Raw genomic sequence first — 56,731 nt, 5'->3', positions numbered from 1 at the left:
GAATATGATTGAAGCGCTTAATTTCAATTATTTTGGACCGGTTGATGGGCACGATATTACAGCTTTAGTGGCTATTCTTGAAGAACTTAAAAATACGGCGGGTCCCAAATTTCTTCATGTTATCACTAAGAAAGGTAAAGGCTTAAAAAAAGCAGAAGAAGACCAGGTAAAATATCACGCGCCGGGAAAATTTAAGCCAGATACAGGAGAATTACTTTCTGCTAATGTTGAAGGATTACCATTAAAATATCAGGATGTTTTTGGCTTAACTTTGGTAGAGTTAGCCAAACAAAATCAAAAAATTATAGGAATTACGCCTGCTATGCCTACCGGTAGCTCTTTAAAATATATGATGGATGCATTTCCTGAAAGAGCATTCGATGTAGGTATTGCAGAGCAACATGCCGTGACGCTCGCAGCAGGAATGGCAACACAAGGCGCTATAGTTTTTTGTAATATCTATTCAACTTTTTTACAAAGGGCTTACGATCAATTAATTCACGATGTTGCGTTGCAAAAGTTACCTGTTATATTTTGTTTGGATCGTGCCGGCTTGGTAGGAGAAGATGGGGCTACACATCACGGTTTGTTTGATATTTCATTTTTAAGGGCTATCCCGAATATGATTGTAGCAGCACCGGCAAACGAGATCGAGCTAAGGCAATTATTGTACACCGCTCAACTGGGATTATCGAATCCAATTGCCATACGTTACCCCAGAGGTAGAGGCGTGGTAAAGAACTGGCGGGTACCATTTCAAACTTTGGAAATAGGAAAAGGAGTTTGTGAAAGCGAAGGTGAAGACGTTGCCATCCTTTGTATAGGAGCAATTATCAAAAACGCAAAAGCTGCTTTAAAGGAAATAGAAAAGCCAATAGGATTATACAATATGAGGTTTATAAAACCTTTAGATGAAGAATTGCTTCATCATATTTTCAGCAAGTATACAACTATAATTACGGTTGAAGACGGAGTAGTGAAAGGCGGTTTTGGAAGTGGTGTTTTAGAATTTTCAGCAACGAATAACTATTCCCGAAAAATAAAATGTTTAGGTGTTCCCGATTCCTTTATAGAGCATGGAAAAATTGATGAATTACAAGAAATCTCTGGAATAGACGTTAAAACTATAGTACAAGTGATAAAATCTTTGTTTTAATTTTTAATTTAGCGAATCCGAATAATCTAAAACACTTAATGAAAGCCCGATTAATCCTTAGTTTAATTAGTATTTCATTCTTTTTTGGTTCATTTACTTTTCCAGTATATGCACAAAATCAAACGGCGCAAGACACCACAAAAACGCCGCAAGATTCTGCAGATGTGGAGAAGGTTGTAATTTACTGGTCTGAAAAGAATGCCGTTGGAGTGAATTTAAATGAAGTTGCTTTTGTGAACTGGAACGCAGGTGGAAATAATTCTATATCATCCTTGTTTCATGGTGAGTTTGAACGCAATTTTAAAAGGAAACTCACCAGCTGGAAGAATTATCTTTCTTTACGATATGGTCTTAACTCGCAGCAAGGGCAGGAGCTAAGAAAGACTGATGATCAAATTCACTTTAAAACTACTTTTGGATATCGCGCAGATTCTGTTTCTAATTGGTATTATTCTGGCAATATAGATTTTAGGACACAGTTTGCAAATGGATATAAATATCCTAATAAAGATGCAGCAATATCCAAATTCATGGCGCCTGGTTATCTTTTAATTGGTGTGGGTACACAGTTTTCTCATCCCGATGAAAATTTTAATGCTTATATCTCGCCGGTAACCGAAAAATCTACATTTGTATTAGATCAAAGATTGGCTAATGAAGGTGCTTATGGTGTAGAAGGAGCAGAATATGATGACGATGATAATCTTATCAAAGAAGGCAAAAAAGTGCGATCTGAATTTGGGTTTTTGGTAACCAGTGATTACAAAACACAGGTCTTTCCTAATGTGAATATGAATACGCAAATAAGCTTATATTCAGATTATTTAAATAACTTCGGGAATATAGATATCGATTGGCAACTAAATTTTGATATGAAAGTAAACGATTTTATTAAAGCCAATATAGGATCTCATATCCTTTATGATGACGATGTAAAATATAAGGAAGACACCAATGATGATGGTGAATTAGAAACTTTAGGACCAAGAGTGCAGTGGAAACAGCTTTTGGGAATTGGTTTTACCTATGTCTTTTAAGTGTGATTTTAATTTGAAATTAAAAACCTGAACCTTGGTATCTTTTAAAAGAAGAAACCGTAAAACCATCGGTTAGCGATGCGGTATAAGAACATATCTGAATTAGCTTTTCAAATACCGAAGTCTCAGACTGCAAATGTTTTAATTTTGGTAAAGATCGTAACACTAAATCATTAAAATTAGAATCTGGGTCTTCTGTTTCAGGTAAAAAAGCTTTAGTATAGGTATCCAATAAAGTTTCTAGCATTTTATAGCCTGCGATTTCTTTGTTGATTACTTCTTCGCTTTGGTATATCTTTTCGACGCTTATTTTAATGATGTCTTTAATCTGTGCTTCGTACTTGCTTCTATCGAATAATGACTGATGAAATTCACCCGCAAGAATTTGATCTTCATTTTCCAGGAATATTTCTGCAGCTTCTCTTATCAAAGTATTTATAGCCAAAGATCTTAAATAGCTAAGGCGATCTGCCGTATTTTGTAAAGAATTATATTTTGGTGTCGAAATTGTGTCTTTAACCAATTTAATAAGATACTCCAACGCATAATCTTCGTCGATAAGACCAAGGTTTATACCGTCTTCAAAATCTATGATAGTATAACAAATATCGTCTGCTGCTTCTACCAAAAACGCTAATGGATGGCGTGAAAAACTGATATTCCCTTCTTTGCCGGTTTTGGTTAAGCCAAGCTCTTCTGCCACATCTAGCATTGTTTCTTTTTCACTCTGGAAGAAACCAAACTTTTTATCTGCAATGTTAGCGGTTGGTTTGTGTGGTAGTGATTCTTTTGGGTATTTTATAAAAGCTCCAAGCGTCGCATAGCTAATTCTTAATCCGCCGGGAGTGCCGGGTCGATCCTGAGTTAGAATTTTAAATCCGTTTGCATTTCCTTCAAACTTAATAAGATCTTGATATTCTTTCTCGCTAAGTTGTGATTTAAATCTTTTTCCGTTTCCGTTTAAAAAATATTCTCCTATTGCTTTTTCTCCGGAATGTCCAAAAGGCGGATTCCCGATATCGTGGGCTAAAGCCGCAGCAGCTACGATAGCACCAAAATCATTCATCTGGTAACCATGAATATTGCTTAAATGTGGATGCTTTTCTAAGATTTTCTTGCCGGTAAGGCGCCCTAGAGAGCGGCCAACTACAGAAACCTCTAAACTATGGGTTAAGCGCGTATGTACAAAATCTGTTTTGGAAAGTGGGATTACCTGTGTTTTATCTTGTAAACTTCTAAAAGCTGAAGAGAAAATAATACGGTCGTAATCTACTTCGAATCCTAAGCGGGTTTCGTCCTGCTCTTTACGTAAGCGTTTGTTGGTATCTCCAGATCGTTTTAGTGATAATAGTTGTTCCCAGTTCATGATTTTGGTTTTGCGTTAGGGATAGAGCGGTTTGTTTGAGCTCTTGCAAGATTGGTAAATCTTGAAAAGCGAGTAGCGAAAGCCCGGCCGAAGGCAACGCCCAGATTATAGGTTTTCGGCTACTTTTTCTAATTCCATATACCAGTCTTCGCCAAATTTTCTAATAAGCGCTTCTTTGGTAAATTTATAGATGGGCACCCCAAGTTCTTCTCCTAAGCTACAGGCATCATCGCAAATATGCCATTGGTGATAATTTACCGCAGCAAATTCTGAATATTGTTGAACTCTAACTGGGTAAAGATGGCAGGAAACTGGTTTTTTCCAATCGATTTCTCCTTGATTGTATGCCTGTTCTATGCCGCATAAAGCGGTTCCTTTATCATCAAAAGTTACATAGGCGCAGTCTGCACCATCGATAAGCGGAGTTTCTATCTCATCAAAATCTGTTGTGATGTAAGTGCCTTGTTCTTCGATGGCATCTATACCTTTTTGTCTAAGAAAGGGTTTTACTTTTGGATAAATTCTATCCAATATTTCTTTCTCATACTCTTCTACAGGAGCTCCTGCGTCTCCGTCTACACAACAAGCGCCTTTACATGCACTTATATTACAAACAAATTCTTTTTTAAGAATTTCTTCTGATACTATGGTTTTACCTAACTGAAACATATGGCAAAGATAATTTTATGATTGATTTTATAAAGAAAAGCGGCTCATTATTTAGTAAAGATTTACGTTCCAAAATGGCTTAATTTGTTATGAAAAATTACTTTTGCAAAAAATTTTGAAATATGTTTAAATTGTTCGATCTCAGACAAGTGTTTACTGCGGGCATGGTATTATTCGCGGTTATCGATATTATTGGCAGTATCCCAATAGTTTTGGATTTGCGTAAAAAGGTAGGACATATACAAAGCGAGAAAGCTTCTATAGTGGCGGGACTGCTAATGATTGCTTTTTTGTTTTTAGGAAAAGAGATTCTTAATCTTATTGGGATCGATGTAAATTCTTTTGCTGTTGCCGGTGCTTTTATTCTGTTTTTTCTTGCTTTAGAAATGATTTTGGGGATTAGTCTTTATAAAGACGATTCTATAGAATCTGCATCAATCGTACCTTTAGCCTTTCCTTTAGTGGCGGGAGCAGGGACAATGACGTCACTTTTGTCGTTAAGGGCCGAATATGAAACAATAAATATTATTGTCGCTATCATAATCAATATTATCTTTGTATATATAGTTTTAAAATCCTCCGGAAAAATTGAAAGGGTTTTAGGATCCCAGGGTATTAGTGTTATCCGTAAAATATTTGGCGTTATTTTATTGGCAATCGCCGTTAAACTTTTTGCCGCAAACATTCAGAGTTTATTTAAATGACAAAGTATTTAATTTACACGATCATCTTTTTAGGAGTTGTTGTAATTGGTTTTAATATTACCATTTTAGATTTTAGTAGCCATATCATGGAAGATGAGAGTGGTGGGGCTTTAATCGCAATTATTGCAAGCCTTTGTGTGATTGTTTTAATGGGAATTTTATTGGTCTCTAGAGCTATTGCTAAAAAACACAACAGTTAATTATGGAATATGATCTTTTAATTGTTGGTGGTGGTGCTGCAGCAATGTCTTGTGCCTTAGTGATTGGTTCGGCTTTGGAGAAAGAATATGCAAAAGATAAAAAAGTTGGTATTGTTCTTCATCAAAAATCTTCAGATCTTCAAAACGCATTATTCAATAATGTGTTAGGATTAAAACCGGGTACAGAGGGTAGAGCTTTATTACAGGAAGGACCACAGCAGTTAGAGGAGTTATATCCAAAAGTAGATCAATTAAAGAAAGAGAAGCTTCAGCATATTAGTAAAAATGAAGATGGGATTTACGAGCTTAAAACTAATAAAGAAACATATCTGGCTAAAAAAGTTGTTATTGCTATAGGATACTCTGATAATTTTAGAATAGGCGGTTTGGATAAATATGTAATGCCCCACAAAAAAGCGAAAGCTTCTAAAAATCGAATTCAGTTAATGAATGAAGATCATCTTGTGATCCCAGATCTTTATGTAGCGGGATCTTTAGCTGGATGGCGAAGCCAATATTCGATAGCTTGCGGAAGTGGAGCTGCTGTAGCCACCGATATTCTTACCGATTGGAATGATGGGGAACACACTAAAGTGCACGATAAATTATTCTAAAAATAATGCTGCAATAGTAACTACTAAGGAGGTTGCCATAAGTATTAAAAAAACCTTATGTAAGCAACGGTAAAATAAAGCTCTTTTTAGTTTCCCGGTAAAGACCTTATCTTCAGGATGCGACACAATATGTCTTTTTATGCTATGATTTGATACGTAAGAAGAATCTACAAAAATTTCTTTTTTCAGCATAAGGAACGCGCTATTATCCAGCAATCGAAAACTTACTGCGATTACAAAAAAGAATAGCGAGGTACTTAAGCTGTATATTAATAAAACTTCTGGTTCTTCCATTTAATCTTTAAAATTGTTTTTTTCTTCAGATAATTCCAAAACTTTATCAATTACTGGATCGCCTTCGTTTTTTAGTCGCTGAAAGTAATTAGAGCCAAATAACTGTTGTGCCATCACCGCTTTTAAATACTGCATCATTAATGGCTTGTATCTGGTAAGTCGAATACTTAAACCTTCGTTCTTTCCGTAGGCGATTAAACGATCGATAGTCTCGTCGTTAATCTCTACATTCTTATCAAATTCTTTTTTAGAAAGTGAATTGTAGTAGGATCTATTTCGTTCTAATTCCTGAAAAATAAACCGACTTAAAAATCCACGATTTAATAAAATACTTATATGTTCTCGTTCAATTTCGATGTCTTTTGGTATAAAGACATCTGGAATAATACCGCCACCGCCATAAACTACTTTACCGCCCGGGGTTACGTATTTTAAAGAATCATCTACTTTTATACTGTCGACACTTTTTAATTCGCCATTTTCATAACGGCGTTCGTAGTCTCTAAAGTAGTTGGCATTTCCGTTTTCATAAGGTTTCTGGATGGAACGTCCTGTTGGCGTGTAGTATCTCGCAATAGTTAATCTTACGGCGCTACCGTCGCCAAGATCCATTTCACGTTGTACCAATCCTTTCCCGTAAGAACGTCGCCCTATTATGGTGCCTACATCGTTATCCTGTAAAGCACCAGCAACTACCTCGCTGGCTGAGGCAGAATTTTCGTTGATAAGAACATAAACGTGACCATTTTCAAAATCGCCTTCACGTTGTGCAAAAGTTTTTTCTATAGATCCGCTTTTGTTTTTGGTGAATAATATAAGTTTATCTTCTTTTAAAAACTCGTCTATAATATTTATTGCTTCGGCCAGGTAACCCCCGGGATTGTCCCTAAGATCTAGCGCTATTTCTTTTGCACCGGCAATTTCTAAGGCTTTGATTGCGGCCCTAAACTCTTCGTAAGTAGATTCAGCAAATCGATTTATTTTTATGTAGCCTACAGTTTTGTTCAGCATATAAACAGCTTCTACACTTTTAATAGGTACTTTATCGCGTTCTACATTAAAAGTAAGAAGTTTATCGTGTCCCGGCCGTTTTATTTTTAATTCGACCTTGCTGCCTCGCTTTCCTTTTAAAAATGTGGTTAACGAATCACTGCTAACACTAAGATCAAAAAGTGGTTTATCGTTAGCATATAAAATACGGTCGCCACCACGAATTCCTATTTTTTCACTTGGCCCTCCTTCTAATGGCTGGATTACCATTATGGTGTCATTGATAGCATAGAAACTTACCCCAATCCCTACAAAATCGCCTTTCATATTTTGGGAAACATTATCGTATTCTCTCTCTGGAATATAAACTGAATGTGGGTCTAAACCTTTCAGGATATTGTTCACTGTAATATCAACTATGCTATCGGTATTTACATCGTCTACATATTCGTAATCGATATAGTCGATTAGACGATTTAATTTTTCTTTTTTAGGATTGGAGGAAAAAAGCTGATCTGATGACGAATAGTTTATTTTACCACCCATGTAAACGCCAATAGCGCAGGCAATTCCTAATAAGAGCGGAGTATATATTTTTCTATTCGTTTTCAATCGTCCAATTGAGTTATTTGCATTATCTCGATTCCGGCTTTTTTTAGAAAATCAAGACCGCTATTGTCTTTATAATCTACACAATATACCAGGCGTTTGATCCCCGCCTGATGGATTAATTTACTACATTCTTTACAAGGTGACAGGGTGATGTATAAGGTAGCTCCCTGGCAAGATTGGGTAGAAGCAGCAACTTTTAAAATAGCATTAGCTTCAGCATGTAATACATACCATTTTGTATATCCAGCTTCATCTTCGCAAAAATTTTCGAAACCACTTGGCGTCCCGTTGTAACCATCAGAAATTATCATTCGATCTTTTACAATTACGGCACCAACCTGCTTTCTTTTACAATGTGAGAGTTTGCTCCACTCTCTTGCTATTCTTAAATAAGCTTTGTCGTATTTAAGTTGTTTGTCTTTTTGCATGCGCTGTAATGGGAGATCGTTTATCTTATTTTAGGTAAAGGAACGCTAAAATATTGTATGCTACAGGTTAAACCAATTTTAACGCGTTAAAATTAATTAAATCGCATTGAAATTTTCTCTTAGAATAGGAAGTACAATACCTACAACTATAGCTGAAACGATAAGCACCCAATCTCTTTTGGATACGCGGAAGAAATTTTGTGTTATAAAAGCTAATATTAAAACGCATAAAACCACCATTGCCTGTGCGCATTCTATACCTAAAGCAAATTCTAAGAGAGGGAATATTTTTGAAGAAAACCCGCTACTAAGCATTTTAAAATAGGTAGAAAATCCTAAGCCGTGTATTATTCCAAAAAAAGCGGTGGTAAAATAAAGTAAGGTAGGATTATTAGATTTTTCTTTATTACTAGCAGTTAGAATGTTGTATATCGCGGTGATCATAATCGATACCGGTATTAGAAATTCTACCCAGGCCGTATCTACCATTACTATTTCGTAGGTGGAGAGAAATAATGCCAAGGTGTGACCTAAGGTGAAAATGGTTACCAGCCACAACATTTTTTTCCATGAAGTAAATGTATAAGAAGCTACCAGAGCAATGAAAAACAGGATATGGTCGTAAGCATTCCAATCTAAAACATGCTTTAGGCCTAAATTAAGATATAACCAAAATTGTGACATAGGGAAAACGGCTAATGCTGCCGAAAGTACAACTTCTTAAGAAAATCACAAAGTTAAGTGTAACTAAAGTGGAACATTTAAAAATTTCCTTCTTATTTATTTAAAATTAATCTAAATAAATATTGTGAATTATAGTAATGTTTTTTAGATTTGAATATCAAGGCAGTTTTAATCGATAAATGATATTGCAATTGTCTATTGTAAAAGTTTGTTCTAAAGTCTGAAAATGGCGTAGTTGTGAGGACTGCGTCATTTTTATTTTTATGGTTGCCCTACTTCGATCGACTGTGATTATTGAGTTTGAAAGATGATTCTTACAAAAGCTTAATAGAGGATTTTCCAAAAAAAAATCAATCACAATTACTTAAATCTACAATAAGGGGAAATTCCCCCTTGACTTTTTCTCTAAAATGTAATAAAAGCGGGTATTTGCGTATATTTTCATAAAAGTTAAAGTAAACTTTTTTTGATTATAATATTTGTTAATTTTAAGCTAAATAAAAACCGAAGTTTAATTATGAGTAACACTAACAACTATCCGCTATTTTACGTGGATAATTTACAGAAAGCTGAAGGAGAAAGCAGCTACACGGTAGATTTACATTTACCGGAAAATTTTAATTATGTCGACGAGTATCATGTTATTGGAACTAGTACACTTTTACCGGAAGTTTTAAAAATTCAACTTTTGATAAAAATAGATAACGATGATGTTACCCCATCGCCAATTTCAAAAACAGTATCTGTACCATTTGTTTTAACAGAAGATGAAAATGGTTCTTATTTCAAGTTTATAATCACCTGGCAATTAAACGGAACGACAGAAGGTGGCGGCGTTGGTAATCCTGAAGACGAAGAGACTGTAGGAGAAAGTGTTCTACAAGGTGTTGGATAATGAAAAAACTACTGGCTTTTTGTGGAGTTGTATTTTTTGGGCTGGTTTCTTGTTTTGCGCAGCAAGAGCTGTTGGATAAAGCGGAAGCTTCTCAAGAAGCGGATAATTATCAAATATCTTTAGATCTTCTAGCAGAAGTTGACACCACGAAATTATCGGTTCCGCAAAAAGCCAGGTTTTATTATTTACAAGCTTCTAATTATAAATTCAGAAGAGAAGATTCAGAAGCCTATCCTTTATTATTAAAGGCCAAAAAACTATACACTACAATAGATAGTTTAGAGAAGGTAGCAACGATAAACCTGGAGTTATTTCAGGTAGTAAAAAATATCGGTAGTGATCAGTTACATTATAAAGAATACATCAACGAGTATTTAGACTATCATCTTTCACAAAACAAACCCAAAAATCTTCGTAAAGCCTATATACGAATCGCAGTTAATTTTGCCAGAAAAAGTACTGTAGATAGTTCGTTTAAATACTTCAGAAAAGCCTTAAAATTAATAAAGATAGATAAAGATACCTTGGCTGAAGCTCAAATGCTTAATAATTTCGGGGTGTTATATAATGAATTTACTCCTTACAAAGATTCAGCCTTGTTTTACTTTGATCGTTCTAGGAAGTTTTACAAGAAACCAACAGATTTAGAATCAAGCTATCTAAATACAGCTAGTGCCTATAAAAAACTTGGCAAATACGATGAAGCCATTTTCAATTATATAAAAGCTGATTCGCTTTTAAATCTAGTGAAAGAGTATCAAATCTCTGATAAACAATTCCTGTACGATCTAATAGCTAAAACCTACGAGCTTGCCAATAAACCTACAAAAGCTTTAGAATATTATAAACTAACCCAGGCCTATCAGGATAGTTTAAACCTGGAAGATCAGGAAAAAGCGATTTACGATATCCAAACCAAGTATGAAGTTCAGAAAAAAGAAAATGAAAATCTTCGTTTAAAACAATATCGAACTTGGTTGTTTTCAGGTGTAATTTTGTTAGTACTGTTATTGGTCGCTAGTTATTTGGTGTACCGCAACCAAATGGCAAAAAAGCAACTTCAGATAAAACAGTCGGCTTTAGAGAAAAATCAGTTAGAAAAACAACTGAAAGATCAGGAACTTGCCGGTTTAGATGCTATGCTGGAAGGTCAGGAAAAAGAACGCCAGCAAATTGCGAACGATCTTCATGATAATTTGGGCGGTTTATTGGCAACCTTAAAGTTACATTTTCAGAATTTAAAAATTAAAACAGGTCGTTTACGAGACGAACAAGATGAGTTATTTAAAACTACCGATTCGCTGTTAAATGAAACCTATCAACAAGTGCGTAATTATGCCCATCAGCGTAACGCCGGTCTTAAAACCAGCGAAGGTTTAGTACCCTCCATAAAAAATTATGCCGCTAAAGTTTCAGTCGGGAATAGTTTAGTGATTCATATTGAAGATCACGATATGGAACGGCGCTTAGAAACCAGTCTCGAAATAACGATTTTTAGAATACTGCAAGAATTAATTACCAATGTAATAAAGCATGCAGAAGCTTCAGAAATAATTGTTCACCTTACCGCTTTCGACGATCATATAAATATTATGGTAGAAGACGATGGTAAAGGTTTTGATACTTCAAAACTAAAAGAGAAGAATGGTATGGGCTTAGGCTCTATTATCAAAAGAATTGAACATATTGGCGGAAAGGTAGAAATCGATAGTCAGCCGGATGGCGGCACAACAGTAATTTTAGATATACCAGTATCATGATACGAGTAGTATTAGCAGAAGACCATTTAGCCGTAGCCGACGGAATTTTAGCGTATTTTAAATATCACGACCAGATCTCGATTATAGGCCAGGCAACAAACGGAAAAGAATTATTGGAATTGGTTGAAAAGTATATTCCCGATGTGGTATTAACCGATATTAAAATGCCGGTGATGGACGGGATTGAAGCTGCGAAATTGATTAAAGCGAAATTCGACAGAATCGGAATTATCGCTTTTAGTATGTTCGATCAGGACGAGGCGGTCGATAAAATGCTACAAGCCGGGGCGACAGGATATTTGCTGAAGAACTCATCTTTAGCAGAAATGGAAAAAGCGATTATAGAGGTTGCTGAAGGAAAATTATATTACGATCCTAATTTAAGTGTAACTACAGAAGCTTCTAAAGGCGAGAGCAAAGGAATCCTTACCAAGCGCCAAATTGAAATTTTAAAATTGATTGGTAAAGGGAAAACCAATCAAGAAATAGCTGATACTTTGTTTATAGGAAAAACAACAGTAGAAACGCATCGTAAAAACATGATTAGGAAATTAGATCTTCATGGCCCGGGAGAGTTATTGCGCTACGCTTTACAATCTAAATATAAATTTTAAAAATACCCTAAGAAGGGGATGTTGCTGAAATCATAGAATAGATACTTTTGGATTAATAGTTCATAATGCTAGCAGTTCTTAATAGTGTTGATGAAGTATTTCGTTCAATTCTCTATTTCATTTTTATGAAATTAATCTCCCGGCCTCTTAAGTCGGGAGATTTTGTTTTTAGTTGAATTTGAAAATATAATGATCTCGTGTTGAAATTCTTAGTTTCTAGAAGTTAATTTTATATGAATTAGAATAGGTTTTCTTTCTAAAGGTTCTTCGTCTTTAGGTAATATTGCTAACAATTACCGAAACTAAACTTTACATTTAGATGAATTGCAGCTAACAGGTTTTTAATATAATTTCTGTTTTTTTGACATTGATTCTGTTTGTAAGTTATCCCAATTTACAATCAACTTAAAGAGTTCGCTCTTTAAGAACATAAAGAAGCAGGTCTAAGATTTGTTTCATCCTTTAGTTTGTTAAATCCATCTCTCTCCCGGGAGATGGATTTTTTTCAAATATGGTAGCGCTAAGATTCCCTTTTTTATAATTATATTTTTATCCAAAAATAGGTTGAATATCGAATAATTTTTTAATTTTGCCGTCCAATTGCCTTGGTGGCGGAATTGGTAGACGCGCTGGATTCAAAATCCAGTTCTTTCGGGAGTGTGGGTTCGATTCCCACCCAAGGTACAAGAGAAAGCTGAGATAAATGTCTCAGCTTTTTTTATGTCTAAAAATTAGGGTTCTTTTTTGCTGATATATTACAAACGCAATATTGCTAGTGCTTTTTTAAGCTAGTTTTATTAATTTGGATGCCTGTTTTAAATGTCAGATAAATGAACCAATTCTTCTATTGCCTTAGTATTTCACTATTTTTTCTAGCAACATCATGTAATTCTGATGACCTATATGATTCTGAACCCGATCTAGAAACAAGAAGAAAATGGCTTGTTAATAAAGATGAATGGAAATTTAGTGGGCTTAATCTTATAGATATTAATGAAAGTGATCCTACTATCATTGGGAATTTAGAACAGCAGTTAAAAAATAGTCTTTATCAAAACGTATATATTTTTAATGAAGATGGCACAGGTAGTTTAATTACTAGGCAGAACAGGTACTCTTTCAATTTTAATGTTAGCGAAACAGAAATAACCTTAGGCGGTGGCCTACAAGATGTATGGAAGGGCTATGATATCGATAATGGTGCATTGACGTTTTTAACAAAAGGAGAGAGTTACATTTCTGGTAAAAACCTGAGTTATGCTGTTCGGCTTACGTATAAGTGAGGTTTAAGTTTTTTTTTGAAATAAAATTTAACATTTTCTATGGACGCTTTTTAAGCTGTAAATCGTTAATATGTTCCTAATTAGCAAACTTTTATTATAGTTAAATTAGGATTTACTTATAAAATTTATAATTTCCCCGCCCCAATTCTACATTTTATGAAAAATATATTAGCCTTATTGTTATTACTGTTTTTTACGAGCGTCGGCGCTCAGGAGTCTAAATTTGGATTAACAGCAGGTTTTAATTATTCTCTGCAATCTCATAATGGGGATTTAGTAGGTAGTCCAGATTTACATTTTGCTCCAGATGCAGCATTCGGTGGGCAGGGAGGAATTTTTTACGAAAGAACTTTTGGTAAATTTTTAATTCGTCCTCAAGCTCTTTTTTATAGGTCTAGAGGAGAGTATAGTTTTCCAAATTCCTCACCTATTTTTACATTAGATAAATTGAATTTTGAATTATTGCTTGGGTACGAAATCTTCAGGAATATCGATCTAGTGGTTGGTCCAGGATATCAGAATATAGTGAGAAATGATTTCAATGTTAGAGGAGAGGATTTAAGAGACAATATGAGTAATTTAAATATAATTTCAGGACTTAAGATTCAATTAAATAAAAGATTAGAATTAAGTTTAATGTATGACTGGACTTTCGATTCTGATGAGAATCAAACTGCAGTTTTGCCTTACAATGGTTCGAACGAAGTTTTCTTATTGGATGATGCTAGAGTGAATATACTAACTTTAAATGTTAGCTATGCAATCTTTACGAATCAAAATAAAAGTAGAGCTAATAAAAGAGCTAAGAGTGGCGGTCGAGGCTGTTATTTTTAAACGATCACTTGTTGTTTAATTGATTTTTGCAGATTTTAAATTAGAAGTTCTTTACACAGAATTAATTTCTAAATTTGCAACACAACTATTAATTAATATTTAAACAACACAACAATGAGTACTCCTTTAACCGAAGCTAAAATTTTTAGCTGTACCCAAAGTAGGGGTCTTGCAGAAAAAATAGCGGCTTCGTACGGTAGTGAATTAGGGAACGTAATTACCTCTACTTACAGTGATGGTGAGTACCAGCCGTCTTTCGAAGAATCTGTGCGTGGCGCGCGATTATTCATTATAGGTTCTACAAATCCAGGAGCAGATAATTTGATGGAAATGCTGTTAATGCTGGATGCTGCAAAACGAGCTTCGGCAAGGCATATAACTGCTGTAATGCCTTATTTTGGTTGGGCCAGACAGGATAGAAAAGATAAGCCAAGAGTTCCTATTGCTGCAAAAATGATCGCCAGCATTCTGGAAACAGCCGGGGCAACAAGAATTATTACCATGGATCTTCATGCCGATCAAATACAAGGCTTTTTTGAAAAACCTGTAGATCATTTATTCGCTTCAACCGTTTTTCTTCCTTATCTAAAAAGTTTAAATCTGAATGATTTAACGATTGCCTCTCCAGATATGGGTGGCTCAAAAAGGGCTTATGCTTATTCCAGAGCTTTAGAAAGTGACGTAGTTATTTGTTATAAACAAAGAGAAAAGGCGAATGTAATTTCACATATGGAATTAATAGGAGATGTTACCGGGAAAAATGTCGTGCTGGTTGATGATATGGTCGATACCGCGGGCACACTTACCAGAGCTGCAGATTTAATGATGGAGCGTGGCGCATTAAGCGTACGGGCTATTTGTACACATCCTGTACTTTCAGGTGACGCCTATGAACGAGTAGAAAAATCAAAACTTCAAGAACTTATCGTAACCGATTCTATTCCATTAAGAAAGAAATGCGATAAGATAAGAGTGGTTAGCTGTGCCGATTTATTTGCAGATGTTATGCAACGTGTTCATGGTAATCGTTCAATTAGTTCTAAATTTTTAATGTAAATTTTTTCTGCTAAAAAATTTAGAATCAGACTTTAATATCTCAGCAAAATGTTGCAATTTTGCACTCCTTAAAAATAATAAGAAAATGAAGTCAATTACGATCAAAGGATCTAAAAGAGAAAGCGTAGGTAAGAAAGCTACTAAAGCGCTACGTAATGCTGGACAGGTTCCTTGTGTATTGTATGGTGGTGATGCAGAGCCATTACACTTTACAACCGAGGAAATTTCATTCCAGCACTTAGTGTACACACCAGATGTACATACTGTAGTAATCGAGTTGAAAAGTGGAGAAAAGTACAATGCAATTCTTCAGGATATTCAGTTTCACCCAGTGACTGATAATATTCTTCACGTTGATTTCTACGAAATATTTGACGACAAGCACATCACTATGGAAATTCCAATCCATACCGTTGGTGTTGCTCGTGGAGTTAAAAATGGTGGTGTACTAAGATATAACTTACGTCGCTTAAAAGTACGTGGTTTACCAGGAGATCTTCCAGATTACATCGAAGCAGATGTTACTAAATTAAAAATCGGTCAAAAACTTTACGTAACTGCTGTAGAAAGCGAAGATTACAAAGTTCAGCACCCAGATAATACAGTAATCTGCCAGGTTAGAACTTCTCGTAACATCGTTGCTATTGACGACGACGAGGATGAGGACGATGTAGATCCACAAGACGTTCCATCTACAGAAACTGATGATGTTGCAGCAGTAAAAGAATAATCTCTTTTATTTCTGAATATTATTAAAATATCCCGTATCAATTTTGATACGGGATATTTTTTTGCAAGAACTTTAGCATTGGCGTTATTAAAAGCAAGGTGAAAATTTTATCTTTACCAAAAGAAATAAAATGCTGTCGTTCTTCGGAAGAATTTTGAAAAGTAATAAAGCTACAGAAGAAGATATTGATCCCATGAAGAAATTTTTAATCGCGGGCCTTGGTAATATTGGTCCAAAATATGAAAATACACGCCACAATATTGGTTTTAAAATTCTTGATGAATTAGCGGCAAAACACGAAGCTGTGTTTACCACACAAAAACTAGGTGATGTTGCCCAATTTCGATTTAAGGGTAGAACCTTTGTTTTGTTAAAGCCAAGTACATATATGAATCTTAGTGGGAAGGCCGTAAATTATTGGCTTCAGAAAGAGAAAATCGCTGTAGAGAATTTACTTGTAGTGACCGATGATCTTAATCTTCCTTTTGGGACTTTGCGTCTAAAAACCAAAGGAAGTGATGGAGGGCACAATGGTTTAAAAGATATCCAAAATCAACTGAATACAACTAAGTATAATAGATTCAGATTTGGTATAAGTGCTGAATTTTCCCAAGGACAGCAAATAGATTACGTACTAGGAGAGTGGGACGAAGAGGAGCGTAAAAAGATGCCAGAGCGATTAGAAAAATCGGCTGAATTAATAACGTCCTTCGGTACAGCAGGAGTTTCTAATACAATGAATTCATTTAACGGAAAATAGGGAGCCTTGAAAATACATACAGGAGCACACGAGTTTGAGAGTGAAAAACCAACGGTAGTAACCATTGGTACGTTTGACGGAGTGCATGCAGGGCATCAAAAAATTATAGCACGTTTAGTTGATAGAGCCAAAGTCAATAACCTAGAATCTGTAATTCTTACATTTTTCCCGCATCCCAGAATGGTTTTGCAAAAAGAAAGTGGTATAAAGTTAATCAATACTATTGTTGAGCGTACCGAAATTTTAGAACAAAGTGGTATCCATCATCTGGTCATCCATCCTTTTACCATGCAGTTTTCCAGATTAAGCGCTAGAGAATTTGTAAAAGAAATTCTGGTGGAAAAACTTAAAGCTAAAAAAGTTATTATTGGCTACGATCATCGATTTGGTAGAAATCGTACCGCAGATATTAACGACCTTAAAGCCTTTGGAGAAGAGTTTGATTTTGAGGTTGAAGAAATCACAAGACAGGATATCGAAGAAGTTGCTGTAAGTTCTACCAAGATTAGAAATGCTCTGGAAGAAGGCTTAGTAGAAAAAGCAAATACTTATTTAAAACATCCATTTTCTGTAGAAGGAGAAGTAGTAAGAGGCCGTGGTTTAGGAAAAGAATTTGGTTTTCCTACAGCTAATATAAAGGTTGAAGAGGATTACAAACTTATTCCCAAAAATGGCGTTTACGTAGTGCGATCTAAAATAGACGGCGAAAATTTCTTCGGGATGATGAGTATAGGTACTAATCCTACTGTTGGAGGCGTTTCAAAAACCATCGAAACTTATTTCTTTGATCTTGACAAAGATCTCTACGGAAAAATTCTTAAGATAGATTTACTGATTAGAATTAGAGATGAGAAAAAATTTGATTCAGTTGAAGAATTAAAATTGGCAATGCGCCAGGATCAAGCATTTTCCAATCAATATATAAAAGATAACTATGTGGAATAAATGGCTTTTTAAGCAGATAGATAATTCTGGATTAATATTTTTTAGAATAGCATTTGGATTATTAATTGCGCTTGAGGCTTTTGGAGGAATTTTTACTGGTTGGGTGCGGCGCACATTAGTAGAACCAGATTTTACCTTCAATTTTATAGGTTTCGAATTTTTGCAGCCATTGCCCGGAGATCTTATGTATTACTATTATGGGCTAATGGGTGTTTTTGGTCTTCTGGTGATGATTGGCTTTAAATATCGATTTTCGATGGCTTGCTATACAGTTATGTGGGCATCGGTTTATTTAATGCAAAAGTCATCGTATAACAATCATTATTATCTTTTAATGTTGCTATGCTTTATCATGGTGTTCTTACCGGCGCATAGAGCATTATCTTACGACGCCTGGAAAAATAAGGCTATTCGATCACTATCGATGCCAAGATGGGTTTGGCTTTTTATCGTTTTTCAATTATTTATTGTGTACACCTTTGCATCAATTGCAAAATTATATCCAGATTGGTTGGATGCCACAGTGCCAGCGATGTTAATGCACGGAAAAAGAAACTTCTGGTTAGTGGGGGAATTTCTTCAGCGAGATTGGATAAAATGGGTTATTGCTTATTTCGGTTTAATTTTCGATTTATTAATAGTGCCGATGTTATTATGGAAGCGGACTAGACTTCCGTTTTTTATACTAGCGGTATTCTTTCATTTATTCAATAGCTTTATTTTTCATATTGGGATATTTCCGTATTTATCTCTAGCATTTTGTGTATTCTTTTTTCCAACAGAGAAAGTGAACAAATATTTACTTCGGAATAAAAAAGCGCATTATAACGGTGATGAGGTAATCGTTCCGCAGCAAAACGCATTGTTGAAATTGGCCATAATCGTATGGTTTGTAGTGCAAATTTCTTTACCGCTGCGCCACTGGTTCATTAAAGATAATGTTTTGTGGACAGAAGAGGGGCATCGTCTTAGCTGGCGTATGATGCTTAGAACAAAAAGCGGAAGAACCACTTTTAAAGTTGTAGAAAAAGGTACTACAGATACGATATTCGTTGAAAAACAAGACTATCTTTCTAGAAAACAGCTCGGTGCGATCAACTCGAAGCCCGATATGATCTGGCAATTTTCTCAGCGCTTAAAAGATGAGTATGCGGCGCAAGGCAAAGACTTACAGGTGTTTGTGAATGCACGAGTTTCGGTAAATGGGCGATCTTACGAAACATTGATCGATCCCAAAGCAGATATCGCTAATGAAGAGTGGAATCATTTTGGGCATCACGATTGGATTTTGCCTTCCAATTTAGATAAATAATTAGCTTCGCTTTTATTACATTTGCGACTTCAAAATATTATTAACGGCGATAAAATTAATTGGCCTTATGTTACAAGTTAACAACATCAAAGAGCATAAAGATGCGTATATCAAAGCGCTTAAAAAAAGAAATTTTGATGCTGAATCTATTTTTGATGAGGTATTGAGTTTAGACGAAACACGTCGATCCACTCAAACCAAACTTGATGATACTTTGGCCGAATCTAATAAGCTTTCTAAGCAAATAGGTTTGATGTTTAAAAATGGAGAACATCAAAAAGCTAATCTCCTTAAAGAGAAAACAGGAAAACTTAAAGAAGATTCTAAAAAATACTCAGAGCTTTTAGCAAATACTATTGCCGAGCTGGAAAAGTTGCTTTATACAGTACCAAATATTCCAACAGAATCTGTTCCTGCAGGAAATTCAGAAGAGGATAACGAAGAGATTTATAAAGAAGGTGATATTCCTGTTTTAGCTGAAGGTTCTTTACCACACTGGGAACTTGCAAAGAAATATGATATTATCGATTTTGAGCTTGGGAATAAAGTGGCGGGTGCAGGATTTCCTATTTACAAAGGAAAAGGGGCAAGATTGCAACGCGCGTTGGTTTCTTACTTCTTAGATAAAGCGGTAGATGCAGGATATTCAGAATATCAATTGCCTTTAATGGTGAATGAAGCTTCTGGTTATGGTACAGGGCAATTGCCAGATAAAGAAGGGCAAATGTATCATATAACAGAAGATGATCTTTATATGATCCCAACTGCCGAGGTGCCAATTACCAACATGTACCGCGATAATTTATTAACCGACAAAGATTTTCCAATCGCCTGTACAGGTTATACACCTTGTTTTAGAAGAGAAGCAGGATCTTATGGCGCTCATGTTCGTGGTTTAAATCGTTTACATCAATTTGATAAAGTAGAATTGGTGAGAATCGAAAAACCAGAGAACTCTTATAAAGCTTTAGACGGAATGGTAGATCACATTAAAAACCTGCTTAAAGATCTACAATTGCCATACCGTATTTTGAGACTTTGCGGTGGTGATTTAGGATTTACTTCAGCTTTAACTTACGACTTTGAAGTGTTTTCTACCGCACAGGATCGTTGGTTAGAAATTAGTTCAGTTTCAAATTTTGAGACTTTTCAGGCCAATCGTTTAAAACTTCGATATAAAAATAAAGAAGGTAAAAAAGAACTGGTGCATACGCTTAACGGAAGTGCTTTGGCCTTGCCAAGAGTTTTAGCCGGAATCTTAGAAAATTACCAAACAGAAAACGGGATTAAAATTCCGGAAGTACTTGTGCCTTACACAGGTTTCGACATGATCGATTAAGCATTTAATTATTCTATAAAGAAGCGCATTTTGTTATATTTACAAGATGCGCTTTTTCATTTTAATATTATCTGTATTTCTTTTTTCTTCGGAAATCAATGGGCAGTCGTTACAACTGGCTCAAAATTTCTTTGATAAAGGCGAATACGAGAAAGCACTTTCCTATTACAAAAAAACATTAGAAGTTGCCGGCGATAACCCGCAAGCTTATTTTGGTGCAATAAGCTCGTTACAACAACTGGAACGTTTTGATGAAGCTGAAACCCTACTAAGAAATCGGTTGGAAGCTTCACCACAAAATAGCGGTATTTTGATTGATATCGGTCACAATTTTGCGTTGCAAAAAGCCGAAGCAAAAGCCGAAGAATATTATCAAAAAGCGCTGGAAGCTTTAGAAGAAAACCCTCGCCAGGCTTTTGGAATTGGGATGAGTTTTGAAAAGTACAGTTTACTGGATTTTGCAGCAAAAGCCTACCAGAAAGCAAATGAGTTAATGCCAAATGCCGGTTTAGAATTAAAACTTACAAGAATTTACGGAGAGCAGGGAAAACTGCAAGAAATGTTCGAAAGTTATCTGAATTTGGTGATTAAGGATGAAAAATATTTTCCTTATGCCAATCGCGAATTGGGTAATTTTATAACCGAAGATGCAACAGCTGAACCTAATGTGTTGCTAAGAAATTCATTACTGAAGCGGCTGCAAGCCGATCCAAATCCTTTTTACAACCAAATACTTAGCTGGTTGTATGTTCAGCAAAAAGAATATATCAAAGCACTAATCCAGGAGAAAGCGATTTATAAGCGAGCAGCGGTATCAAATTTAAATCCTATAGTAGATTTGGTGTATACGGCAAAAAGAGACGATGATCTAGAATCGGCAAAAACAATAACAAATTATCTTATAGAGGAAGCTCCACAGTCTTTCAAACTTCGAGTGCAACAACTAAAATTGAGTTTAGATGTAGAAACAGCAACTTCTTCAAATTATGATGAAATAGAAGAAAACTTCCGTAGTGTTATTGAAGAACATAAAGGTTCTGTCGAGACCATCCCGCTACAAATTGATTTTGGTCGATTTCTAGCCTTTAAAGCTGAAAAAGTTACAGAGGCTGAAAGCTTGCTAAAAAGCCTGCTTGCTAAAGCAATAAACAACTATGATAAGTCACGCATTAAAATGGCGATTGCAGATGTCTTGGTTCTTCAGCAAAAATTCAACGAAGCGCTAATTACGTATACTCAGGTTCAAAAAATGCTTAAGAACGACCAGCTTGCCCAGGATGCGCAATTTAAAGTAGCAAAAACAAGTTATTATAAAGGCGATTTTGAATGGGCACAAACACAGTTGGATGTTTTAAAAAAATCGACTTCTCAGTTAATCGCTAACGATGCGATGGAGCTAAGTTTACTTATAAAAGATAATAGTTTAGAAGATTCTACCCAGGTAGCTTTAAAGAAATATGCGCATGCAGATTTACTTTCTTATCAGGAAAAAAATGAGCAGGCAATAACTAAATTAACTGAGCTTTTGGTAGCGCATAAAGGAGAGAAGATTGAAGACGAAGCACTATTTAAACAAGCTCAGCTTTACGAATTGGAAGGTTTATATCTTTTAGCTGAAGAAAATTATTTGTCGATATTGTCGAATTACGGAGACGATTTATTAGCAGATAATGCAGCCTGGAATTTAGCTGAACTTTATAATAATCAACTAAATTTACCAGAAAAAGCGCAACAATATTATGAGCAAATTTTGTTTAATTTCGAGGATAGTATTTACTTTATAGAAGCGCGTAAAAAATATAGATCCCTAAGAGGAGATTCCATCGAATGAAACGATTATTAGCAAAATCCTATAAATTATTTTGGATATTCATTCCTCTGGTTTTTATGTACGGGATGTTTAATAAAGATCATTTAAGTATGGTTAATATTCATTCTACCTATTATGCGATACGCGATCAACATTTTGCGGGATTAATCGTAATATTTTACGCATTATTTGGGGTTTGCTACTGGTTAATGGATTTCTTTAAGAAAGAGCTTATTAGTTGGATGACGGCCTATCACGTATTTATAAGCATATTTGGGCTTTTATTTTTGCTGATTTTTTATGGAATTATAAATGATCTGGAATTCGATTATGCTTTAAAGGAAACCTTAATGATGCTCACAATGATTTCGGCTGCCATCACTATTGCTGCTCAGTTGCTTTTTCCTCTAAATCTTATTCTTTCCTACTTTCGGGGAAAGAAGTAATTATTCAGCAGCGATTCAATTACTGAATATTTAGTTTGTCGATTCCTCTAATCAATACTTGCTGCAAGGCTTTTGATTCGTATTTTTGCAAATTCAGGATAAAATTTTAGAATATGGTTATTTATAATGTGACTACAAACGTTCAGGAAGATGTGCATCAAGATTGGTTGCAATGGATGAAATCTGAGTACATTCCTGCCATGCTAGCAACAGGTAAATTTAAAAAAGCATTAATGACGAAGGTGCTTGCAAAAGAACCTATGGGAGGAATTACCTATTCAGTACAGTACACAGCAGAGAACATGGCGTACCTTAAAACATTCTACGTAGAAGATCACGCAAATATGGTTGCCAAAACAAAGCCGTTTAAAGGGAAATTTGTAGAGTTCTCAACCGAACTTCAAGTTGAAGACGAGCAATAAGTTGTTGCTAAAACACACAATATGAGTAAAAAGAAATTTAGAAAGAACTTTAAATCACCAGCCAGACCAGAAGATCTAAGTGGGCAGGTAAGAGCAAAAAAACATTTAGGACAACATTTTCTAAATGACGAAAGTATTGCTGAAAAAATTGCTGATACTTTAGCGCTTTCCGGTTATAAATATGTTTTGGAAATTGGCCCTGGGATGGGAGTATTAACTAAATTTCTATTGAAGAAAGATACCGAAGTTCATGTTGTAGAGATTGATACAGAAAGTGTAGAATATCTAAATGCAAATTATTTACAACTGCATGGTAGAATCCACGAACAGGATTTTTTAAAATACGATTTTACTCAGGTTTTTGGAAAAGAGCCTTTCGCAATTACCGGCAATTTCCCTTATAATATTTCTACGCAAATTGTATTTAAAATGCTAGCCATGCGAGATCAGATTCCTGAATTTTCTGGGATGTTTCAAAAAGAGGTAGCAAAACGAATTTGTGAGAAAGAGGGTAGTAAAGCATACGGTATTCTTTCAGTATTAACTCAGGCGTTTTACGACGCTAAATATTTATTTACCGTACCTCCAACGGTTTTTAATCCACCGCCAAAAGTAGATAGCGGTGTATTGCGACTAACGCGTAAAGAAAATTACGATTTGCCCTGTAATGAAGCCCTTTTTTTTAGAGTGGTAAAGATGGCATTTCAGCAACGACGTAAAACCTTAAGAAATAGTTTAAAAAGTCTTAATTTGCCCGATAGTTTAAGGGAAGATACTATCTTTGGCAAGCGACCTGAGCAGCTCAGTACACAAGATTTTATTTCACTTACCTTAAATATCGAGCCATATGCACTTTCAAATTAGCGACCAGCTGATTCAAAAAATTCAATTCCTCATCGAAACAAAAAACGATGAAGAATTGTTATTGCATTTAGAAGATGTTCACCATGCCGATATTGCTGAAATTATTACTGAACTTAGCCTGGACGAGGCTACCTATGTTGTTAAACTTTTAGATAGCGAAAAAACTTCTGAAGCTTTAATGGAGCTTGAAGAAGGGGTAAGAGAACGTATTCTCGACAAACTTTCTGCCAGAGAAATTGCAGATGAGTTGGTGGAGATGGATACCGATGATGCTGCCGATATCATGAACGAGCTTTCGCCAGAGCTTCAAAAGCAGGTGATTTCTGAAATTCAGGATGAGCAACATGCCGAAGATATTGTAGAGCTTTTACGATATCCCGAAGATTCTGCGGGTGGTTTAATGGCCAAAGAACTTGTTCGAGTTAAAGAAAACTGGAGTGTTACTGGCTGTATGACCGAGATGAGAGCGCAAGCTGAAAACGTGACCAGAGTACATTCAATTTATGTAGTAGATCACAAGAATCATCTTAAAGGTAGATTATCTCTTAAAGATCTACTAACCGCGCCTAGCAATGCTAATATTCGTGATATTTATATACCTAATGTAGATTATGTAAATGTGCATACAGAAGGTGAAGAAGTCGCCAGAATAATGCAGAAATACGATTTAGAAGCTATTCCTGTTATAGATGAAATGCGCAGATTGGTTGGCCGAATTACGATCGATGATATTGTAGATTTTATCAAAGAAGAAGCCGAGCGTGACTATCAAATGGCTGCCGGTATTTCTGAAGGTGTAGAGGCAGATGATAATATTTTTAAGCAAACAAGAGCACGTCTCCCATGGTTATTAATCGGGATGTTTGGAGGATTAGGCGCCGCCGGGATTATTAGCGGATTTCAGGATACCATGTCTGTTTTTCCTAAATTGTTATTGTTTGTTCCATTAATCCAGGCAACTGCCGGGAACGTTGGTGTACAGTCTAGTGCTATCGTAGTGCAGGGATTAGCCAATGGAAGTTTAAAAGGAAATATAATTGCTAAACGCTTGGTTAAAGAAATTTCATTGGCCTTGTTAAATGGTCTTTGTATCGCTTTAATTGTTTTTGGTATAAGTCATTTTGGCTTTGGTACAAGTTTTAAAGAATCTATAAGCGTTGGTATTGCATTAATTGCGGTTATACTTCTTGCTGCTATGATTGGCACAATTATTCCAATAATTTTAGATAAAAATAAAATTGATCCCGCTGTAGCTACCGGGCCATTTATCACGACCAGTAATGATGTTTTTGGTATTCTTACCTATTTTTTAATCGCGAAAGCCATTCTTGGTTTTTAAGAAATTTCCATATTTCTTCCTCATATTGCTGGCATTGCTTAAATTTGCAGGTTATTGTATTGGTTGAATATGACACTTCCCTATTTTCAACAATTTCATTTAGAAAGCAGATTTAGCTTTATAATTACAGCTAAATCTGTCACAACTTTAGATTCTATTTTTTTCAGAAAACTATTGAAAAATGTAAAATATCTGGTTTCTAGATTTTTTGCTGAAATGCTGGTGCGATTCAAACAATAGCCAAAACAAAATATTAATAAAAAACGATTAAAATGATCATTTTACACGCTGATACCAATCATCCAAGTTTGATGAAGTTATTAGCAGATGCAGGGCATCACAATATTGAAGGGTTTTCACAAAGCCGAGAAGAGACCTTACAAAATCAACATTTATATGATGGGATTGTAATAAGAAGTAGATATTCTATCGATAAAGATTTTCTTGATGCAGCACCTAATCTTAAGTTTATTGCTAGAGTGGGAGCTGGATTGGAAAATATAGATGTGGAATATGCAGAAGAATGCGGAGTTAAATTATTTTCTGCTCCTGAAGGGAATCGAAATGCTGTGGGAGAACACACTTTAGGTATGTTACTTTCTCTTTTTAATAAGCTAAATAAAGCTGATAGAGAAGTGAGAGAAGGACTTTGGAATCGTGAAGATAATCGTGGTATAGAGTTGGACGGGAAAACTGTAGGTATCATAGGTTACGGTAATATGGGGAAGGCTTTTTCAAGAAAATTACGAGGTTTTGACGTAGAAGTACTTTGTTATGATATTAAAGAAGATGTAGAGGATAGTAACGCTACGCAGGTAGATTGGGAAGAATTCACCCAGAAATGTGATGTAGTAAGTTTGCATACTCCATGGACCGAGCAAACAAACAAAATGATAAATAAAGATTTTATAGAATCTTTTCAGAAACCATTTTGGTTTGTTAATACCGCTCGTGGAAAAAATGTAGAAACTGAAGATTTAGTAGAAGCATTAAAATCAGGAAAAGTATTAGGAGCAGGATTAGACGTTCTAGAATACGAAAAAGCATCTTTTGAAAGTTTATTTGCCAATAAGAAGAATGTGGCTATAAGCGCAGGAGAATCCTTGCCTGAAGCTATGCGAGAGTTAATGTTTATGCCAAATACCATTTTGAGTCCGCATGTTGCAGGTTGGACGCAGGAATCTCATGAGAAATTGGCAACAGTAACCGCTAATAAAATTATCGATGCTTTTGGTAAAGGAGAACACTAAGAATAAGTTATAAGCTTTTTAAATGTTCAGCTGCCTGAGATATTAAATATTTCAGGCAGTTTTATTTTATAACATTTTGTAAGACAATATATTTCTTCATGTTGCGGTAGCAATGCTTAACAATTCAGAAACAAAGAGTCCAAGAATGCTTTCTATTTTCGTGAGAAACACCACTTTTTTAGTAATTTATTCTTAGGAATTTAAATCTGTAATGTATCACTGAATTAAAAGGCATGAAAAATATTCTTGTGTTATGTACTGGTAATTCTTGTCGCAGCCAGATTGCCCATGCATATTTAAAATATTTTTCTTTTAAAAAAGCAAACATCTATAGTGCGGGGATAGAAAAACATGGTATAAATCCCAAAGCCATAGCTATAATGCAAGAAGACGGGATAGATATTCGTGAGCATTCTTGCAATCTTATTGATGAGTATTTAAATATAGATTTCGACTTTATTATTACCGTATGTGACCATGCGAAAGAGTTTTCTCTCGATATTTTCTCTAAGAAGGCTGTTAGAATGCATAAAAACTTTAAAGATCCTTCAAAAGTAAAAGGAGATAATCAAAAAATATATGACGCTTTTGAGACGACGAGAAACCAAATAAAAGATTATTGCCGATCTTTCGTAAAGGAAAATCTTTAAACAAAAAAAAGAATGGCGTACCATTCTTTTTTCTTTATCTAATTTAAATTAGAGGTTTATCCAATTCCACTAAGTTCTATTAAGGCCTGTTTTACCGGAGTTTCACCTTCAACGGCTTGATAACTCATATTTTTAGTAAGCGGATCTGCTAAAGACATTACCAATAAAAAGGCGACATCATCTCTAGAAATTTCTCCGTACTCCTCAAGTTTTTCAGCAACTTTTACCCGAGCGCGTCCCATTTCGTCATTTAAACTTCCGGGTTGTACGATGGTAAAAGGCATTCCACTGGCACGAAGATGATCGTCTGCTTTTTTCTTAGCTCTTAAATAATGTTCCAAATCTCCACCATCTTCCGGGCTGTCTGTACCCATAGAACTTAGCATCACAAATTTTTTCACGCCGCTTGCTTTAGCGCCGTCAATCATTTTAATTGCTCCTTCTTGGTCTATTGCGGTCGTCTTTTCTGGTCCTGTGCTTCCGCCAGATCCAGCAGCAAAAATTACTTTGTCCACACCTTTAAAAGCATGAGATACATCTCCTTCTAAATCGGCCAAAATACTTTCTACCCCCATATCTTCAAAGATTTGCCTTTGCTCTTCTTTTCTGATCATAGCCATAGGGCTAAAACTCTCAGAGTTGTTTAGTATTTCGATAATTCTTTTTCCTGTAGATCCGGTTGCACCGGCGATCAATATATTTTCCATTTTTTTCTTTTCTGTTTTCGAGGAATATAATAATTGAAATAAAATTTACCTAAGCTGCAATAGGGAATAACACGAAATTAACAGCTGGTAATAATTATTGATTCTGATTATGTTTTTCTTCCAGTTCTTTTTGCAGTTCTTCCATAACCGGTTTAACGGTACTTTCAGGGATATCGGCAATTCTAATATACATAAGGCCATCCACAGCGTTATTGAATAGCGGATCTACATTAAAAGCGACCACCTTTGCATTCTGTTTGATGTATTTCTTGATAAGCACTGGTAGACGAAGATTTTCCGGTTCAATTTCATCGATAATTTTATCGAATTTGTTTAAATCGGCTTCACTTTTATCGAATACAATGTCCTTATCTGCATCTTCCAAAATGACCTTAAATTCTTTTTTTGGTCGAATGTATTGCGCAATATAAGGGTCGTAATAATTGGATCGCATAAACTCAATCATCAAAGACTTAGAAAAGTTTGAGAATTTGTTGCTAATGCTAACTCCGCCAATAAGATATTTATGTTCTGGGAATCTAAGGGTGCAGTGCACAATACCTTTCCAAAGTAAAAAAAGAGGCATAGGTTTTTGCTGATAATCTTTAATGATAAAAGCTCTACCCATTTCTATAGATTCACTCATCATTTTATAAAGTTCTGGCTCAAATCTAAAAAGATCCTGAAGGTAAAAACCGTTAACTCCATATTCTTTAAAAATTTCAGATCCCATTCCCATTCTATAAGCTCCGGCTACTTTCTTTGCTTCATTATCCCAAAGGAACAAGTGATAGTAATAATCATCGAAAGGATCTAAATCAACGGGATTATTAGTACCTTCTCCAATTTCACGGAAGGTTATTTCTCGTAATCTACCCAGTTCCTGAACGATATTTGGGATAACTTCTCGCTTAGCTAAAAATACCTCGTAGTTTTTAGACATCAGCAATCGCTTGTCCATTTTTCGGCAATTTTCAACCTCAGCTTCCATGAGCTCAGATTTTGTTTCCGAAGCAATCTTTTTAGGCGTTTTAGGAAGTTTTAATGAATGCGGAATTTTCTCGAAAAGTTTCTTCTTTTCAAACACGTTTGCGAGCATATAGGTTTTACGACGTAGGTAGGCCGTAAATGTTTCTAGATCTTTGTGCTCTAACTGGTCTTCTACTGAAATTGGATTGCCAATACGAACCTTAATTTTTCTACGTTTTTGTGAAAGCATTTCACTGGGCAATTTTGCCGTTCTAAGTACATCGCTCATCGACGCAAGTCGGTAGAAAAAAGTACTGTTTTTCGCATGAAAATAAATAGGTACTACGGGAACTTTTGCCTTTTGTATAAGACGCATTGCAACGGGCTCCCATGGTTTGTCCACAATCAATTTTTCGTCTTTGTAAGTAGAAACTTCACCCGCAGGAAAAATACCCAATACATGGCCTTCTTTTAAATGAGAAATCGCTTCTTTTATGCCACCCACACTTGATTTTGCATCTTTGTGAGTTTCAAAAGGATTCACCGGCATAATGTAAGGTCGCAAAGGATCTAAGCGATGTAGCAAAAAGTTGGCGATGATTTTGTAATCGTCCCGCTGCTCTAATAAAAGTTTCATTAATATCATACCATCAATTCCTCCTAAAGGATGGTTAGAAATGGTGATAAAAGGACCGTTTTTTGGAATACGCTTTAAATCCTTTTCAGGAATATCAAATTTGATTTCGAATGCTTCTAAGATAGAATCGATAAACTCAACTCCTTTAAGATCTTTTCGTTTTTGATATTCTTTATTGAGTCTGGAGAGTTTTGTTGTTTTTAAGATCATCCAACCTGCTGAGGTTCCCAGAAAACCTAGTTTATCCAGATTCATTACTCTGGCGACTTCATTAGCGGTTATAAATCCCATTGGTTAGTTGGTTTTAATCAAATGTACAAAGATAGGTAATAAGGTTTTAACAATCTGTCACCATTTGTACGGTGTTATGCGTAAGTTGTTTTAAAAGTACCTTTTTTCCTTTTTCTACGGAAGTAATTGCTTTTTCATCAAAATGACGAATAGTATACAACGAAACTCCAGTTTGATAATTAACGCGAAATTTTGCTTTTAAGTGTTGAATTAGTTTTTCGAGCTGGTTGAATTTGTTATCTACACATACCGAAAAACTGATGGCGGAATTCTGAATAAGATCAACCTTCATTTGATATTGGTGGAATAGCTGAAATACTTCACTAATATTTTCTTCAACCATAAACGAGAAATCTAAAGAAGATAAAGAAATAATTGCCTGATTTTTCTTTACAATAAAGCAAGGCATCTGCGGAACTACCGCGCAGCCATTGCCACGGCAAACTTTTGTTCCCTCGTTTTCTGGATGGTAAAAAGACTTCACAAAAAGTGGAATCTCCTTACGCTGTAAAGGTTGTAATGTTTTAGGATGAATTACCGAAGCGCCATAAAAAGCAAGTTCGATCGCTTCTTCATAAGAAATCTGGTTCAGCAATGTAGTTTCAGTAAATTCACGAGGATCGGCATTTAAAACTCCGGGAACATCTTTCCAGATAGTTACGCTTTCAGCATTTAAACAATAAGCAAATATCCCAGCGGTATAGTCGCTACCTTCACGACCTAAACTAGTGGTGAAATTATTAGTATCTGAACCTATAAAACCCTGGGTGATCGTTATGGTTTCAGGATTAATTTCAGCAATAATTTTTTTCTGAGTAATTTCCCAATTCACCTGCGCATCGCGATAGGTGCTATCGGTTTTAATAAATTCTCGGGCGTCTATCCAGGTATTTTTAATTCCATTTAGCGATAAGAATTCACTAACAATAGTTGTAGAAATTAATTCCCCAAAACCTATAATCTGGTCGTAAACAAAATCGTATTGTACGGATTTATTATGCTGAAGAAAATTGGTAAGATTCTCAAAAAAATGATTTATTTTTTCGAGAACTGCGGCTTGCTTATTTTCAAATAAAGCATTGATAATATTGAAATGAAAAAGCTTCAGATGGTCAATTTCTTCCTCTGGAGAACTTCCGGCTAAATATTTTAAAATGATCGCTTCTAGCGCATTGGTGGTTTTACCCATTGCTGAAATTACAATCAATTTATCTGGATTATGGTGTTTCTCCAGAACCTTTAAAACATTTTTTACGCCTTCTGCATCTTTTACAGAAGCTCCTCCAAATTTGAAGACTTTCATTCGCTATTTTTGTATGTTCTTTTTAATAACACTTTCATTCATGTGAACCGTAAACCAATTCTTTTTAATATCAGCTCCGGTATTTTCATAGAATTCGATCGCATTTTTATTGCCTTCAGAAACTACCCATTCTACACGTTTTACGCCATGTTCATAGCCGTATGTTACAACTTGATTATATAGCGCTCCACCTAAACCAGTGCCTCGCATACTTTCAGTAACAATAAGATCTTCTAAGTGCACGGTACGACCTTTCCAGGTAGAAAACCTAAAATAAACTAATGCCATACCTACAATTTTGCCATCTACATCGGCAACAAAACATTTAAAATTACCATTGTCAAAACCTTCGGTTTCTAAATCTTCTACCGATATTTCTACTTGATCTGGCGCATTTTCGTGTTTGGCTAGTTCCATAATCAATTCTAGCACCTGGGGCATATCTTCCCTTTTGGCTTCCCGTATCTGATATTCCATAATTTTTAGTTTGGTTGCAACAAAAGTAGCAATAAGCTTTTAGAAGCTCCTATGTTTTGTGGGACTTTGCGTTATATTAACTCCTTTTGCTGCAAAAATATTGCATTGCAGCCTCGTCCATTTGCACGGTTCTCCACTCATCAAAAACAGTTGCGCCACTGTTTTTATAAAATTCAATTGCATTAGTATTCCAATCTAATACGACCCATTCTGTTCTTTTGCAACCCTGCTCTTTAGAATATTCGATTACTTTGTTGTATAAGGCGCTACCAAGTCCTTTGCCGCGATATGCTTCACTAACTACCAGATCTTCTAAATGAATAGTTTTCCCTTTCCAGGTAGAATAACGATAATAAAATAAAGCCATTCCTTCAATTTTACCATCGGCTTCAGCTATAAAGCATTCAAAAAGCGGGTGCTCACCAAATCCATCTCTTTCTAGATCTGCTACAGAAACTTCGACAGCATCTGGCTCTTTTTCAAATTCTGCTAATTCTTTAATTAGTCTAAGTACCGCTGGCATATCTTCCTTTGCAGCCTTTCTAACTTCAATTTTCATATTAGAGATTTTTTGGTTAAAGTTTTTATTTGTGTTAAAACGTTTACGAAAACGTTGTAAGGTGGCATTTTTTCAATAAATTTGATAACAAACTACTGTAAATCAAAATGACTAAAACCAGACCAACGCTCGGTGAATTTATCATCGACAATCAACAAGATTTCCCATACTCGACGGGAGAATTATCAAGATTAATACGTTCCATTCGTCTAGCTGCAAAAGTAGTAAATCACGAGGTAAATAAAGCAGGACTTGTAGATATAACCGGAGCGGTAGGAGAGCAAAACATTCAGGGTGAAGATCAGCAAAAGTTGGACGTTTTCGCCAACAAAACCTTTATTCAAACTCTTACCAATAGAGAGATTGTCTGCGGAATTGCTTCTGAAGAAAACGACGAGTACATCACAATTGCGGGTAGCCGAAAGGATCACAAGAATAAATATGTGGTGCTGATGGATCCTCTTGATGGAAGCTCAAATATTGATGTAAATGTATCTGTAGGAACGATATTTTCTATTTATCGCCGAGTAACGCCGATTGGAACTCCGGTAACTTCTGAAGATTTTTTACAGCCCGGAAATTTACAGGTGGCTGCAGGATATATTATCTACGGAACTTCAACAATGCTAGTGTACACCACTGGACACGGAGTAAATGGTTTTACTTTAAACCCGGCTTTAGGATCTTGGTATCTTTCGCACCCAAATATGAAATTTCCTGAAAAGGGAAATATTTATTCCATCAACGAAGGAAATTATGCCCATTTCCCAACGGGTGTAAAAAAATATATCAAGTACTGCCAGGAAGAAGAAGGCGATCGTCCTTATACTTCAAGATACATTGGTTCGATGGTTTCAGATATTCACCGTAACATGATTAAAGGTGGTATTTATATTTATCCAAAAAGCTCTAAACACGAAAAAGGAAAACTTCGACTACTATACGAATGCAATCCTATGGCTTTTATTGTAGAACAAGCTGGTGGAAAAGCCAGTGATGGCTACCAACGCGTAATGGATATTATGCCTACAGAATTGCATGAGCGATCGCCAATTTTCTGCGGAAGCAAAAAAATGGTAGAAAAAGCAGAAGAATTTATGAAAGAATATGAGGATTAATCCTGCTTATCTAACAAGTACTGGTAATCATCAAAAGAAAGCTGCCCACTAAAAATTTGGATAGATCTTTTAATTATAGTTTCTGAAGCCTGGCTGGAAAAACCAAGACCAATAGCATAACGTTTAATCAGTTCGGCTTCTTCCTCATCTATTAAATGGTCTGCAAAAATGATTCTGAATAAATCGTGAAGGCGTTCCAGTCTTCGCTCGGTATCGTGCGAAGGAGTAAGAGGGTAAGCTTTGGGATTTTCTAATACTTTTTGGTATTCACTCTCTGTGATATCTAACTTTCTAGCGAAGCGTTTTAGCAATTCTTCTTCTTCAGCGTTAATATCACCGTCTATAGCCGCAAGGTTTACAATTGCAGCAAAATGGCTTAAATTTCTTAAATGCTCTCCCGAGCCGAATAAATCTGAAAATGACATATTTAGGGATTTTGCCAGCAAATATAAATAAAGGCTTTAAAATTTAGCTGAAAAATTAGTTTTTTCACAAACCGAACATTTCCTAATCTTTTCCTAATCGTTTTTTTGAGGTTCAGAATTTAACTAATTTCATTTATTACGGCACTTCTTCTAAATTTATTTGGAGCTTTTAAATAAAGTTAGATGCTGTTTTAAAAAATAAAAATTCAATGTCCACACCTTTACTAGCTTTTAATGATAACGGAATTTACTGTGCCCAAGCCGATGTATACCTCGATCCGTGGCGAGCGGTAGATAAAGCAATTATATCGCATGGACATGCCGATCATTCCCGATGGGGACATAAAAAATATATTACCCATCATAGTAATATCCCGATTATAAAACATCGATTAGGTGATATTAACGTTAGCGGAAAAGATTGGAATGAAACTTTTACGATTAATAACGTGAAGTTTTCTTTCCATCCTGCTGGTCATATTATAGGTTCGGCTCAAATTAGAGTAGAACACAAAGAAGAGGTTTGGGTATTTACCGGTGATTATAAAACCGAAGATGATGGCGTGGCAACTCCTTACGAACCGATAAAATGTAACACTTTTATTACTGAATGTACATTCGGGTTACCGGCTTTTAAATGGCAACCGCAAGAAGAAGTTTTTGCTGAAATTAATAACTGGTGGCAACAAAATAAATCGGAAGGAAAAACATCGGTAATTTTTGGCTATTCGTTAGGGAAAGCACAGCGAATATTAAAATATTTAGATACCTCAATCGGTAAAATTTATACGCATGGTGCGATCGAAAATATGACAGAAGTGTTACGCCCACAACTCGAAATGCCAGAAACTACCAGAATAACTCGTGACGTAAAAAAAGAAGAAATTAAAGGAAATATAGTAGTGGCACCACCTAGCGCGCACGGAACACCGTGGATCAAAAAAATGGTGCCCTATGTTACTGCATCGGCGAGTGGTTGGATGACCTTTCGGGGAGCTAGAAGACGTAGAGCTATCGATCGTGGTTTTGTGCTTTCAGATCATTGCGATTGGCAAGGTTTATTGTCTTCAATTAAAGAAACAGGAGCCGAAAAAATTATTTGTACGCACGGATATACCGATATATTTTCAAAATATCTTAGAGAGCTTGGTTATGATGCACGAACCGAGCAAACGCAATATGAGGAAGAAAACGCAGAGCAAACTTCTAAAACCGAAGACGAATGAGACAGTTTGCAGAATTGATAAAAACATTAGATACCACTAATAAAACAACGCTAAAAGTTGAGGCATTAACCAAATACTTCAATAATGCTCCCGATCGAGACAAAGTTTGGACAATTGCAATTCTTGCACATCGCCGACCGCCAAGGCCAGTAAATACTACTTTAATGCGCGGTTGGGCTTCAGAAATTGCAAATATTCCACTTTGGTTGTTTGAAGAATCTTATCATATTGTGGGAGATTTAGCGGAAACCATATCACTGGTTATTCCGCCTTCTGAGGCATCTTCAGAAAAAAGTTTAAGTCAGTTTTTACAGGAAATCATCGATTTAAAACCAAAATCTGAAGAAGAGAAAAAAGAATATCTAAAAGAAAATTGGCTCAGTTTAAATTATTACGAACGTTTTGTGTTTACCAAACTGATCACGGGAAGTTTTCGAATTGGAGTAAGTCAGAAGTTAATGACGCGTGCGCTTTCTAAAGCAACCAGTATCGACGAAGATATTTTAGCTTATAAATTAATGGGCAATTGGAATCCGGCGAAAACAACGTACACCAAACTGATTTTAGAAGAAAATGAAGAGGATTTTTTATCGAAACCCTATCCATTCTATCTAGCTTATGCAATCGAAGATAAACCTGAATATCTAGGTGATGTAAGCGAATGGAGTGCCGAGCATAAGTGGGACGGCATAAGATCGCAGGTAATTGTTCGAAATAACGAATTATTTGTGTGGAGCCGTGGTGAAGAATTGGTTACCGATAAATATCCGGAGTTTCAAAAGTTTGTGGGAGTAATCCCAAACGGAACAGTGATTGATGGTGAAATTTTGCCTTTTCCAGATGGTGGAATAGGAACTTTTAAAGATTTACAAACTCGAATTGGACGAAAAACCATTTCAAAAAATCTACTAAAAAAAACACCGGTTATCCTTAAAGCTTATGATGTATTAGAATGGGAGGGTGAAGATATTCGGCAAAAGGCTTTTCAGGATCGTAGAGTGATTTTAGAAAAACTATATACCGAAGTAAAATCGGATGAATTACCCTTGCATTTATCGCATACTATTCAGTTTAAAACTTGGGAAGAAGCCGCTGAGGAAAGAGAACGATCTCGAGAAGTGAAATCGGAAGGTTTAATGCTGAAGCGCTTGGATTCTCCTTATCTGGTCGGCCGGAAAAAAGGCGATTGGTGGAAGTGGAAAGTCGATCCATTAACTATCGATGCTGTGCTTACTTATGCAATGCGTGGTCACGGTAGGCGAAGTAATTTGTTTACCGATTATACGTTTGGATTATGGGACGAAGAGAAGGAAGAACTGGTCACTTTTGCCAAAGCTTATAGCGGTTTAACCGATGCTGAATTTCGGAAACTTGATGCCTGGATTAAGAAAAACACTTTAGAACGTTTTGGCCCGGTTCGAAGTGTGGCTCCACATCACGTATTTGAAGTTGCTTTTGAAGGAATAGCCGAATCAAAACGTCATAAAAGTGGCGTGGCCACAAGATTTCCAAGAATTCTGCGTTGGCGAACCGATAAAAAAATTGAAGAGGCTAATACGTTGGAAGATTTAAAAGCTTTAATCCCGTAGCGATAGATAGTCGAAATTAGATAATTTCAGGATAGATTTTAGAATGAAGAGACAGGAACTTTTGAAAATTGCTGAAGATTGGTTTACCGATCAGGCTTGGAAACCATTTAAATTTCAGAAGGATACCTGGAGAGCTTATCTGCAACAAAAAAACGGACTCTTAAACGCACCTACCGGAAGTGGAAAAACCTACGCGCTGTGGGTGCCCATTGTGCTGAATTACATTAAAAATAATCCGGATTATAAAACAAAACATAAAAAAGGGCTAAAAGCCATTTGGATTACACCGCTTCGTGCACTTTCTGTAGAAATTGAACAAGCTGCTGAACGATTTGCTAATGGATTAGGAACAAATTTAACTGTCGGAATTAGAACCGGCGATACTTCGCAAAAAGAACGGGCAGCACAAAAAAAAGCGATGCCCGATTTACTGATTACCACTCCGGAAAGTTTGCATCTTTTATTATCATCTAAAAACTACGATAAAACCTTCAAAATTCTGGAAGCCATTGTAGTTGACGAATGGCATGAACTTTTAGGTAGTAAACGTGGCGTTCAGGTAGAACTGGCTTTATCGCGATTAAAAACGGTTTCAAAAAAGCTTCGAATTTGGGGAATTTCAGCAACTATCGGGAACCTTCAGCAAGCCAGAGAAGTATTGTTGGGACCGGAATCTGAAGCGCTTCAGCATTCAGAGTTGATCAAGGCGAATCTTCAAAAACAGATAAAGATAAAATCGATAATCCCGGAAACTATGGAGAAATTTCCGTGGCGCGGGCATATGGGCTTACATTTAATCGATGAGGTGGTGCCGATCATCAAAAATTCAAGAACAACACTGCTTTTTACCAATACAAGATCGCAATGCGAGTTATGGTTTCAGAAACTTATAGGTAAATATCCGGAATTTGCAGGCGAGCTGGCCATGCATCATGGGAGTATCAATAAAGAAACGCGACTGTGGGTAGAGCAGGCAATTAGAAACGAAAGTCTAAAAGCGGTGGTGTGTACGTCGAGTTTAGATTTGGGAGTCGATTTTGCGCCGGTAGAAACGATAGTCCAGATTGGCGGCCCAAAAGGGGTGGCTCGATTTTTACAGCGTGCCGGGCGTAGCGGTCACCAACCCGGGAAAGAAAGTGTGATCTACTTTTTACCTACGCATGCGATTGAATTGATTGAGGCTTCAGCTTTGCAAAAAGCTGTGGAGAAAAAAGCGGTAGAAGATCGGATTCCGTATTTACTAAGTTTCGATGTTTTGGTGCAGTATTTAACAACTTTGGCGGTTTCTAACGGATTTTTTCCTAAGGATATTTATCCTGAAATAAAATCGACTTTTTGCTTTCAGGCAATTACTGAAGACGATTGGCGATGGATTCTCAATTTCATCACAAAAGGCAGTCAGAGCTTGCAAGCCTATGATGAATACAAAAAGATTGAAATTGAAGATGATGGTAAATTTAAAGTGAATCATCGTGGTGTGGCGATGCGTCACCGATTACAGATTGGTACAATCGTCAGCGATGCAATGCTGAGTGTAAAATATATGAAAGGCGGTTATATTGGAACGATCGAAGAATGGTTTATTTCGAAATTAACGCCCGGTGATGTATTTACCTTTGCCGGTCGGAATCTGGAATTGGTTCGGATTAAAAACATGCAGGTTTTAGTAAAAAAATCGAAGAAGAAAACGGCAAAAGTACCCAGTTGGATGGGCGGGCGCATGACCTTCTCTGCCCAGATGAGTGAATTGTTACGTGAAGAAATGTATTTAGCTTCAGAATATGATCCGGCTACCGGAAAATCTGAAGAACTCTCGGCATTAACAGGGATTTTCGAGCGTCAAAAAAAGGAATCCATAATCCCTAAAAGCGATGAATTTTTAATTGAAACCTTTAAAACTCGCGAAGGTTATCATGCTATTTTTTATCCGTTTGAAGGCCGATTTGTACACGAAGCTTTAGGAAGTTTACTAGCCTATAGGATCAGTTTATTGTCACCCATTTCATTTTCTATTGCTTTTAACGATTATGGATTTGAGTTACTGAGTGATCAGGAAATCGATATGCAACAGGTGTTGGATAATAATCTTTTTTCTGCGGAATATTTAATGGATGATCTTTATAAAAGCTTAAATGCTACGGAAATGGCGCGCCGAAAGTTTAGAGACATTGCTGTAATCGCCGGTTTAGTATTTACCGGTTATCCTAATAAGGTCGTTAAGAGTAAACATTTACAATCTAGCTCGCAATTATTATTTAGTGTTTTTAAAGATTATGAAGAAGATAATTTACTCTATTTGCAGTCATTTAGAGAAACTTTTGAGCATCAATTAGAAGAAGGACGATTGCGAGAAGCTTTAGAACGGATCCATCATCAAAAAATCGTGTGGCGAAATTGCGAAAAACCAACGCCATTTTCTTTTCCAATTATTACCGATCGATTACGGGAAAAACTGTCTTCAGAAAAATTAGAAGACCGAATTCGAAGAATGATGAAAAGTTTGGAAGGGTAAGGTAACTAGTAGTTAGAATTTAGATGGCTTCGCTGTTAGAAATTAGAGTTTAGGCAGGAGAAGATAGATGCAATGATTCTAGCTAAGAACATTTTTCAGATCTTGTCTGCCGATTATAGTCATAATTTCAACAAGATCATTGTTAACGCGGTAAAAAATACTATCTGATCCGCAAACACATCTGCGATAATCTTTCTTTATGAAATCTAAAGCTTCAAATGAGTAAGGGTTGTTTGCAATGATATCGAAATATTCAAATAGCTTATAAAAATATGTATCAGCTTGTTTCATGCCGAATTTCGAGACACCGTATTGATGAATTCGAATTATATCTTCTTTTGCTTTGTTACTAAGTCTATAATTTGCCATCTAATATGGCTTTAGATTGCGCTAAGATATCTTCTTTACTATCTGATGTAAATCCGCTTTGTTCAGCTTTTTCAAGTTTAGCAATTATCCAATCAATTTTAGCTTGTTGTTTTCTGGCCTGTCTTATCAGATCATTGACGATCTCGCTTTTGCTTGAATATTCTTTACTTTCTACCTGGCTTTTCAGCCATTCATCATTAGGTTCTGTTAAGGAAATGCTCTGTCTAGACATGGTGCGTTTTTGATGTAAAATTACATCAAAAATTTTATATTGTCAATATTAGGCTTAAAGCTGACAGGTTCTATCTAAAATACTGTCCATCGTAAACCTTCAAATTGTAAACTCAACTCTATTTCTTCAAACTTTGATTTACCTTATTTCTAACCAATTCTGTAGTAATTCCGAATAAAAGATGCGCTATAAATTCGTTCGCTTGCATTTTCATTGGTACATCGGTAGGTTTGTCTTTAAGACCCATAAGCGGTAAAGAAGTTTGGTGGGTAGAAATCCATGTTGAGGTTCCCATTATAATGCCTTCAGCGATATTCAATCCGTCTTTATTCTTTTTTCCGTAACCATATGCGGCTCCAACGCTGGCTCCTACAGGGAAATTTACCAGTTGTTCAGCAAGTTCTTCATTCTGAACGCTAATTGGTGTTCCCGTAATCTTGGTAGATAGATCGTCTATAATTTTAAGTTGAGCACTTCGATTTTCAGCTTTTCTAACTGGTAAAAAATATTCAACCAAACTTTTAACCGCACCTCCTGCGAGTCCGCCAATAGCTCCTGCTACGACACTTCTGGTTGTTGGATTATTTATTGTAGGGTTATTTTTGATCGTATCTAAAAACATAAAATTGGTTTTATTGCTCTACTGCTGAACTTCAATTAAGGCTCTTCAATATTAAGATAATAAAGCTATCTAATAAGTGGCGCTTCTGCAATCATTTAACAATCATTTGACAACAACTGCTTAAAATGTTTTACATTTAGGATATGAGTACAAAGGAGAATTTGAATGTAGCGATAATTCAGGCAAATCTGGAATGGGAAGATGCTGCCGCTAATCGAAGTCTTTTCAGTAAAAAGATTGAAGCTTTAAGCGATTCCGTAGAGCTTATTGTTTTACCCGAAATGTTTACCACAGGTTTTAGTATGAATGCTGAAAATCTTGCTGAAGAAACTGATGGGGAAACCTTACTTTGGATGAAGGAATATGCAAAAAAGAAAGATGCAGCAATTACCGGAAGTGTAATAATTACTGAAAATGGTGATTTTTATAATCGATTACTTTTTGTTTTTCCCGATGGTTCTTACCAAAAGTACGATAAACGCCATACGTTTACTTTAGCTAAAGAGGATAAAATTTATTCAAAAGGTAATGATCGTTTGATTGTTGAGTATAAGGGCTGGAAAATTTGTCCGCTTATTTGTTACGATCTTCGATTCCCAGTTTGGTCAAGAAATACTGAAGATTACGATTTGTTGATTTACGTAGCCAACTGGCCTGAAAAAAGAGTGGCAGCCTGGGATGCACTTTTGAAAGCCAGAGCCATAGAAAATATGAGTTTTTGCATCGGTGTAAACCGAGTAGGAGAAGATGGTAACGATGCTGTTTACAATGGTCACAGCGCAATTTATGATTGCCTCGGAAAGATTTTAACCGAAGAAAATGCCGAAACTGAATTCTCGAAAGAAATCTGTTTAGATAAATCTTATCTTCAAGATACCAGAAAACAGTTTAAGTTTTTAAATGACCGTGATCAATTTAAGTTAATCTAAATAGAACGGAGGAATAACTTTGTCCCAACTTGCACGAACCGAAAGTGTATCGGGATAGTAACTAATTTTTTCAGGCTTTCGTCTTTCTAACCAGCTACCGGTATCCCAATATCCATTTTCATTTTTATCGTAGATAATTCTTAGAAAATAATCTCCGGCATTTAGATGTTCAAAAGTAAAATTTGTGCCTTCAGTTAAGGTTTGCTTTTTTACTAATTCTCCTTTTAGAGTGGTAAGTTCTATAATAATAGGATAGCTTCTTACATTGCGAAGCGACATGATTAGGCTTCCGTAGTCTGATAAAGGTTTGGTGGTTAACTTCTGATTTATAGTATCGTTTTGATCTCCAAATAGATCGGTTAGCGTTCCCGGTAAAGCTTTGAAATAATACGTGTCTTCCGGTTCCTTTTCAAAATTAATTTCTAATTGGTTTTCTAAATATCGAATTTCAGAAGTAAAAGGAACTTCAATAGAATCTTTGTTGAGAATCGTAATTAGCGCATCGTTTTTTTCAACTAAAGGCGTATTTGCTTTCAGTAAAAATGGTTGCTTGTATTCTATGTTTCCAGAAGGCTCTGGACTTACATTTAAAGAATCTCTTTCTAATTGTGCCATTCTTATATAAACGGTGTCGCGCTGGCGTGGCGTTACAACTTCTAAAGAAACACTGTCGGTTTCTATAGGATCTCTAAACCAGTAGTAAAGCGTGTCGGTTTTGGCATCGCGTGTAATTCTGGATACCGGTGCATCCATTGGCGGATATAAAAAATTAAGTTCTAAATCGTCCAAATTCGGCATGCCTTGATAGCCAATTAGCAATTGTCTTCCTTTAAAAAGTTTAGGTCTTTTAACCTCGAAAGCTAATTCTTCCTGAAAAATAGAAAGCGTATAAACGCTATCGGTAGGTATTGTGATTGGGTGTTCTAAAAATCCAATTTTGTCTTTTCCCGGGTTAAATTTGTAGTTATCATTATCATCAAGAATGGCGACCATTTGATATTTGCCGGCTTTTAGGTTTTCTAAATCAAAGTTTACGCTACTGTCCCTGGTATAACTTACATATCTGGGAATATCTTTATAAACTACAGAATCTGTATACGTACTATCCATTTCGTAAAGAAAAATGGAAACAAATTCTGGCGTTTCTTTTAAATAGGCATCTTCAATAAATCCTGAAACCTCAAGAGAATCTATGTAATCTCCGGTACTAAAAACATATTTGAAATATGGATAAGGGTTCCCTTCGTTATTATCTACAATGCTTTTCCCAAAGTTAATAGCATAAGTGGTATTTTCTCTTAGCGTGTCACCAATTTCAATTCTTACATCTTTTCTTGCCTGCCCCAAGGGAAGAATATTTGGTTTAGGATCCATTGGTGGAGAAATGATGATTTGTTGCTGAGGATTTTCAAGCTTTATATATTCATTGAACAAAATTCTAATTTCTTCAGCCTTAAAATTAGTGGTATAATTTTCGGGATTAGCTCTTATAAAACGTGGCGGTTCTTCATCTATAGGACCACCCTCTGGCATTCCTTTTTTAGCACACCGCACTACAGATGTGATTATAATTGTAAAAAGAATAAATTTGATAAGCTTCCTGTTCATCTTCAAAAGAGCTATAATTTCTTCAAAAATTAGATTAAAAATCGTCCCGCAAAGAAACGATTATTTTAAATTTAAACGTAACAATCATACGGTAATTGCCATAGTAGCGATACTGATCTTTATTTTTTCTGAATAGCGTAAACAATTAATACAAGCTTCTAAAGTGGCTCCTGTAGTTAGAATATCATCTACTAAAAGAATGTGTTTTCCTGAAATTACTGATGGCTCTTTAAGCTGAAAAGATTCTTCCATAAGATTCCATCGTGATATTCGATTTTTTAGTGCCTGCTTTTTTGAAAAACTTGTTTTTAGTAAAAGATCATCGCGATAAACGGCATCCAGACTTTTTGCGATTTCTTTACCAAAACCTTCTACCTGATTGTAGCCGCGTTCTTTTAAACGTTTTTTATGTAGTGGAACCGGGATCACCAGGTCAATTTGCTTAAATCTTGGCGTGTTTTTAAGAATTTCGCCTGTCCATCGTCCTAAAAAATGGCTTATTTCAAATTGTCTCTTATATTTGAGGTTATGAAGCAAGGTTTGCACCATGCCCTTTTTACGAAAAAGCAGTAGTGAATACGCAGCGTTAATTTCAGCTCTACCATAAAATACTTTATCGGCCTGATTCACGTTATTAGGTTGGTAATTTGTTACGGGAAGTTGATGTAAGCAAGAGGTGCAAATCACTTTTTCATGATTTAATAATGGCCTGTCACAGCAATTGCAGGTGATTGGATAGAACAGGTTTATAAAATCGTGAAACATTTGTTAAGCGGTTGTGGTGAAAAGCCTTAAACCTCTAAATTTATAAAATATTAAAAACTTTATGATGACTGAAAAGAAGAATAATACTGCATTGAAGATTCTTATTGGTGTTTTAGCGGTTGCCCTGGTGGCGCTAACTATTTATACTGTTAGATTCTATAATGAAGAAAAGGAAAATAAGGTAATTCTTCAGAAGGAAAAAGCGGCGATAGAAAACGAGCTGAATGAACTTATAGTTAAGTATGATCAGGCCATCGATGAAAATGAAATCATGGATCAAAATCTAGTGAATGCTAGAGAGCGGATTAATCGCTTATTAGATTCGGTTAAAGATTATGAGGCAAATCTTGTATTGATTACCAGATATCGAAGAGAGATTAGCAACCTTAAAGCAGAAAAAGAGAGATTATTTAGGGTAGTGGATAGTCTAAGTGCGCAAAATCAGCGTATGGCCATGACCATCGATAGTACACAAACCGAGCTTTCACAAAAAACAAGACTTTCTGATTCCCTTCAAACCAGCAATCAGAGTTTAGCTAACAAAGTAGACAGAGCTTCACAATTAAAAATAACAAGTTTGCGAGGAGAAGGTGTAATTGTTAGAAATAGCGGTAAAATTGTGGAAAATGACCGTACAAGAAGGATCGATCAAATAAGAACATGTTTCACTATTACAGCAAACGATCTTGCTGAAGCTGGAGAGAAAAATCTTTATGTACAGGTTTATAATCCTGAAAATGATTTGGTTGGCGATAAGATTCCGGTCGCCCATGATGGTGGAGTAATGGTATATAGTGCGCAGAGTACGGTGTATTATGAGAATGAAGAATTAGACGTATGTATTCTAGCTAATACTGTTGAAGAAAAATTGCTAGAAGGAAACTACAAGGTTTATGTTTATAACGATGCAGCATTAATTGGTACCGCTTCTTTTAGCTTAAGATAAGAAACTCAAAATTTTACAGACCGCCATGAGTTATATCATGGCGGTTTTTTTATTTTTGCTGTATGGCAAAACAAGAAGATTTATTCAAAAACGTAATATCCCATGCCAAAGAGTATGGGTATATTTTTGCGTCTAGTGAAATATATGACGGATTAAGCGCTGTTTATGATTATGGTCAAAACGGTGCTGAATTAAAGAAAAACATTAAAGAATATTGGTGGAAAAGCATGGTGCAATTGCATCAAAACATTGTAGGCATCGATGCCGCAATTTTGATGCATCCTACAACCTGGAAAGCTTCTGGGCACGTAGATGCATTTAATGATCCGCTAATAGATAATAAAGACTCTAAGAAGCGTTATCGAGCCGATGTTTTGGTGGAAGACTATGCTGAAAAAATCAATCAAAAAGCACAAAAAGAAATTGCGAAAGCTAAAAAGCGTTTTGGTGATGATTTTGATGAATCCCAATTTGTAGCAACCAATCCAAGAGTACAACGCTACAAAGCTGAAGAAAAAGAAATTTTGGAGCGTTTGGCAAAATCTTTAACTGAAGAAAATCTCGCTGATGTAAAAGCTTTGATTGAAGAGTTAGGAATTGCTTGCCCAGAGAGTGGTTCTAAGAACTGGACTGATGTAAAACAGTTCAATCTAATGTTTGGAACTAAGCTTGGAGCTTCAGCAGATAGTGCAACAGATCTGTATTTAAGACCTGAAACGGCACAGGGTATCTTTGTGAATTTTGCTAATGTTCAAAAAACCGGAAGAATGAAAATCCCTTTCGGAATTGCACAAATTGGTAAAGCCTTTAGAAATGAAATTGTTGCGAGACAGTTTATTTTCCGCCAACGTGAGTTTGAGCAAATGGAGATGCAATTTTTTGTACGTCCTGGAGAAGAACTTAGTTGGTTCGAAAAATGGAAAGAGACGCGTCAAAAGTGGCATGCTTCTTTAGGTCTAGGAGATGATAAATATCGCTTCCACGATCACGAGAAGTTAGCACATTACGCCAATGCAGCTACCGATATTGAGTTTGATTTTCCTTTCGGATTTAAAGAATTAGAAGGAATACATTCAAGAACCGATTTCGATCTTAAAGCGCACGAAGAACATTCTGGTAAGAAACTTCGTTTTTATGATCCAGAGCTGAAAGAGAAGTACGTGCCATATGTAATCGAAACCTCTATTGGTTTAGATCGTATGTTCTTAGCCGTATTTTCTGCTTCATTACAAGAAGAAGATCTTGGTGAAGGGAAATCGAGAACAGTTCTTAAGTTACCGGCGGTTTTAGCGCCAACGAAAGCAGCGATTTTACCATTGGTTAAAAAAGATGGTTTGCCAGAATTAGCGCAAGAAATTGTAGAAGAGCTTAAGTGGGATTTTAGAGTGCAATATGATGAGAAAGATGCTGTGGGTAGACGTTATCGTCGCCAGGATGCGGCAGGAACGCCATTATGTATTACTGTAGATCACGATTCTTTGAAAGACAAATCGGTTACGGTACGTTATCGTGATACGATGGAACAAAAACGAGTTCCAATTACAGAATTAGCTTCGATTATCGATCAAGAAGTGAATTTTAAACACTGGTTGAAAAATGCGAAGTAAATAAGTCATTATTATAAAAGAAAAAAGACGGTTTTAAACCGTCTTTTTTTATGCTTTGTTGTTCTCTGAAATTATTCAGGATTTGCTTCTTCTCTAATTTCTTTGATTCTTTCATCTAAGAATCTAAGTCCAACATTTTCAGTATTAATAAGATCAAACAATTCTAACGCTCTACGCATCGTTTGTTCTTCTTCCATCTGCTCTTTTACATACCACTGTAAAAAGTTTTCAGTAGTAAGATCACGTTTATTTCTGCATTCATAAATAATATTGTGAATGCTTTTTGTAATGGCGATCTCTTGATCTAATGCGGTTTCGAAAATTTCTTCTAAAGAAGTAAAATCGTGATTAATATTTGCTACTTCAGGAGAATATGCTGTTCCACCATTATCATTTATAAAGTGAAATATTTTCATCATATGGTCACGTTCCTCTTTAGATTGCTCATAGAAGAATTCAGCACTATATACTAGTCCGTTGTGATCGCACCAAGAGGCCATTGCAAGATAAGCGGCAGAAGATTGTGCTTCCTGTTTGATCTGTTTATTTAATAGATCTAAAACATCTACATGTATTAGTAGATTTTGTCTTACAAGGTCTTTCATAGGTTTAAATTTTATGTAAAAATACCTAAAAAAGAAGTAATTAGCTAATAGGATGGTTAATTTAGAAGTAGTCTAATATCAAGCAAGAACTGAGTTGATTTCCATCATAGCGAAAGTTCCGCTGATTAAATCTCTCAAATCGAGGACCTCATATGTATTGAAGACAAAAAGATGTTCGCGATTACAAAGGCTTAATACTTCTAGCCCATGTGGATTTATTCCGTTTAAATGATTTTCGATTTGGATTGCATTCAACTTATGTCGAAAAGCTAGTAATTGGCAAAAGGTAAACTTTACCGTTTTATGCCCAAAGTCTATGTAAAACTTTCGGTTATGGTCGCATTGGCTTGCAACAAAGAATTTGGATGTATAAATCGTATTCATTTGTGGCCAAAATTAATTTTAATTTAGAATAAATCCAAATATCAAATCTTAATTTGTCGACTAATTTGTTGATTTAACGAAATAAAGGTTTCTGTACGGGAAACACCTTCGATACCTTGAATGTTTTTATTCAGCACTTTCATTAAGTGTTCGTTGTCTTTGCAAAGTACTTTTATAAAAATAGACCAGTTTCCGGTTGTGTAGTGGCATTCGATAACCTCAGGAATTTCTTTAAGTTTATTAACAGCAAGTGGGTTACTTACTGCTTTGTCTAAGTAGACTCCAACATATGCCATGGTTTTATAGCCTAATAACTTTGGTTCTATAATAAGTCTGGAACCTTCTATTAGCCCAGATTTCTCTAGTTTTCTTAGTCTTTGGTGTACTGCTGCTCCAGTAATTCCTATGTTTTTAGCAATTTCTAAAATTGGCCTTTTGGCGTCTTCCATAAGAAAGTTAAGAATGGTTTTATCGATACCATCGATAACAACATTTTGATCTATAATCTTCATTTGGTTGTAGTTATAAAGCTAAAATAGGAAAAAAGATTTCATTTCCTAATTACTTACACCACCTATAGGGTTGTAACCTAAGTAAGTAGTTTGTTTTTCTTTAAAATTGATACCGTTTTGTTGAAGTTCTCTCAAAATCGGCTCGTAAACTTCCCTTGAAATTGGCAAATGCACACCAGGAGTAGTAATTTCTTTTTTTAAAATTTTTATTGTAGCAATACCAACAGGTAATCCAACTGTCTTCGCCATTGCTGTTTCTGTTTGATTTTTACCTATACAAACCATGGTAGCATCAATTTGTTTTTTCTTGCCTTTTATTTCGTAGCCAAGTTTATGGTACATTACCAACATGTCTTTATCTTCTGAGGCTAGTTTCCATTGCTCTTCAAGAATCTTCTGAAGCGCATGTGCTGGTGTAGCATTTTTTATTCCAATGGTTTTTTTAGGATTAAAGAGATCTATATCTAGTAATTTTTCCCACATGCTATCATCTTGATCTATTTTTAGGTTGTGTCTTAATTTTAGTTCGACCGAATCTGTAGGAGAATACGGTAAAAAAGAATTTACGAATTCTCTATAAGTCATGTCCTCCGAGTTTTCCATTGTAAAGCTATCATCGGTCATTCCTAATTGTACAAACATATTCCACGCTCTGCTAAAACCTACCCGGCGTATCGTACCGCGGTAAAGTGTTAGAACATCGTCCAGCCCGTAAGCTTTGCGATAATCTAAAGAGTTTCGATTAGCGTAAGCTTCAAATCGGCCATAATTTTCAATGTCTAAAAATTCTGTTCTTCTAAACAAGCGGTGATAAGGAATGTATTTGTACTTTCCTTCCTGAATAAATTCAGCAACACCACCTTGCCCGGCAACTACAACGTTACGCGGGTTCCAGGTAAATTTATAGTTCCACAAATTAGTATCATTTTCTGGAGCTATAAGTCCGCCACAAAAAGATTCAAACATTATTATTTTTCCACCATTATCTCTAATTCTATCAATTATATGCATGGCGCTCATATGATCTATTCCCGGGTCAACGCCAATTTCATTCATAAATATAAGTCCGGCCTTTTTCACTTGAACATCTAAAGCTTTCATCTCTGCGGTAATGTAAGATGCCGTTACTAGGTTCTTTTTCAATTTCAGACAGACTTTTGCAATTTTTATGTGAAATCTTGCTGGGAGCATAGAGATTACAATAGCTACAGGTGCGATATAAGTTTCGCAACTTTCAGCATTAAAAATATCAAAGCTAATAGCATGACAATTTTGGTGATTTTGGACTGCTTTTTTCGCAAGCGATAAATCTTTGTCTGCAACAAGAAGTGTAAAGTTTTCTTCAGAAGATTTTTCTGAAAGATATTTTATAAGAACAGCGGTAGATTTTCCCGCGCCAATTAACAGGATTTGTTGCATAATTCAACTAATTTTGTGTAATGTTAACTAAGATATTAAAACTTCTAGTATGACGCGCAGATTTTTAGTGACAGGAGGAATATTTGGACTTTTAGCCGTAATTCTTGGTGCCTTTGGAGCCCATGGATTGAAAAGCGTGCTTGATGTAGAAACGTTGAACTCGTTTGAAACCGGAGTTAAATATCAAATGTACCATGCACTTTTATTTCTTGCTTTGGCCAATCTTCATAAAATACAAAGTGCTGTTTTGTACTGGTTTTTTTGCGTAGGTGTTTTATTTTTTAGTGGATCTATTTATTTATTGAGCCTAGATCAGTTAGCTGGATTAGATCTTAGTAGCATCGCATTGATAACTCCCTTAGGAGGTGCTTTATTAATTGTTGGTTGGACACTTCTTATATTTAGAGCATTTAAGTTAAAATATCAGTAATTTATTTTATAAAATTAGGTCTTTTGTTGAAGATTCCTAAATTTGCTGTATAAGACATAAATAGACAAATTATGGATTTAAAAGGCATTATCACGAAAACGATTTCGTTAAATAGATATGGAATCGAAAATAGTAAAGCGAATTACCAATTATCACCTGAAGAACTTCAACAAATAACCATTGAGAATCAACAGGGAGAGGAAACTAGAAATGGTGTGCTTGCTATTAAAACAGGAAAGTTCACTGGGAGGTCGCCCAAAGATCGATTTATCGTTCAAGATGAAGTAACTAAAGATCGCGTTTGGTGGGGAGATATTAATATTCCTTTTGATGCGTCGAAATTCGATAAATTATATGATAAAGTAGCTAGTTACCTGTCTGGAAAAGAAGTCTTTGTTCGAGATGCTTATGCCTGCGCTGATAAGGGTTATAAATTAAACATTAGAGTTATAAACGAATATCCGTGGTCTAATATGTTTTCTTACAATATGTTTTTAAGACCTACGGAAGCAGAATTGCAAAATTTTAAGGAAGACTGGGTTATATTAAATGCTCCCGGTTTTAAAGCAAATCCTGAAGAAGACGGTACACGCCAGCCAAATTTCGCAATTTTGAATTTTAGTAAAAAAATTGCTTTAATAGGAGGGACTGGTTATACCGGAGAGATTAAAAAAGGTATTTTTTCAGCATTAAATCTTATTTTACCGGTCGATAGAAATACGCTGCCGATGCATTGCTCTGCAAACGTAGGGGAGGAAGGTGATACCGCGATATTTTTTGGATTATCCGGTACGGGAAAGACTACGCTTTCTGCCGATCCTAAACGGAAGTTAATAGGAGATGATGAGCATGGTTGGTCGCCAGATGATAAAATTTTTAACTTCGAAGGTGGTTGTTATGCAAAAGTTATTAATCTATCGAAAGAAAATGAAGCCGACATTTATAACGCGATAAAACCAGGTGCGATTTTAGAGAATATTGTTTTTAAAAATGGTGAAGTAGATTATACAGATACAAGCATCACTCAGAACACGCGTGTAAGTTATCCAATAGATCATATTCATAATATTCAGCAACCATCTATTGGGGAAAATCCTAAGAATATTTTCTTTTTAACTGCAGATGCCTTTGGTGTGCTACCACCAATAAGTAAGCTTAGCCCGGGACAAGCCGCCTATCATTTTATAAGCGGATATACCGCAAAAGTTGCAGGAACTGAAGAAGGTGTGCATGAGCCATTGCCCAGCTTTTCAGCTTGTTTTGGTGCACCTTTTATGCCGTTACATCCAACAAAATATGCTGAAATGCTAAGTCTAAAAATGAAAAAAGCGAAAGTAAATGTTTGGCTTGTTAATACGGGATGGACAGGCGGTCCTTACGGAACTGGAAAACGAATGAAATTAGGTTATACCCGAGCGATGATCGATGCGGCATTAGCAGGAAACTTTGAAGAAATTACTTTTGAAAAAGAAGAATATTTTGGTTTGAAAATTCCCAAGTATTGTCCAAATGTCCCATCTAATATTTTAAATCCCAAAAAAACCTGGAATGATCAAGAAGCTTACGATGCAAAGGCACAATATTTGGCCGATAGCTTTATAAAAAATTTCAAAAAATTTGAGGAGTATGCTGATTATGAAATTCTTTCAGGAGCTCCAGTAAATTATGAATGTAATTTTTAGTCGTTTTTAATTAGTTGCTTTTTTGAACAAAAAATCCGGTGTTTGATAGACAAAGCACCGGATTTTAATTTAATAGAAGGTAAGCCTTTATTTCTTATTCGCTTCTGCTATATATTTACTAAGAGCCATCGTCATAGATGGGGTTTCTGATGTTGGCGCTTTAATATTTACTGTTAAACCGTGGTCTTTAGCTGCTTTAATGGTGGTGTTTCCGAAAACAGCAATTCTTGTATTATTTTGTTTAAAGTCTGGAAAGTTTTCAAATAGAGATTTAATACCGCTAGGGCTAAAAAATACCAGAATATCATAAGTTACCTCACTAAGATGCGAAAGATCGCTTACTACCGTTTTGTAAAAAACTGCTTGTTTCCATTGTACACCTAATTTATCTAAAGTTTTAGGTATAATAGGTTTAAGCATGTCTGAAGATGGTAATAAAAACTTTTCGTTCTTATACTTTTTAATAAGAGGCGATAATTCTTCAAATGTACGTTTACCTACGTAAATTTTTCTTTTTCTATAAACCACATATTTTTGTAAATAGTAGGCTACTGCCTCACTAAGACAGAAATACTTAAGAGAATCTGGAACTTTAAATCTCATTTCCTCAGCTACTCTAAAAAAGTGATCTACGGCATTTCTGCTGGTTAAGATTATAGCGGTATGTTTAGAAAGATCTACTTTTTGCTGTCTAACTTCTTTTGAAGAAACACCTTCTACGTGTATAAAAGGAACGAAATCAACTTTAACCTTTTGTTTTTCCTCCAGTTCAAAATATGGAGAGTTTTCTATTTTAGGTTCTGGTTGAGAAACCAAAATTGTTTTCACTTTCATATATCAATTCTTTATCAGATCATTTGATAAACTACTATCAGTTTATATAAAATAAAATAAGGGGCAATTTCGAGAGCGCAAAGGTACAAAATAAAATAAAACCAGTTGTCTGTAATTAACCTTTGATATTGCTTAAAGATGTTAAATATTCCTGTTAAATTTGCTAGAAGTATAGCGCTACCCAAACCATAAACCCAAAAATCATTAATATTTACGGTGTAAATTAATAAAAGTGTTACCGGTAAAACTAGAAGGGCGATATAGTTTCTATAGCTTAATTTCTGAAATAGATAGAGGTCTATTGCCTGATCCATATCGAAAATGTTGGAAATAATTTTTTCAACTCCGAATTTTAAAAGTATAAAACACACATAAGCAGTAAGAATTCTAATATAAATGAGGGCAAAATCCTCAGTAGTAGGATTGTGGTAAAACTTGTAAACCCAAAAGATAAGCACCGATATTGAAAGCGCATTTACGCTGAATAGCAAAATGTTAAATCCATGAAAAGGATTGTTCTCTTTTCCTTTAAACAGCATAAATTTGTTGGAAGTGAGAATAGAAAGAAAATCGTTAAAACGCTGGTTATAAAGGTTTCTAACGATTACAATCATTACAAAGCAGATCAAGAATATGATAGTGATCCAATCTAAAGGTTCGGTGTAACGTTCTATAGTCTGCAATTTATTTTTTCTGCAAATTTAAAGCAATGTGATAAAAACTAAGCTTAAAAACAAAAGAAAGCAAAAGCATGGTTTAAAATCCCTACATTTGTGCAAAATTTGATAGAATGGTTCATGGGCTTATAATTATACCCACGTACAATGAAATTGAAAATATTGAGCGTCTGGTTAGAAATATTTTTTCTCAACCGCGCAAATTTCATATTTTGGTAGTAGATGATAGTTCACCAGATGGTACTGCAACCAGAGTAAGAACTTTACAAGCAGAGTTTCCTGAAGCACTTTTTTTAGAAGAGCGTAAAGAAAAAACAGGTTTGGGAACTGCTTACATACACGGGTTTAAATGGGCCTTGCAACGAGAATACGATTATATTTTCGAAATGGATGCCGATTTTTCCCATAATCCCAACGATCTTATACGTTTATATAATGCCTGCAAAAGAGAAGATGCAGATGTAGCAATAGGATCTAGGTATGTAACCGGAGTTAACGTAATTAACTGGCCAATGAATCGTGTATTAATGTCCTGGCTAGCGTCTAAATATGTTAGATTGATTACAGGGATGGACATTCATGATACCACTGCTGGTTATGTTTGTTATAAAAAAGAAGTTCTAAAACGTATAAATTTGGATAAAATTCAATTTGTAGGTTATGCGTTTCAAATAGAGATGAAATTTAAATCTCATCTATTTGGTTTTAAGATAACCGAAGTGCCGGTTATTTTTACAGATAGAACCAGAGGAACCTCTAAAATGAGCGGCTCTATTATTTATGAAGCTGTTTTTGGAGTAGTAAAAATGAAAGTAAAAAGTCTGTTTAACAGAAGATAATAGTGATGAAGAAAGTCCTGATAAAAAACGCCAAAATTGTAAATGAAGGCAAAATTACTGAAGGTGACGTTTTTATTGAAGATGGAATAATAGTAGAGATTGCTGAAACCATAAGTGCAAAGTCGCCAGATGTGCAGATCTTTGATGCGGAAGGAAGCCATCTTTTACCCGGGGTTATAGACGATCAGGTACATTTTAGAGAACCTGGTTTAACTCATAAAGAAGATATTGAGAACGGAAGTAAAGCAGCCGTTGCCGGTGGTATTACTTCTTTTATCGAGATGCCTAATACACTGCCACAAACTACTACAATAGACGAATTAGAGAAGAAATTTCAGTTAGCTGCTGAAAAATCTTATGCCAACTATTCATTTATGTTTGGGGGTACCAACGACAATTTAGAAGAAATTTTAAAAGTTGATCCTAAAAAGACAGCAGCCTTAAAATTATTTTTGGGATCGTCTACGGGAAATATGCTAGTGGACGATCAAAAGGTTTTAGAGGAAATATTTTCCAAATCACCATTAATGATTGCAGTTCACTGCGAAGATGAAGAAACCATACAGAATAATTTAAAGGAATGTATAGAGCGTTATGGTGATGATATTCCTATAGAACTTCATCCCAAAATACGAAGTGAAGAAGCATGTTATAAATCGTCTTCTAATGCCGTAAAATTAGCTAAAAAAACAGGGGCGAGATTACATGTTTTTCATGTTTCTACTGCTAAAGAATTAGCGCTTTTTAGCAATAAAAAACCTTTAAAGGATAAAAAGATCACTGCCGAGGTTTGTATCCACCATCTTTGGTTTAATGATAATGATTATCAAAAAAAGGGCACCTTTATTAAATGGAATCCTGCTGTGAAAACAGAAAACGATCAGGAAGCTTTAATGAAAGCGTTAAACGATGACAGGCTAGATGTTGTGGCCACAGATCATGCCCCACATACTAAACAGGAAAAACAAAATCCATACACCAAAGCTCCAAGTGGAGGTCCTTTGGTGCAGCATGCATTACCAGCAATGCTTCAGTTTTATCATCAGGAAAAAATATCTTTAGAGAAGATTGTCGAAAAGATGTGCCATAACCCAGCAATCCTCTTTAATATTAAAGATCGTGGATATATTCGCGAAGGTTATAAAGCAGATTTAGTTCTTGTAGATCTTAATGCACCATGGCAGGTAAAATCTGATAATATACTTTATAAATGCGGATGGTCTCCTTTTGAAGGAGTGACTTTTAAATCTAGGATTACCCATACTTTTGTAAACGGAAAACTGGTGTACAAGAATTTTAAGCATCAGCCTTTTGCAAATGTGGCACAGCAATTGGAGTTCGATAGGTAATGAGATTCTTAAAAAACAGCCTTATTTTTCTAATTTTTATTGGTTTTTCCTGCCAGGACGTAAAGCATTTGAGTAAACCCGATAATCTTATTCCCATGGATAAGATGGTTGATATTCTTACTGAAATTGTTTTGGTGAATTCTGCACGAAATTATAATAAGATTAAGCTGGAGCAGACCGGCTTAAAACCTGATAAGTATATCTATGAAAAATTTTCCATAGATAGTGTGCAGTTTCAGAAAAGCAACGCTTATTATTCTGAAAATTATAATGACTATGTAGGTATTTTTGATAGGGTAAAGGATACTTTAGATGCCCTTAAAGAGCATTATAACAAATTAGAAGAACAGGAAAAGGTCGTTAAGGACTCTATTAAGGAGACAAAATTAGATATAGAATCGCCTGAAATGGAAGATACAATCGAATCTATTAAAGAGGATAAAAGAACTTCAGTACAAAAAGCGGATAGCTTAAAGTTGGCGAAGTACAATAGATTATTTATAGGCGTTTTAGAATTTATTTAGCCTTGTCTTTAAGGAAGTACTTTCCGGTTTCCTTAATTACTTCTTCGATTGGCGTGAATTTAAAATTTAATTCTTTTTTTATTTTCTTGTTATCATATACAGATTTTTCGAAAATTCCGGAAATATCACTTCTAGTAATATTTTGATTATATCCAAAAACAGAAGCTATTTTCTGAAAAAACCATCCCAAAGAGATCATCCATTTTTTTAGAGGTTTTGTTGGTTTGGGTTTGTTGATGCTTTCCGTAGTTATATCAAAAATCGTTTTAAAGCTAAGATTTTCAGCAACTAAAATGAATCTTTCATTGAAAACCTCAGAAGTCATTAATTTGATCATCACATCAACAACGTCTTTTACGCCTACAAAGCCAGTCACTTTGGGGAAATGATAGTTTAAGCCGTTTTGAATGCGACTAAAAATTTGCCCACTTCCTTTTTTCCAAAATCCCGGACCAATAATCACCCCAGGGTTTACTATAATTACCTTTACGCCTTCCTGGGAAGCTCGCCATACTTCAATTTCAGCACCATATTTAGATATCGCGTAATCGCTATTGTTTGTTTCAGGATTCCAATTTGTTATTTCTGTAGTAGGTTCCGAAGAAATTACTGGTTTTCCCAAACTGGCGATGCTACTTACATAACAAAGCTTATCTATGCTGTTGGCGATGCATAGATTTACGATATTTGCTGTTCCTTCGATATTAATTTTTCGTAGGTCTTTCTCATCTTTAGGATTAAACGAGACCAGAGCTGCACAGTGATAAACCTGGGTCACATCTTTAAAAACCTCATTTAATTGAGGAATATTAGTGATTTCAGCAATCACCCATTCGATTTTTTTGAAATATCGTTCTGCTTCTTCCCTCGTGTGGTAGTACGAAAATACCTCTAGCGTTTTATGTAAGTCGCTTGTCACACGATGGATTGCTCTTATATGTTGCCGCTCTTCTGCTAATTTTAAAAGCAAATGCGCTCCAACTAGACCAGTGCCTCCTGTTACTAAAATCATGCTGTAAATATAATTAAAGCACTTAGGAAAAATAATAGTAAATGGTATCTTTACAGCTGTTTTAAGAACAAATTGTTAATTATGAACAAAAATTTTGTTGAAGAGCTTACCTGGCGCGGTATGATTCACGATGTGATGCCGGGAACAGAGGATCATCTAAACGAAGAAATGCGCGCTGCTTATGTTGGGATCGACCCAACAGCAGATTCTTTACATATTGGTCACTTGGTAGGAGTTATGATGTTGCGTCATTTTCAATTAGCGGGACATAAACCTTATGCTTTGGTTGGTGGTGCTACTGGAATGATTGGTGATCCTTCGGGAAAGTCGGCAGAACGTAATTTGTTAGATGAAGCGACTTTAAGACATAACGAAAATTCGATTAAAGAACAGCTTTCAAGATTTTTAAATTTTGAAGGAGCAGAAGAGAACACTGCAGTTTTGGTGAATAACTACGACTGGATGAAGGAATTTTCTTTTCTTGGCTTTATTCGAGATGTTGGGAAGCAC

Annotated in this window: 59 protein-coding genes and 1 tRNA gene (2 of these 60 running past the window's edge); 37 read left to right on the top strand and 23 right to left on the bottom strand. The window is 35.6% G+C overall.

From position 1 onward, the window contains the following. Both PBT89_RS15750 and PBT89_RS15745 read left to right on the top strand, forming a co-directional pair. Positions 1 to 1,156 carry the 3' portion of a 1-deoxy-D-xylulose-5-phosphate synthase gene (locus PBT89_RS15750; RefSeq protein ID WP_270062665.1) on the top strand. Its footprint begins 611 nt before the window's first position, so the window shows 1,156 of its 1,767 coding nt (coding positions 612-1,767); the start codon falls outside the window, past its left edge; it ends in the stop codon at positions 1,154 to 1,156. Between the two features lie 38 nt (positions 1,157 to 1,194). Then, a complete protein-coding gene (locus PBT89_RS15745; RefSeq protein WP_270062664.1) occupies positions 1,195 to 2,193 on the top strand; it encodes a DUF3078 domain-containing protein in 999 nt (332 codons plus the stop codon). 19 nt (positions 2,194 to 2,212) lie between these two features. Here PBT89_RS15745 and dgt read toward each other — a convergent pair whose 3' ends face one another. Both dgt and PBT89_RS15735 read right to left on the bottom strand, forming a co-directional pair. Then, entirely contained in the window at positions 2,213 to 3,559 is a 1,347-nt protein-coding gene (gene dgt, locus PBT89_RS15740) for a dGTP triphosphohydrolase (RefSeq protein WP_270062663.1), read from the bottom strand. A gap of 105 nt (positions 3,560 to 3,664) precedes the next feature. Further along, a complete protein-coding gene (locus tag PBT89_RS15735) occupies positions 3,665 to 4,228 on the bottom strand; it encodes a DUF3109 family protein (RefSeq protein ID WP_270059971.1) in 564 nt (187 codons plus the stop codon). A 122-nt stretch (positions 4,229 to 4,350) separates the two neighbouring features. Here PBT89_RS15735 and PBT89_RS15730 point away from each other — a divergent pair, with 122 nt between their 5' ends. Genes PBT89_RS15730 through PBT89_RS15720 form a run of 3 tightly spaced genes read left to right on the top strand, consistent with a single transcriptional unit; the run spans position 4,351 to position 5,746 of the window. Continuing rightward, positions 4,351 to 4,932, top strand: coding sequence for a MarC family protein (locus tag PBT89_RS15730; RefSeq protein WP_270061405.1), 582 nt, complete (start codon positions 4,351 to 4,353; stop codon positions 4,930 to 4,932). Next, a complete protein-coding gene (locus PBT89_RS15725; RefSeq protein ID WP_270059972.1) occupies positions 4,929 to 5,132 on the top strand; it encodes a hypothetical protein in 204 nt (67 codons plus the stop codon). Before PBT89_RS15730 ends, PBT89_RS15725 begins: the two co-directional genes overlap by 4 nt. Positions 5,133 to 5,134: 2 nt before the next feature. Beyond that, the gene (locus tag PBT89_RS15720) at positions 5,135 to 5,746 is read left to right on the top strand and encodes an FAD-dependent oxidoreductase (protein ID WP_270062662.1); all 612 of its coding nucleotides are present in this window, start codon (positions 5,135 to 5,137) and stop codon (positions 5,744 to 5,746) included. Here PBT89_RS15720 and PBT89_RS15715 read toward each other — a convergent pair. The 4 genes from PBT89_RS15715 to PBT89_RS15700 form a co-directional block, all read right to left on the bottom strand. Further along, positions 5,738 to 6,040 carry a hypothetical protein gene (locus tag PBT89_RS15715; RefSeq protein WP_270059974.1) on the bottom strand — a complete coding sequence of 101 codons (303 nt, stop codon included), beginning with the start codon at positions 6,038 to 6,040 and terminating at the stop codon, positions 5,738 to 5,740. The genes PBT89_RS15720 and PBT89_RS15715 overlap by 9 nt on opposite strands. Continuing rightward, complete coding sequence (locus tag PBT89_RS15710; RefSeq protein WP_270062661.1) at positions 6,041 to 7,642, bottom strand: S41 family peptidase; 1,602 nt, start codon at positions 7,640 to 7,642, stop codon at positions 6,041 to 6,043. It abuts the gene before it with no gap. Further along, the gene (locus PBT89_RS15705) at positions 7,639 to 8,070 is read right to left on the bottom strand and encodes a deoxycytidylate deaminase (RefSeq protein ID WP_270062660.1); all 432 of its coding nucleotides are present in this window, start codon (positions 8,068 to 8,070) and stop codon (positions 7,639 to 7,641) included. The genes PBT89_RS15710 and PBT89_RS15705 overlap by 4 nt, the downstream gene beginning before the upstream one ends. A 96-nt stretch (positions 8,071 to 8,166) precedes the next feature. Then, positions 8,167 to 8,754, bottom strand: a complete 588-nt coding sequence (locus tag PBT89_RS15700) for a HupE/UreJ family protein (RefSeq protein ID WP_270062659.1) — start codon at positions 8,752 to 8,754, stop codon at positions 8,167 to 8,169. A gap of 517 nt (positions 8,755 to 9,271) precedes the next feature. Between PBT89_RS15700 and PBT89_RS15695 the strand changes: the two genes are divergently transcribed. The 19 genes from PBT89_RS15695 (at position 9,272) to PBT89_RS15605 (ending at position 27,063) form a co-directional block, all read left to right on the top strand. After that, positions 9,272 to 9,649 (top strand): hypothetical protein, encoded by a 378-nt coding sequence (locus PBT89_RS15695; RefSeq protein ID WP_270062658.1) that lies wholly within the window; start codon positions 9,272 to 9,274, stop codon positions 9,647 to 9,649. Then, on the top strand, positions 9,649 to 11,409 hold the full coding sequence (locus PBT89_RS15690; protein ID WP_270062657.1) for a tetratricopeptide repeat-containing sensor histidine kinase: 1,761 nt from the start codon (positions 9,649 to 9,651) through the stop codon (positions 11,407 to 11,409). The genes PBT89_RS15695 and PBT89_RS15690 overlap by 1 nt, the downstream gene beginning before the upstream one ends. Next, positions 11,406 to 12,023: a response regulator gene (locus PBT89_RS15685; RefSeq protein WP_270062656.1), complete on the top strand. Its 618-nt coding sequence runs from the start codon at positions 11,406 to 11,408 to the stop codon at positions 12,021 to 12,023. The genes PBT89_RS15690 and PBT89_RS15685 overlap by 4 nt, the downstream gene beginning before the upstream one ends. 602 nt (positions 12,024 to 12,625) lie before the next feature. Continuing rightward, positions 12,626 to 12,707: transfer RNA gene (locus PBT89_RS15680), tRNA-Leu, on the top strand. Positions 12,708 to 12,853: 146 nt separating this feature from the next. Further along, positions 12,854 to 13,306 (top strand): hypothetical protein, encoded by a 453-nt coding sequence (locus PBT89_RS15675; protein ID WP_270062655.1) that lies wholly within the window; start codon positions 12,854 to 12,856, stop codon positions 13,304 to 13,306. A 156-nt stretch (positions 13,307 to 13,462) separates the two neighbouring features. After that, entirely contained in the window at positions 13,463 to 14,140 is a 678-nt protein-coding gene (locus tag PBT89_RS15670) for an outer membrane beta-barrel protein (RefSeq protein WP_270062654.1), read from the top strand. Positions 14,141 to 14,254: 114 nt separating this feature from the next. Continuing rightward, positions 14,255 to 15,196 carry a ribose-phosphate pyrophosphokinase gene (locus PBT89_RS15665; RefSeq protein WP_270062653.1) on the top strand — a complete coding sequence of 314 codons (942 nt, stop codon included), beginning with the start codon at positions 14,255 to 14,257 and terminating at the stop codon, positions 15,194 to 15,196. 85 nt (positions 15,197 to 15,281) lie between these two features. After that, positions 15,282 to 15,926 carry a 50S ribosomal protein L25/general stress protein Ctc gene (locus PBT89_RS15660; RefSeq protein ID WP_270059984.1) on the top strand — a complete coding sequence of 215 codons (645 nt, stop codon included), beginning with the start codon at positions 15,282 to 15,284 and terminating at the stop codon, positions 15,924 to 15,926. Between the two features lie 130 nt (positions 15,927 to 16,056). Continuing rightward, on the top strand, positions 16,057 to 16,686 hold the full coding sequence (gene pth / locus PBT89_RS15655) for an aminoacyl-tRNA hydrolase (RefSeq protein ID WP_270062652.1): 630 nt from the start codon (positions 16,057 to 16,059) through the stop codon (positions 16,684 to 16,686). A gap of 6 nt (positions 16,687 to 16,692) precedes the next feature. Beyond that, positions 16,693 to 17,631: a bifunctional riboflavin kinase/FAD synthetase gene (locus tag PBT89_RS15650; RefSeq protein WP_270062651.1), complete on the top strand. Its 939-nt coding sequence runs from the start codon at positions 16,693 to 16,695 to the stop codon at positions 17,629 to 17,631. Further along, entirely contained in the window at positions 17,621 to 18,943 is a 1,323-nt protein-coding gene (locus tag PBT89_RS15645) for an HTTM domain-containing protein (RefSeq protein WP_270062650.1), read from the top strand. Before PBT89_RS15650 ends, PBT89_RS15645 begins: the two co-directional genes overlap by 11 nt. 67 nt (positions 18,944 to 19,010) lie before the next feature. Further along, positions 19,011 to 20,282: a serine--tRNA ligase gene (gene serS, locus PBT89_RS15640; protein WP_270062649.1), complete on the top strand. Its 1,272-nt coding sequence runs from the start codon at positions 19,011 to 19,013 to the stop codon at positions 20,280 to 20,282. Positions 20,283 to 20,328: 46 nt separating this feature from the next. Further along, positions 20,329 to 22,113 (top strand): tetratricopeptide repeat protein, encoded by a 1,785-nt coding sequence (locus PBT89_RS15635; protein ID WP_270062648.1) that lies wholly within the window; start codon positions 20,329 to 20,331, stop codon positions 22,111 to 22,113. Further along, positions 22,110 to 22,538: a hypothetical protein gene (locus PBT89_RS15630; RefSeq protein ID WP_270062647.1), complete on the top strand. Its 429-nt coding sequence runs from the start codon at positions 22,110 to 22,112 to the stop codon at positions 22,536 to 22,538. The genes PBT89_RS15635 and PBT89_RS15630 overlap by 4 nt, the downstream gene beginning before the upstream one ends. 113 nt (positions 22,539 to 22,651) lie before the next feature. Continuing rightward, positions 22,652 to 22,960, top strand: a complete 309-nt coding sequence (locus PBT89_RS15625; protein ID WP_270059991.1) for a DUF4286 family protein — start codon at positions 22,652 to 22,654, stop codon at positions 22,958 to 22,960. Between the two features lie 21 nt (positions 22,961 to 22,981). Beyond that, on the top strand, positions 22,982 to 23,824 hold the full coding sequence (gene rsmA / locus PBT89_RS15620; protein ID WP_270062646.1) for a 16S rRNA (adenine(1518)-N(6)/adenine(1519)-N(6))-dimethyltransferase RsmA: 843 nt from the start codon (positions 22,982 to 22,984) through the stop codon (positions 23,822 to 23,824). After that, positions 23,808 to 25,163: a magnesium transporter gene (gene mgtE, locus PBT89_RS15615; RefSeq protein ID WP_270059993.1), complete on the top strand. Its 1,356-nt coding sequence runs from the start codon at positions 23,808 to 23,810 to the stop codon at positions 25,161 to 25,163. The genes rsmA and mgtE overlap by 17 nt, the downstream gene beginning before the upstream one ends. A gap of 272 nt (positions 25,164 to 25,435) precedes the next feature. Further along, positions 25,436 to 26,413 carry a 2-hydroxyacid dehydrogenase gene (locus PBT89_RS15610; protein WP_270062645.1) on the top strand — a complete coding sequence of 326 codons (978 nt, stop codon included), beginning with the start codon at positions 25,436 to 25,438 and terminating at the stop codon, positions 26,411 to 26,413. 233 nt (positions 26,414 to 26,646) lie between these two features. Continuing rightward, on the top strand, positions 26,647 to 27,063 hold the full coding sequence (locus tag PBT89_RS15605) for an arsenate reductase ArsC (RefSeq protein WP_270062644.1): 417 nt from the start codon (positions 26,647 to 26,649) through the stop codon (positions 27,061 to 27,063). A gap of 56 nt (positions 27,064 to 27,119) precedes the next feature. Here PBT89_RS15605 and PBT89_RS15600 read toward each other — a convergent pair whose 3' ends face one another. From PBT89_RS15600 to PBT89_RS15580, 5 genes are all read right to left on the bottom strand, one after another. Beyond that, complete coding sequence (locus PBT89_RS15600; RefSeq protein ID WP_270062643.1) at positions 27,120 to 27,770, bottom strand: SDR family oxidoreductase; 651 nt, start codon at positions 27,768 to 27,770, stop codon at positions 27,120 to 27,122. A gap of 94 nt (positions 27,771 to 27,864) precedes the next feature. Beyond that, positions 27,865 to 29,667, bottom strand: a complete 1,803-nt coding sequence (locus PBT89_RS15595) for a lysophospholipid acyltransferase family protein (protein WP_270062642.1) — start codon at positions 29,665 to 29,667, stop codon at positions 27,865 to 27,867. A 46-nt stretch (positions 29,668 to 29,713) separates the two neighbouring features. Next, positions 29,714 to 30,970 carry an aspartate kinase gene (locus tag PBT89_RS15590; protein ID WP_270062641.1) on the bottom strand — a complete coding sequence of 419 codons (1,257 nt, stop codon included), beginning with the start codon at positions 30,968 to 30,970 and terminating at the stop codon, positions 29,714 to 29,716. Positions 30,971 to 30,973: 3 nt separating this feature from the next. Next, positions 30,974 to 31,447, bottom strand: a complete 474-nt coding sequence (locus tag PBT89_RS15585; protein WP_270062640.1) for a GNAT family N-acetyltransferase — start codon at positions 31,445 to 31,447, stop codon at positions 30,974 to 30,976. 76 nt (positions 31,448 to 31,523) lie between these two features. Next, positions 31,524 to 32,006, bottom strand: coding sequence for a GNAT family N-acetyltransferase (locus tag PBT89_RS15580; protein WP_270062639.1), 483 nt, complete (start codon positions 32,004 to 32,006; stop codon positions 31,524 to 31,526). Between the two features lie 107 nt (positions 32,007 to 32,113). On the opposite strand from PBT89_RS15580, the gene fbp reads away from it, so the two are divergent. After that, on the top strand, positions 32,114 to 33,124 hold the full coding sequence (gene fbp, locus PBT89_RS15575; RefSeq protein WP_270060001.1) for a class 1 fructose-bisphosphatase: 1,011 nt from the start codon (positions 32,114 to 32,116) through the stop codon (positions 33,122 to 33,124). Here the strand turns inward: fbp and PBT89_RS15570 are convergent. Next, positions 33,121 to 33,549: a TerB family tellurite resistance protein gene (locus PBT89_RS15570; protein WP_270060002.1), complete on the bottom strand. Its 429-nt coding sequence runs from the start codon at positions 33,547 to 33,549 to the stop codon at positions 33,121 to 33,123. The genes fbp and PBT89_RS15570 overlap by 4 nt on opposite strands. Before the next feature lie 209 nt (positions 33,550 to 33,758). Here PBT89_RS15570 and PBT89_RS15565 point away from each other — a divergent pair, with 209 nt between their 5' ends. Genes PBT89_RS15565 through PBT89_RS15555 form a run of 3 tightly spaced genes read left to right on the top strand, consistent with a single transcriptional unit; the run spans position 33,759 to position 38,876 of the window. Next, a complete protein-coding gene (locus PBT89_RS15565) occupies positions 33,759 to 34,775 on the top strand; it encodes a ligase-associated DNA damage response exonuclease (protein WP_270062638.1) in 1,017 nt (338 codons plus the stop codon). Then, on the top strand, positions 34,772 to 36,364 hold the full coding sequence (locus PBT89_RS15560; protein ID WP_270062637.1) for an ATP-dependent DNA ligase: 1,593 nt from the start codon (positions 34,772 to 34,774) through the stop codon (positions 36,362 to 36,364). The genes PBT89_RS15565 and PBT89_RS15560 overlap by 4 nt, the downstream gene beginning before the upstream one ends. A gap of 43 nt (positions 36,365 to 36,407) precedes the next feature. Next, positions 36,408 to 38,876, top strand: a complete 2,469-nt coding sequence (locus tag PBT89_RS15555; RefSeq protein WP_270062636.1) for a ligase-associated DNA damage response DEXH box helicase — start codon at positions 36,408 to 36,410, stop codon at positions 38,874 to 38,876. Between the two features lie 78 nt (positions 38,877 to 38,954). Here PBT89_RS15555 and PBT89_RS15550 read toward each other — a convergent pair whose 3' ends face one another. From PBT89_RS15550 to PBT89_RS15540, 3 genes are all read right to left on the bottom strand, one after another. Further along, positions 38,955 to 39,245 (bottom strand): type II toxin-antitoxin system RelE/ParE family toxin, encoded by a 291-nt coding sequence (locus tag PBT89_RS15550; RefSeq protein ID WP_270062635.1) that lies wholly within the window; start codon positions 39,243 to 39,245, stop codon positions 38,955 to 38,957. After that, a complete protein-coding gene (locus tag PBT89_RS15545; protein WP_270062634.1) occupies positions 39,232 to 39,477 on the bottom strand; it encodes a ribbon-helix-helix domain-containing protein in 246 nt (81 codons plus the stop codon). Before PBT89_RS15545 ends, PBT89_RS15550 begins: the two co-directional genes overlap by 14 nt. A gap of 118 nt (positions 39,478 to 39,595) precedes the next feature. Then, entirely contained in the window at positions 39,596 to 40,099 is a 504-nt protein-coding gene (locus PBT89_RS15540) for a DUF1440 domain-containing protein (RefSeq protein ID WP_270060006.1), read from the bottom strand. Between the two features lie 143 nt (positions 40,100 to 40,242). Between PBT89_RS15540 and PBT89_RS15535 the strand changes: the two genes are divergently transcribed. Next, positions 40,243 to 41,028: an amidohydrolase gene (locus PBT89_RS15535; protein WP_270062633.1), complete on the top strand. Its 786-nt coding sequence runs from the start codon at positions 40,243 to 40,245 to the stop codon at positions 41,026 to 41,028. Here the strand turns inward: PBT89_RS15535 and PBT89_RS15530 are convergent. Then, entirely contained in the window at positions 41,020 to 42,636 is a 1,617-nt protein-coding gene (locus PBT89_RS15530) for an Ig-like domain-containing protein (RefSeq protein WP_270062632.1), read from the bottom strand. The genes PBT89_RS15535 and PBT89_RS15530 overlap by 9 nt on opposite strands. Positions 42,637 to 42,720: 84 nt before the next feature. Further along, positions 42,721 to 43,401: a ComF family protein gene (locus PBT89_RS15525; protein WP_270062631.1), complete on the bottom strand. Its 681-nt coding sequence runs from the start codon at positions 43,399 to 43,401 to the stop codon at positions 42,721 to 42,723. A 61-nt stretch (positions 43,402 to 43,462) separates the two neighbouring features. Between PBT89_RS15525 and PBT89_RS15520 the strand changes: the two genes are divergently transcribed. Together PBT89_RS15520 and PBT89_RS15515 are read left to right on the top strand one after the other, a co-directional pair. After that, positions 43,463 to 44,347 carry a hypothetical protein gene (locus PBT89_RS15520; protein ID WP_270060010.1) on the top strand — a complete coding sequence of 295 codons (885 nt, stop codon included), beginning with the start codon at positions 43,463 to 43,465 and terminating at the stop codon, positions 44,345 to 44,347. A 62-nt stretch (positions 44,348 to 44,409) separates the two neighbouring features. Next, positions 44,410 to 45,954 (top strand): glycine--tRNA ligase, encoded by a 1,545-nt coding sequence (locus tag PBT89_RS15515; protein ID WP_270062630.1) that lies wholly within the window; start codon positions 44,410 to 44,412, stop codon positions 45,952 to 45,954. Between the two features lie 71 nt (positions 45,955 to 46,025). On the opposite strand, the gene PBT89_RS15510 is transcribed toward PBT89_RS15515, so the two are convergent. The 3 genes from PBT89_RS15510 to PBT89_RS15500 all read right to left on the bottom strand — a co-directional run bounded on the left by PBT89_RS15510 (position 46,026) and on the right by PBT89_RS15500 (position 48,874). Continuing rightward, entirely contained in the window at positions 46,026 to 46,559 is a 534-nt protein-coding gene (locus tag PBT89_RS15510; RefSeq protein ID WP_270060012.1) for a ferritin, read from the bottom strand. Between the two features lie 425 nt (positions 46,560 to 46,984). Continuing rightward, on the bottom strand, positions 46,985 to 47,455 hold the full coding sequence (locus PBT89_RS15505; protein ID WP_270060014.1) for an Lrp/AsnC ligand binding domain-containing protein: 471 nt from the start codon (positions 47,453 to 47,455) through the stop codon (positions 46,985 to 46,987). Between the two features lie 45 nt (positions 47,456 to 47,500). Then, positions 47,501 to 48,874 carry a saccharopine dehydrogenase family protein gene (locus tag PBT89_RS15500; RefSeq protein WP_270062629.1) on the bottom strand — a complete coding sequence of 458 codons (1,374 nt, stop codon included), beginning with the start codon at positions 48,872 to 48,874 and terminating at the stop codon, positions 47,501 to 47,503. Between the two features lie 49 nt (positions 48,875 to 48,923). Here PBT89_RS15500 and PBT89_RS15495 point away from each other — a divergent pair, with 49 nt between their 5' ends. Both PBT89_RS15495 and pckA read left to right on the top strand, forming a co-directional pair. Next, complete coding sequence (locus PBT89_RS15495; RefSeq protein ID WP_270062628.1) at positions 48,924 to 49,304, top strand: DUF423 domain-containing protein; 381 nt, start codon at positions 48,924 to 48,926, stop codon at positions 49,302 to 49,304. 71 nt (positions 49,305 to 49,375) lie between these two features. Next, positions 49,376 to 50,986 (top strand): phosphoenolpyruvate carboxykinase (ATP), encoded by a 1,611-nt coding sequence (gene pckA / locus PBT89_RS15490; RefSeq protein WP_270062627.1) that lies wholly within the window; start codon positions 49,376 to 49,378, stop codon positions 50,984 to 50,986. 87 nt (positions 50,987 to 51,073) lie between these two features. On the opposite strand, the gene PBT89_RS15485 is transcribed toward pckA, so the two are convergent. Both PBT89_RS15485 and PBT89_RS15480 read right to left on the bottom strand, forming a co-directional pair. Next, the gene (locus tag PBT89_RS15485) at positions 51,074 to 51,820 is read right to left on the bottom strand and encodes a uroporphyrinogen-III synthase (RefSeq protein ID WP_270060018.1); all 747 of its coding nucleotides are present in this window, start codon (positions 51,818 to 51,820) and stop codon (positions 51,074 to 51,076) included. A gap of 14 nt (positions 51,821 to 51,834) precedes the next feature. Then, entirely contained in the window at positions 51,835 to 52,503 is a 669-nt protein-coding gene (locus PBT89_RS15480) for a DUF4271 domain-containing protein (protein WP_270062626.1), read from the bottom strand. Between the two features lie 107 nt (positions 52,504 to 52,610). On the opposite strand from PBT89_RS15480, the gene PBT89_RS15475 reads away from it, so the two are divergent. The 3 genes from PBT89_RS15475 to PBT89_RS15465 are packed head-to-tail and all read left to right on the top strand — an operon-like array spanning position 52,611 to position 55,209. Next, positions 52,611 to 53,336, top strand: coding sequence for a polyprenol monophosphomannose synthase (locus PBT89_RS15475; RefSeq protein ID WP_270062625.1), 726 nt, complete (start codon positions 52,611 to 52,613; stop codon positions 53,334 to 53,336). A gap of 5 nt (positions 53,337 to 53,341) precedes the next feature. After that, the gene (locus PBT89_RS15470) at positions 53,342 to 54,685 is read left to right on the top strand and encodes a dihydroorotase (protein WP_270062624.1); all 1,344 of its coding nucleotides are present in this window, start codon (positions 53,342 to 53,344) and stop codon (positions 54,683 to 54,685) included. Beyond that, positions 54,685 to 55,209, top strand: coding sequence for a DUF4296 domain-containing protein (locus tag PBT89_RS15465; protein WP_270062623.1), 525 nt, complete (start codon positions 54,685 to 54,687; stop codon positions 55,207 to 55,209). The genes PBT89_RS15470 and PBT89_RS15465 overlap by 1 nt, the downstream gene beginning before the upstream one ends. Here PBT89_RS15465 and PBT89_RS15460 read toward each other — a convergent pair. Then, on the bottom strand, positions 55,202 to 56,221 hold the full coding sequence (locus PBT89_RS15460; protein ID WP_270062622.1) for an NAD-dependent epimerase/dehydratase family protein: 1,020 nt from the start codon (positions 56,219 to 56,221) through the stop codon (positions 55,202 to 55,204). The genes PBT89_RS15465 and PBT89_RS15460 overlap by 8 nt on opposite strands. 81 nt (positions 56,222 to 56,302) lie before the next feature. Here PBT89_RS15460 and tyrS point away from each other — a divergent pair, with 81 nt between their 5' ends. Then, positions 56,303 to 56,731, top strand: the 5' end (the start) of a protein-coding gene (gene tyrS / locus PBT89_RS15455) for a tyrosine--tRNA ligase (protein ID WP_270062621.1). The gene runs 867 nt beyond the window's last position; 429 of the gene's 1,296 nt are visible here — the first part of the coding sequence; the start codon lies at positions 56,303 to 56,305; the stop codon falls past the right edge of the window.

Origin of the sequence: Zunongwangia sp. HRR-M8, from assembly GCF_027594405.1 — a bacterium.
GTDB lineage: Bacteria > Bacteroidota > Bacteroidia > Flavobacteriales > Flavobacteriaceae > Zunongwangia.
Note: the sequence above shows the minus strand (reverse complement) of the source record. Positions and strands in the feature narration are given on the sequence as shown.

What these genes read in the sequence shown, in the direction of transcription:
- PBT89_RS15470 (WP_270062624.1), top strand. Translation starts at nt 53,342, where the DNA reads ATGAAGAAAGTCCTGATAAAAAACGCCAAAATTGTAAATGAAGGCAAA.
- PBT89_RS15715 (WP_270059974.1), bottom strand. Translation starts at nt 6,040, where the DNA reads ATGGAAGAACCAGAAGTTTTATTAATATACAGCTTAAGTACCTCGCTA.
- PBT89_RS15665 (WP_270062653.1), top strand. Translation starts at nt 14,255, where the DNA reads ATGAGTACTCCTTTAACCGAAGCTAAAATTTTTAGCTGTACCCAAAGT.
- PBT89_RS15585 (WP_270062640.1), bottom strand. Translation starts at nt 31,447, where the DNA reads ATGGAATATCAGATACGGGAAGCCAAAAGGGAAGATATGCCCCAGGTG.
- PBT89_RS15540 (WP_270060006.1), bottom strand. Translation starts at nt 40,099, where the DNA reads ATGTTTTTAGATACGATCAAAAATAACCCTACAATAAATAATCCAACA.
- PBT89_RS15550 (WP_270062635.1), bottom strand. Translation starts at nt 39,245, where the DNA reads ATGGCAAATTATAGACTTAGTAACAAAGCAAAAGAAGATATAATTCGA.
- PBT89_RS15600 (WP_270062643.1), bottom strand. Translation starts at nt 27,770, where the DNA reads ATGGAAAATATATTGATCGCCGGTGCAACCGGATCTACAGGAAAAAGA.
- dgt (WP_270062663.1), bottom strand. Translation starts at nt 3,559, where the DNA reads ATGAACTGGGAACAACTATTATCACTAAAACGATCTGGAGATACCAAC.
- PBT89_RS15495 (WP_270062628.1), top strand. Translation starts at nt 48,924, where the DNA reads ATGACGCGCAGATTTTTAGTGACAGGAGGAATATTTGGACTTTTAGCC.
- PBT89_RS15545 (WP_270062634.1), bottom strand. Translation starts at nt 39,477, where the DNA reads ATGTCTAGACAGAGCATTTCCTTAACAGAACCTAATGATGAATGGCTG.
- rsmA (WP_270062646.1), top strand. Translation starts at nt 22,982, where the DNA reads ATGAGTAAAAAGAAATTTAGAAAGAACTTTAAATCACCAGCCAGACCA.
- PBT89_RS15700 (WP_270062659.1), bottom strand. Translation starts at nt 8,754, where the DNA reads ATGTCACAATTTTGGTTATATCTTAATTTAGGCCTAAAGCATGTTTTA.
- PBT89_RS15595 (WP_270062642.1), bottom strand. Translation starts at nt 29,667, where the DNA reads ATGGGATTTATAACCGCTAATGAAGTCGCCAGAGTAATGAATCTGGAT.
- PBT89_RS15605 (WP_270062644.1), top strand. Translation starts at nt 26,647, where the DNA reads ATGAAAAATATTCTTGTGTTATGTACTGGTAATTCTTGTCGCAGCCAG.
- PBT89_RS15735 (WP_270059971.1), bottom strand. Translation starts at nt 4,228, where the DNA reads ATGTTTCAGTTAGGTAAAACCATAGTATCAGAAGAAATTCTTAAAAAA.
- PBT89_RS15675 (WP_270062655.1), top strand. Translation starts at nt 12,854, where the DNA reads ATGAACCAATTCTTCTATTGCCTTAGTATTTCACTATTTTTTCTAGCA.
- PBT89_RS15565 (WP_270062638.1), top strand. Translation starts at nt 33,759, where the DNA reads ATGTCCACACCTTTACTAGCTTTTAATGATAACGGAATTTACTGTGCC.
- PBT89_RS15485 (WP_270060018.1), bottom strand. Translation starts at nt 51,820, where the DNA reads ATGAAAGTGAAAACAATTTTGGTTTCTCAACCAGAACCTAAAATAGAA.
- PBT89_RS15630 (WP_270062647.1), top strand. Translation starts at nt 22,110, where the DNA reads ATGAAACGATTATTAGCAAAATCCTATAAATTATTTTGGATATTCATT.
- PBT89_RS15745 (WP_270062664.1), top strand. Translation starts at nt 1,195, where the DNA reads ATGAAAGCCCGATTAATCCTTAGTTTAATTAGTATTTCATTCTTTTTT.
- PBT89_RS15590 (WP_270062641.1), bottom strand. Translation starts at nt 30,970, where the DNA reads ATGAAAGTCTTCAAATTTGGAGGAGCTTCTGTAAAAGATGCAGAAGGC.
- PBT89_RS15505 (WP_270060014.1), bottom strand. Translation starts at nt 47,455, where the DNA reads ATGAAGATTATAGATCAAAATGTTGTTATCGATGGTATCGATAAAACC.
- PBT89_RS15730 (WP_270061405.1), top strand. Translation starts at nt 4,351, where the DNA reads ATGTTTAAATTGTTCGATCTCAGACAAGTGTTTACTGCGGGCATGGTA.
- PBT89_RS15535 (WP_270062633.1), top strand. Translation starts at nt 40,243, where the DNA reads ATGAGTACAAAGGAGAATTTGAATGTAGCGATAATTCAGGCAAATCTG.
- PBT89_RS15515 (WP_270062630.1), top strand. Translation starts at nt 44,410, where the DNA reads ATGGCAAAACAAGAAGATTTATTCAAAAACGTAATATCCCATGCCAAA.
- PBT89_RS15465 (WP_270062623.1), top strand. Translation starts at nt 54,685, where the DNA reads ATGAGATTCTTAAAAAACAGCCTTATTTTTCTAATTTTTATTGGTTTT.
- pckA (WP_270062627.1), top strand. Translation starts at nt 49,376, where the DNA reads ATGGATTTAAAAGGCATTATCACGAAAACGATTTCGTTAAATAGATAT.
- PBT89_RS15670 (WP_270062654.1), top strand. Translation starts at nt 13,463, where the DNA reads ATGAAAAATATATTAGCCTTATTGTTATTACTGTTTTTTACGAGCGTC.
- PBT89_RS15660 (WP_270059984.1), top strand. Translation starts at nt 15,282, where the DNA reads ATGAAGTCAATTACGATCAAAGGATCTAAAAGAGAAAGCGTAGGTAAG.
- PBT89_RS15525 (WP_270062631.1), bottom strand. Translation starts at nt 43,401, where the DNA reads ATGTTTCACGATTTTATAAACCTGTTCTATCCAATCACCTGCAATTGC.
- PBT89_RS15690 (WP_270062657.1), top strand. Translation starts at nt 9,649, where the DNA reads ATGAAAAAACTACTGGCTTTTTGTGGAGTTGTATTTTTTGGGCTGGTT.
- PBT89_RS15720 (WP_270062662.1), top strand. Translation starts at nt 5,135, where the DNA reads ATGGAATATGATCTTTTAATTGTTGGTGGTGGTGCTGCAGCAATGTCT.
- PBT89_RS15695 (WP_270062658.1), top strand. Translation starts at nt 9,272, where the DNA reads ATGAGTAACACTAACAACTATCCGCTATTTTACGTGGATAATTTACAG.
- PBT89_RS15555 (WP_270062636.1), top strand. Translation starts at nt 36,408, where the DNA reads ATGAAGAGACAGGAACTTTTGAAAATTGCTGAAGATTGGTTTACCGAT.
- PBT89_RS15475 (WP_270062625.1), top strand. Translation starts at nt 52,611, where the DNA reads ATGGTTCATGGGCTTATAATTATACCCACGTACAATGAAATTGAAAAT.
- PBT89_RS15520 (WP_270060010.1), top strand. Translation starts at nt 43,463, where the DNA reads ATGATGACTGAAAAGAAGAATAATACTGCATTGAAGATTCTTATTGGT.
- PBT89_RS15560 (WP_270062637.1), top strand. Translation starts at nt 34,772, where the DNA reads ATGAGACAGTTTGCAGAATTGATAAAAACATTAGATACCACTAATAAA.
- PBT89_RS15625 (WP_270059991.1), top strand. Translation starts at nt 22,652, where the DNA reads ATGGTTATTTATAATGTGACTACAAACGTTCAGGAAGATGTGCATCAA.
- PBT89_RS15635 (WP_270062648.1), top strand. Translation starts at nt 20,329, where the DNA reads ATGCGCTTTTTCATTTTAATATTATCTGTATTTCTTTTTTCTTCGGAA.
- PBT89_RS15645 (WP_270062650.1), top strand. Translation starts at nt 17,621, where the DNA reads ATGTGGAATAAATGGCTTTTTAAGCAGATAGATAATTCTGGATTAATA.
- PBT89_RS15705 (WP_270062660.1), bottom strand. Translation starts at nt 8,070, where the DNA reads ATGCAAAAAGACAAACAACTTAAATACGACAAAGCTTATTTAAGAATA.
- PBT89_RS15725 (WP_270059972.1), top strand. Translation starts at nt 4,929, where the DNA reads ATGACAAAGTATTTAATTTACACGATCATCTTTTTAGGAGTTGTTGTA.
- PBT89_RS15530 (WP_270062632.1), bottom strand. Translation starts at nt 42,636, where the DNA reads ATGAACAGGAAGCTTATCAAATTTATTCTTTTTACAATTATAATCACA.
- PBT89_RS15510 (WP_270060012.1), bottom strand. Translation starts at nt 46,559, where the DNA reads ATGAAAGACCTTGTAAGACAAAATCTACTAATACATGTAGATGTTTTA.
- mgtE (WP_270059993.1), top strand. Translation starts at nt 23,808, where the DNA reads ATGCACTTTCAAATTAGCGACCAGCTGATTCAAAAAATTCAATTCCTC.
- PBT89_RS15610 (WP_270062645.1), top strand. Translation starts at nt 25,436, where the DNA reads ATGATCATTTTACACGCTGATACCAATCATCCAAGTTTGATGAAGTTA.
- PBT89_RS15570 (WP_270060002.1), bottom strand. Translation starts at nt 33,549, where the DNA reads ATGTCATTTTCAGATTTATTCGGCTCGGGAGAGCATTTAAGAAATTTA.
- pth (WP_270062652.1), top strand. Translation starts at nt 16,057, where the DNA reads ATGCTGTCGTTCTTCGGAAGAATTTTGAAAAGTAATAAAGCTACAGAA.
- fbp (WP_270060001.1), top strand. Translation starts at nt 32,114, where the DNA reads ATGACTAAAACCAGACCAACGCTCGGTGAATTTATCATCGACAATCAA.
- PBT89_RS15685 (WP_270062656.1), top strand. Translation starts at nt 11,406, where the DNA reads ATGATACGAGTAGTATTAGCAGAAGACCATTTAGCCGTAGCCGACGGA.
- serS (WP_270062649.1), top strand. Translation starts at nt 19,011, where the DNA reads ATGTTACAAGTTAACAACATCAAAGAGCATAAAGATGCGTATATCAAA.
- PBT89_RS15460 (WP_270062622.1), bottom strand. Translation starts at nt 56,221, where the DNA reads ATGATTTTAGTAACAGGAGGCACTGGTCTAGTTGGAGCGCATTTGCTT.
- PBT89_RS15500 (WP_270062629.1), bottom strand. Translation starts at nt 48,874, where the DNA reads ATGCAACAAATCCTGTTAATTGGCGCGGGAAAATCTACCGCTGTTCTT.
- PBT89_RS15580 (WP_270062639.1), bottom strand. Translation starts at nt 32,006, where the DNA reads ATGAAAATTGAAGTTAGAAAGGCTGCAAAGGAAGATATGCCAGCGGTA.